Origin of the sequence: Anaerobacillus sp. MEB173, assembly GCF_052119505.1 — a bacterium.
GTDB lineage: Bacteria > Bacillota > Bacilli > Bacillales > JBJMAU01 > JBJMAU01.
In genome coordinates this window covers 1-57,671 of sequence record NZ_JBJMAU010000012.1, presented here as the reverse complement: position 1 = coordinate 57,671, position 57,671 = coordinate 1, and the positions used below count along the sequence as shown (strand labels likewise).

Sequence of the window (57,671 nt, the reverse complement as noted above, 5' to 3'; positions counted from 1 at the left end):
CCCTGGATATGGACATATTGCAGGAGATAGACTAGTGCAAGATGAGCGAGTAAAAGCTATTACATTTACAGGTAGTCCGTCTGTCGGTAAACTTATTCGCTCAAAAGCAGGATTGAAAAAGGTAACATTGGAGCTTGGCTCTAATTCAGCTTTAATTGTCGACGACGGAACAGATTTAGATACAATGATTGACCGGGCTGTCATGGGGGCATTTTCGAATGCAGGTCAGGTTTGTATTTCATTACAACGAGTGTATGTTCATGAAAACTTGTATGAAATTTTTGTAGAAAAATTTACGAAAAAAACAGAGCAACTTACTCTTGGAGACCCTCTAAATGAAAAAACTGACATATCCGCATTAATCAGACCTAAAGAAGTAGATCGGGCATTAAACTGGATTAGTAATGCAGAAAGGGAAGGAGCTGCTATATTAACTGGTGGGAAGAGAGAAGGAAATACACTCTATCCTACAGTTCTAACTAATGTTCCAAGTGGCTCAAGTATATCTTGCCAAGAAGCCTTTGCACCAGTTGTCGTTATTAATAAAATCAAGTCTGTTGAAGAAGGAATAGAGTATGTTAATGATTCAAAATATGGATTACAGGCGGGGATTTATACTAACTCTTTAGTAACAGCACTAAATGCTGCAGAAAAGCTAGAGGTTGGTGGCGTAATGATTAATGATATTCCTACCTTTCGTGTTGACCACATGCCATATGGTGGGGTAAAAGAAAGTGGAACTGGTCGAGAAGGAATAAAATATGCAATTGAAGAAATGACAGAAATGAAATTGATTAGTTTTAAAAAATAGTAGTAGTCCTAAAAGTTATATCCACAGGTAGATTCATTATGGAATTCTACCTGTTTTTTTTGTATAAATCCATATTCCCCTAAAAAAAAATCTCCCTGTTCCGCTATTTTAATAGAGCAAAATTTTTTATTAATTTATAAAAAATTTGCAATTAGCAAAATTTTTTAACTACAGACCTCTTATTTATATTAAAATAATTTATACATAGTGTAGTGAATTATTCATTTTTAGATAGTTTTAGGAATTGGCATAATTTTTGCTTAATTAATAATTGAAAACATGATAAGGGGGATGGGAATTATATGAAAAATTTTAAAGAAGTTTCAATCATTGGTGCTCCTATGGATTTAGGACAAGTACGTAGAGGTGTAGACATGGGACCCAGTGCAATGAGGTATGCTGGTCTGATAGAACAAATTGAATCTTTAGGTTACAGCGTTAAGGACAACGGTGATATTCAAATAGACCGTTCCAGTGTGAATGAAGATGCTCGACATGAAAACTTGAAGAACTTTAGGGAAGTTGTGAGGGTAAGTGAAGAGTTACAAAAAGCAATAAATCGTATACATAACGAGGGATCTTTTCCGCTTGTTTTAGGTGGGGATCATAGTATTAGTATTGGTTCAATTGCAGGGCTTGCTAAGTTTTATGAGAATTTAGGGGTAATTTGGTATGATGCCCATGCTGATTTAAATACTGCAGAAACATCACCATCCGGAAATATTCATGGCATGCCGTTAGCTGTAAATCTTGGAATCGGGCATGATGATCTTATAAATATCGGTGGTTATTGTCCGAAAGTAAAACCAGAAAATATAGTGATTATTGGTGCTAGGTCAATTGATGATGGTGAAAGAGAATTGATACGTGAGAAGGGTATCAAAGTTTTTACGATGCATGAGATTGATCGGCTTGGTATGACAAAAGTTATTGAAGAAACGATAGACTATTTGTCTAGTCGAACGGATGGCGTTCACTTAAGTCTGGATTTAGATGCAATTGATCCAGTGGATGCTCCGGGAGTTGGAACACCTGTAATGGGTGGAATCACTTATCGTGAAAGCCATTTGGCATTAGAGATGTTATCTGAAGCCGAAATCATTACATCAGCTGAATTCGTTGAAATAAATCCGATCCTAGATAATAAAAATCAAACGGCAGATGTAGCAACGGCCTTAATGACTTCCCTGCTAGGAAAAAAACTACTGTAGTTTAATATGATGATAGATTAATAAATATTTTTGTGGGGTTAATTATAATCAAAGGGGGGAAATATGATGGCAATTGAACAAATTCAAAAAGAAAAGAAAAATGAGGAAGCTAATTATTCATTAAAAGATTATATGCGCGTTATTGTTCCTTCATTGGTTGGTATTTTCCTTTTTATGGTTCCATTGGCATATAATGGGCAAATAACGATTCCAGTAGCATATATGGCAAAACTAGTTGAGGGTATGCTTTACGAGTTTCTACCAGCAATCATGACGGGGATTCTTTTTCTCGTAGCCGTCATGACAACTTTGGTTACTAAGTTTGAGCCCAAAGGGTTATTAAATAAACCTTTTTTGAGAGCTCTGTTTTATGTTCAACCAGTCTGGCTCTATGTTCGTATAATGGGATTAATTTTTGCGGTAATGACACTATTTAGACTAGGACCAGAGTGGGTTTGGTCAGAGTATACAGGGGGATTATTACTATACGAATTAATTCCGATTCTCTTTTCCGTTTTCTTATTTGCTGGATTATTTCTTCCGTTACTATTGAATTTTGGTTTGTTAGAGTTTTTCGGTATCCTACTTAATAAGATTATGAGACCACTGTTTACTTTACCAGGGCGTTCTTCGATAGATTGTTTGGCATCTTGGATGGGAGATGGAACAATTGGTGTCCTGCTAACGAATAAGCAATATGAGGAAGGTTATTATACAAAGCGTGAGGCTGCTGTTATTGGGACAACCTTTTCTGTTGTTTCCATTACGTTTAGTATCGTCATCCTTGCTTATATGGAGTTGGAACATCTATTTATACCATACTATTTTACTATTGCACTTGCTGGTTTTGTAGCAGCAGTGATTTGTCCGCGGATTCCTCCGCTTTCCCGTAAGGCAGATGTCTATATAGTAGATAATAAACAAAGAGTAAATGAAAGTGAGTTAGAAGGTGTATCCCTTTTTAAGTTTGGAATGGAAAAAGCACTACAACGAGCAAAATTAAATGAGGGCTTTTTAAGTACAGCTAAAAGTGGTTTGAAAAATGTTGTTGATATGTGGTTTGCAGTTATCCCTGTTGTGATGGCCTTAGGAACTGTGGCGCTAATCGTTGCTGAACATACACCATTTTTTGAAATATTAGGTATGCCATTTATTCCTCTATTAAACCTATTGCAAGTTCCAGAAGCAGCTGAAGCAGCTCAAACAATGGTAATAGGTTTTGCAGATATGTTTCTACCAGCGGTTATTGGGAGCGGAATTGAAAACGAATTCACTAGATTTGTTATAGCTTGTGTTTCGGTTACACAACTTATTTATATGTCGGAAGTAGGTGGATTGTTATTAGCATCTAAATTGCCAGTGAAATTCACTGATCTAGTCATTATTTTTATTGAAAGAACATTAATTACTTTACCGATTATCGTTTTAATGGCCCATTTAATATTTTAGAGTACCTATCTATCTCATGAATTAGGATTTTAAAAAGTGAGACAAAAAGTAAGGAGGTGGGTTCCTAAAAATCTCCTATTCATGAATGAGATGAGTATTTGTAAAAATAGACAGGGTTTAATTGAGAGTGAGGGGAAATAAAATGGAAAACGAAGAAAAGCAAGTTTCTTTTAACTGGGCAATTATTCCACTGTTAGTCATGATTACAGCAATGTCATTTACAATTGTTGTGTTTGGTGGTGATCCACACATACCACTTATTATCGGTACAATTGTATCCGCTTTCATCGCTTGGAAGTTTGGGTTTACATGGAATGAAATTGAAGGCGCGATTTATAAAGGGATTCGATTAGCACTTCCGGCTATTGTAATTATTATAATGGTTGGAATTATTATCGGAGCATGGATAGGAGGAGGGATTATTGCTACAATGGTTTACTATGGATTAAAGCTCATATCCCCGTCCCTTTTTCTTGTTTCCATTACAATAATAGGAGCAATTGTTTCACTAGCCATTGGTAGCTCATGGTCCACAATGGGTACAATTGGTGTAGCTGGTATGGGGATTGGATTAAGTATGGGAATCCCAGCTCCGATGATTGCTGGTGCGATTATTTCTGGGGCGTATTTTGGTGACAAAATGTCACCTCTTTCTGATTCAACAAACCTAGCTGCTGGGGTAGTTGGTGTTGATCTTTTCAAGCATATTAAACATATGTTTTACACAACAGTCCCGGGTTTAATCATTGCATTAGCTGTTTATTGGTTCCTTGGCCGACAGTTTTCTGCTAGTTCAATTGATGATGAGAATATAGCAAACGTAATGACTCAATTAGAGGCTAATTTTGTCATTACGCCATGGTTATTACTCATTCCAGCTATTGTTATTTTTTTAGTAGCGAAAAAAGTGCCGGCTCTTCCAGCATTAACTGTTGGTGTGATATTAGGTTTTTTAGCACAAATTGTTGTACAAGGTGGAGCCATTGGAGATGCGGTTAATACACTTCAAGGTGGGTTTTCAATAGATTCTGGAAATGAAATGATTGATAGTTTATTTAATCGTGGTGGGATTGATGCAATGATGTACACCGTTTCCTTAACGATCGTAGCCATGACTTTTGGTGGTATTTTGGAAAATACAGGGATGTTAAAGGCGATTGTAGATCGAATTTTAAAATTGACAAAAACAGCAAAGGGATTACTCACAACTGCGATAAGTTCAGCCTTCTTAACAAATGTTACAGCGGCTGAACAGTATATCTCCGTAGTTGTACCTGGGAGAATGTATGTCCAAAGTTTTCGCGAAAAGAGGATTCACCCGAAGAACCTTTCACGTGCAGTTGAAGATGGCGGGACGCTAACATCGGTATTTGTCCCTTGGAATACCTGTGCTATTTTTATTTTTGCTACTTTAGCAGTCCACCCATTTGAATATGCTCCTTATGCGATCTTAAATTTAGTGGTACCATTTATTTCACTTGTTTATGCTTGGACTGGTTTTTCAATAACACCTTTATCCGAAGAGGAGTTTAAACAATTGGAAGAGGCAGATAGAAAAGCGGTCTAAACATTGGGCAATAATAGATATAATCATAAAAACCCCCTAGAAGGGGTTTTTATGTTACTCATCTTTATTCAATCGTTTCATTCTATACTGTAGGCTCTGCCTACTAAGGCCCATTTCTTTTGCTGCGTTTGTTATATGATATTTGTGTCGTTCAAGCGCTTTATTTATATAATAATCTTCAGCTTCCAATAAGAAATCTTTAAGATTCCGTAGAGGTTTTTGTTGATCATTATCTGTAAAATCATGTACGCTAACAATTGATGTTTCTTTCGGCAGTACGTTTTGCGGTTTATTTCGAAAATTATATGGCAAGTGTGAGACCTCAATAATTTCTTCATCGATCATTAAATTGATTGCCCCTTCAATGACATGTTCTAGCTCTCTAATGTTCCCTGGCCAATCGTAATTGGTTAATAGTGATAAGACTTCATTAGAAACACCTTTCACATTGACTTGGAACATATGATTATATTTCTTAATAAAAAAGTCAATTAATAGGACAATATCTTCTTTACGTTCGCGAAGAGGGGGGATAAAGAGTGACACGACACTAAGGCGATAATATAAGTCTTTTCTTAATCGTTGATTAGCGATGGCCTCAATCGGATCTTCATTAATTGTTGATAGAATTCGTACATTGATTTTCCGATCAACGGTATCCCCGATTCTTCTAATTGACTTTTCTTGAATTGCTCTTAAGAGTTTTGCCTGTAACATTGGGCTTAATGAGTTTATTTCATCTAGCAGTAGCGTGCCCCCTTCTGCTTGTTCAAACAACCCTGGACGGTCTGTCGCTCCCGTAAACGCCCCTTTTTTCGTACCAAATAATAAACTCTCGATTAGATTATCTGGCATTGCCGCACAGTTTTGCGAGATAAATGGTGCCGGTGCCCGTTCACTTCCGTTGTGAATACTTTGGGCAAATAACTCTTTACCAGTCCCTGTTTCACCGACAATAAGTACGGAAGAGGAAGTACGTGTTGCTCTTTTCGTATTTTCAACCACTTCCTGAATCGCAGGGCTCTTTCCGATGATACTATCAAATGTGTAGCGGGTGTTTCCGTTACTTGTCATGTTATTTCTAATTAATCGTTCGATAACGGTTACATCCTTTGCCACTTCAATTGCCCCAATTGGTGTATCTCCATCGTAAACAGGAAAAGTGTTGTTAATCGTCGTTATTTCTTTGCCTTTATTATTAAAATAGGTTTGTTTTTTATTCTTTACTTCTTTTCTATGGTGTAAGGCATTGAGCAAAGTACTCCCCTGACCCTCTTCAAACATAAATACATCGAGAAAATCTTTGTTAATAACCTCTTCCTTTTTCATCGATTCTATTTCCATCATTTTATCATTATAGATGATCGTTCTTCCTTTTTGGTCAATAGCATGAACACCTACATCGATTTCATTTATGAGAGTTTCATAGATTTTTTGAATTTGTAAAAGATGATCTAAGTTTTGTTTTCGTGACATCTTTTTCTCCTCCCTTACCCCTGTATTTTTTATTGTAAAAGTAATCAAAAAATTTAGCAAATTATTTTTTCCTTTTTAAAAGATAATTAAAGTAATCTATCGAAAAATTTTGCGTTTGGTAGTGAAGTAGATGATAATACAAGCCATTAAAAATTGGCATGATTTTTGCTTTGTAAAATGGGTAGAAATAAATTTTTTTAAGGGGGGTTTGTCATGGAATTGGTATTTAAAAACTTTTTCCTCTTTTTATCAAAAAATAAGGTTTTGAATAAGAGCGCAAAACGGTGGGGCCTTAAATTTGGTGCTTCCCAAGTTGTTGCTGGAGAGACAATTGAAAGTGCGATTGCAAAAGTAAAACAATTAAATGCAAAGGGGCTTGTATGTACAGTTGATCACTTAGGTGAATTTGTCTTTAACCGTGAGGAAGCAATTGAAGCGACTGAATATTGCATTAAAACGTTAGATGCTATTTATTCTGCTAGTGTAAATTGCAACTTATCTTTAAAAATGACGCAATTAGGATTGGATATAGATGAACAACTATGTTTAGAAAATATGAAACGTATATTGGATACAGCTAAAAAATACAACAATTTTGTTCGTATCGATATAGAAGATTATGCGCATTGCCAGGTAACATTGGATCTCTTTAAAAAGTTAAATGAAGAATATAAAGGCCATGTAGGGACAGCGGTTCAAGGTTATTTATATCGTGCCAATGATGATATTGAAAATTTAAATGGTGTAAACCTGCGCTTAGTTAAAGGGGCATATAAAGAGGCGGCAGAGGTTGCATACCAAGACAAACAAGAAGTCGATAAAAACTACGTAAAAATAATTAAACAACATTTATTAAATGGTAGCTACACAGCGATTGCTTCCCATGATCATGACATTATTAATGAAATTAAACGTTTTTGTAAGGAAAACAACATTTCAAACAATCAATTTGAGTTTCAAATGCTTTATGGATTTCGAACGGAATTGCAAGAGCAAATTGCTAAAGAAGGCTATAATATGCGAATTTACGTACCATATGGGAACGACTGGTATGGGTATTTTATGAGAAGGTTAGCTGAAAGACCACAGAACGTTGCCTTTGCTTTAAGAGGTTTTTTCTCTAAATAAATGATGTAACTGCAAAATATACTTTCTTTTACAGCAAAATTATTATTTGTAAGGAAAATTAATTTTGCGATTACTTATGAAGATTACTTAAAAATTTTGTTAGAATTGAACCGAAAATCTAACATAGCCCAAAAATCAATAATAATGGAACGTGAAAAGCTTTGAGGATAGGTATGTAATCGTCATTTGAAAATAAAAATATGAATTTGTTGGCATGGGGTTTGCAATTAGTAGTACGTATATAAACAAAATTAATTGCAAGGTGTAATCTATTATCAAATAATGAGGTGGGGTAAAATGGCAGCTGTAACTTCTGTAACTCAAACAAAAAATTCTCTAGTAGATCAAAAAAAGAGTCTTCTAGACTCTACACAAATAGTTATTAAAGAGGCCCTAACAAAACTAGGGTATTCTAATGAAATGTATGAATTAATGAAAGAGCCACAAAGAATGTTAACGGTAAGAATTCCTGTACGAATGGATGATGGATCAGTTAAGGTTTTTACTGGTTTCCGTGCTCAACATAGTGATGCTGTTGGTCCTACAAAAGGTGGAGTTCGTTTTCATCCAGAAGTTACCGAAGAAGAGGTAAAAGCATTAGCGATTTGGATGAGTCTAAAATGTGGCATTTCGGATTTGCCTTATGGTGGCGGAAAAGGCGGAATTATCTGCGATCCAAGGGAAATGTCAATGCTCGAATTAGAACGACTCAGTCGTGGTTATGTAAGAGCCATTAGTCAGTTAGTTGGTCCAACAAAAGATATTCCAGCACCTGATGTATTCACAAACTCACAAATTATGGCGTGGATGATGGATGAATATAGTCGAATTCGTGAATTTGATTCACCTGGCTTCATTACTGGAAAACCATTAGTTCTTGGTGGTTCGCACGGACGTGAAACAGCGACAGCACGAGGAGTCGTTATTTGTATTGAAGAAGCAGCGAAACAAGTTGGGATAGATCTAAAAGGGGCAAAAGTCATTGTTCAAGGATTTGGTAATGCCGGCAGTTATTTAGCTAAATTTATGCATGACGCAGGAGCGAAAGTAGTTGGTATTTCTGATGCATATGGAGCGCTATACAATGAAGAAGGTCTAGATATTGAATATCTATTAGATCGTCGTGATTCGTTTGGAACAGTAACGAATCTGTTTAAAAATACAATTACAAACCAAGAGTTACTAGAACTACCATGTGATATTTTGGTCCCGGCAGCGATATCGAATCAAATAACCGCTGATAATGCTAACGAAATTAAGGCAAAAGTAGTCGTTGAGGCTGCGAACGGTCCAACAACATTAGAAGCTACAGAAATATTAACGGAACGAGGGATACTATTAGTTCCTGACGTACTGGCAAGCTCAGGAGGTGTTACAGTATCCTATTTCGAATGGGTTCAAAACAACTTAGGATACTATTGGTCAGAGGAAGAAGTTTCCGAAAAACTTCGTAATGGTATGGTGAAATCATTTAATGATATTTATAGTACATCGAGATTTCATAAAGTAAATATGCGTTTAGCGGCTTACATGGTTGGTGTTCGTAAGATGGCAGAAGCTTCACGTTTCCGCGGTTGGGTGTAAGGTTGGCGAGAACGCAAAATAATTTTTCTGAGCTGCAAATAAATTTATCGTAGCAAAATAATTTTTCTGTGTTTGCTGCTATTTAAAAAAATATTTTGCTGAACTTCCCCAAAAATGAAACTTGTAAAAAATAAAAAAATGACTAGAAACCTTATGGGTAAAGGATTTGTTATTTTAAAATATGAAGTCTAATAGTTTTGGCACGGGAATTGCAATAAAAAGTAAGTATAGAAAATTTATATAAAACCAAACAAATTTAACTAGAAGGAGTAGATATTAGATGATCGATTATAAGCATGAACCATTTACAGATTTTACGGTAGAAAAAAATAGAGAAGAATTTAAAGTGGCTTTAAAACAAGTAGAAGCGGAACTTGGCAAAGATTATCCACTTATTATTGGTGGAGAAAGAGTGACAACGGAAGAGAAAATTATTTCTGAAAATCCTTCAAACAGAGAACAAATTGTGGGGACTGTATCAAAAGCGAATACAGAATTGGCTGAACAAGCAATGAAAGTAGCCCATGATACATTTAACACGTGGAAAAAATGGGATCCAGAAGTTCGTGCAGATATTTTATTCAAAGCAGCAGCAATTGTACGTCGTCGTAAGCATGAATTTTCTGCTTATCTCGTTTATGAAGCAGGTAAGCCTTGGAATGAAGCTGATGCTGATACAGCGGAGGCAATTGATTTCTTAGAATATTACGGTCGTCAAATGATTGAGCTTAAGAAAGGTTATCCGGTTGAAAGCCGTAAAATTGAAAAAAATAGATTATCTTATATTCCATTAGGAGTAGGTGTTGTTATTTCACCTTGGAACTTTGCTTTTGCTATTATGGCAGGGATGACAACATCAGCGCTTGTTACAGGAAATACAGTTCTATTAAAACCAGCAGAAACAACTCCAGTTGTTGCCTATAAATTTATGGAAGTACTTGAAGAGGCTGGTCTTCCAGCAGGTGTAGTTAACTTCATTCCAGGAAGCGGACCAGAAGTTGGGGCTTATTTAGTTGAGCATCCTAGAACACGTTTTGTAAGCTTTACTGGATCGCGTCAAGTTGGTGTTGAAATCTATGAGAAAGCGGCTAAGGTACAACCAGGCCAAATTTGGTTAAAACGTGTTGTCGCTGAAATGGGCGGTAAAGATACAATCGTTGTTGATAATAATGCAGACTTAGATCTTGCAGCACAATCTATCGTTCAATCTGCATTTGGATTCTCTGGACAAAAATGTTCTGCGTGCTCAAGAGCAGTTATCCATGAGGATGTATACGATGAAGTATTAGAGAAAGCGCTTGTTTTAACGAAAAAATTAACAGTTGGCGAACCAGTGAATGATACGAATATGGGACCAGTGAACGATCAAAAAGCGTTTGATAAAGTAATGAGCTATATTGAAGTAGGAAAAGAAGAAGGACGTTTAGTTGCTGGAGGAGAAGGTGATAACTCAAAAGGTTATTTCATTCAACCAACCATCTTTGCTGATGTTGATGAGAATGCGAGAATTATGCAGGAAGAAATCTTTGGACCAGTCGTTGCTTTCTGTAAAGCAAAAGACTTTGACCATGCACTTGATGTTGCGAATAACACAGAATACGGATTAACTGGTGCTGTTATTACAAATAACCGTGCCAATATGGAAAAAGCACGTGAAGAGTTCCATGTCGGAAATCTGTATTTCAACCGTGGTTGTACAGGTGCGATTGTCGGATATCACCCATTTGGTGGATTTAATATGTCTGGAACAGATTCAAAGGCAGGTGGACCGGACTACTTATTACACTTCACACAAGCTAAACTAACTTGCGAGCAACTTTAACTTAGGAGGTATAGATATGGCTACGAAAACAAAATCAAATTCAATTATTGAAACAACAGAGAAATACGGAGCAAAAAACTATCATCCTCTACCAATCGTTATTTCTAAAGCGGAAGGTGTATGGGTGGAAGATCCAGAGGGTAATAAATATATCGATATGTTAAGTGCTTATTCTGCACTTAACCAAGGTCACCGTCATCCTAGAATCATTCAAGCGCTGAAAGATCAAGCGGACAAAATTACGTTAACATCCCGGGCATTTCATAATGATCAACTAGCATCTTTTTATGAAAGAGTTTCAAAATTAACAGGAAAAGATATGCTTTTACCAATGAATACGGGTGCGGAAGCGGTTGAAACAGCTGTTAAGGCTGTTCGCCGCTGGGCATATGACGTGAAGGGTGTACCTGCTGACCAAGCAGAGATTATTGTTTGTGAAGATAATTTCCATGGTCGTACAATGACAGCTGTTTCTCTTTCTTCCAATGATGAGTATAAGCGTGGATTCGGTCCGATGCTTCCGGGGATTAAAGTGATTCCTTATGGTGACTTGGATGCTTTAAAAAAGGCGATTACACCGAATACGGCAGCATTTATGCTTGAGCCAATTCAAGGTGAAGCTGGAATTATTATTCCACCTAAAGGATTTTTAAAAGCAGCCCAAGAGCTTTGTAACAAAGAGAATGTTTTATTCGTTGCTGACGAAATTCAAACAGGTCTTGGAAGAACTGGAAAAATGTTTGCGTGCGAATGGGAAGATGTAGTACCTGACATGTATATTCTTGGAAAGGCTCTTGGTGCTGGTGTTATGCCAATATCTGTTGTTGCTGCTAACAAAGATATTCTTAGTGTATTTGAACCAGGATCACATGGTTCAACATTTGGGGGAAATCCACTTGCATGTGCGGTTTCTGTTGCTGCATTAGATGTGATTGTTGAGGAGAAGCTAGCAGAACGTTCTAACGAGCTAGGGGCATATTTCCAACAGAAATTAAAAGAAATTGACAATCCGGTTATTAAAGAAGTACGTGGTAGAGGATTATTTATCGGCGTTGAACTGACTGTTCCTGCAAGAAGCTATTGTGAAGAGTTAAAGCAAGTCGGCTTGTTATGTAAAGAAACTCATGTAAATGTTATTCGCTTCGCACCGCCACTAGTCATGATGAAAGAAGATCTTGACTGGGCAATTGATCGTATTAAGCAAGTGTTAAGTAAATAATAGTCATGTTATTAAATTGTTCGTATAAAAATAAAAGTCCGATATACCTTAGGGAGGTGTATCGGACTTTTTTTCACATGTCTATTCATTATCATCACCCACAAAAAACACTTTCTCATTAGGGATGTGCAAAAATAAAGGTTTTGTTCCTGATTTTATCTCAACTGCATTTTCTTTTGCGAGATCAACTACGAAAGAATTTCCGCCGCACTCCACGAAGAATGATGTAGAGAAGATACCATCGGTAATTTGAATAATATCACATGGGAAAGTATTTTCTTGTTCGGCCGTTGTTAGCAAACGGAGGTCGTGAGCGTGAATGCCAACAAACGTTTTGTTTTTATTAATAGCTGATGGTTTTTGTTTTACATCAATATGTAGATTATTAACAATAACTGTGCTAGATGTTTCATTTTCTATAATGTTCTTTACTTCAAATAAATTTTTACAACCTGTTAATTCAGCCACGGTCATTGTTTTCGGTTGTTCAAGTATTTCGGCTTTATTTCCGTGCTGGACCACTTTGCCATTAGCATAAATAATAATTTTATCACATAACCGGTATGCTTCATCCATATCATGTGTCACTAGAAGGACAACACCTGAGTAATTTTTTTGAATGATGTCTAGTAATTCCAACTGAAGTTTGTTTTTAATTTGCTTATCTAATGCTGAAAAGGGTTCATCTAATAAAAGAAGATCAGGTTCAGTAATGAGAGTTCTTGCCAAGGCGACTCGTTGTTGTTGTCCACCAGATAATTGATTTGGATAATAGTTTTCATAGCCAGAAAGGTGGATAATCTCAAGCATATCGCTCACCCTTTTTCTTCGCTCTGTTTTACTTAAATGATGTAAGCCATAAGCGATGTTATCAAAGACATTAAGGTGAGGGAAGAGGGCGTAGTTTTGAAACATAAAGCCGATCTTCCGCAGCCTTGGGGGGATATTGACTTTCTTATTAGAGTCATAGAGAACTCGGTTATTTAAAATAATTGATCCTTCATCTGGTGTCCGAAGTCCTGCCAAGCATTGTAATGTTAAGCTTTTTCCAGATCCTGAAGGGCCGAGGATACCTAGAATTCCAGGTTTCGCTTTGAAAGATGAATGTAGGAGGAAGTTTTCTTCTTTGTTTTTAATATGAACTTCGAGCATGGATAACTACCCCCTTATCATTTTCTTCTCTAAGCGATTAATAATATAGAGAACGGTGATCGATACGGCCGTCATGATCATCACAAGAGCATTTGCTAAGTCACGATTCCCGGCTAATAGTGCATCATAGATGGCAATGGGCATCGTCATTGTTACTCCGGGAATACTTCCGGCTACCATTAATGTTGCGCCAAAGTCCCCTAATGCCCTGGCAAAGGCAAGAGTTGTACCGCTGGCAATCCCTCTCCATGAAAGTGGGATAATAATAGTAAAAAAGATATTTATCTCTGTTCTTCCTAAGAGACGTGCTGAATTGATAAGATCTTTGTTCACATTTGCAAAGCCTGCTTTTGCCGATTTTATGAGAAAAGGAATCGCTACAACCGTAGCGGCAACAACAGCCCCCGCAGGTGTAAACACAATTGTCATTCCAAAGTTTTCTTCCAAAAAAATGCCGATCTTACTTTGTCTTCCTAATAACACTAATAAGTAATAGCCGAGCACAGTTGGAGGCAAGACAATTGGTAAAGTAACGAGTGTATCAATCATGTCGCCGATTTTTGACTTTGACTTGCTTAAGTAGAGGGAAATAGGCAATCCGATTAATAACGTAATGAAGGTAGCCGTTAATGCTACCTGCAGTGATAAATAGAGTGGATATAAATTAATGTCTTCCATCATCGATCATCCGGGTGAATAAACCCGTATTTCTCCATGACAGCCTTACCTTCACCATTTACATACCGGATAAATTCTTTCGCTAAATCCTCTTCTTGAGTCGTCGATACGACAGCAATTGCCTGCTCTATTGGAGCATGTAACTGCTCTTCGATTAAAGTAAAGTTAATTTGGTCATTTTCAATGATTGATTTAGCAACGATGGCAGCTTCTACATTACCAGATTCCAAAAGCGCTAATGTGTCAGTAATATTTCTCCCGTAAACGATACGGTCTTCGATTTTGTCCCAAATTCCTGATGTTTCTAATGCTTGCTTTGCGGCTAACCCATAAGGCGCATGCTCCGGGTTTGCAATGGCAATTTTCTTGAATTCAGGGTTTGCGAGATCTTGAATATTATCTATAGAAAAGGTACTTTCCTTTAATGTAGCAAGTCCAATACGCCCAAGAGCATACAGTTGTTGCGTTTCAGCAATCACGTGTCCTTTTTCTCGAAGCTGATCAACAAACATAATGTTCGCAGCAGCAAATACATCAAATGGTGCCCCATGCTCGATTTGATCGGCTAACTGGCCGGTAGAACCAAAGGAAAAGGAAATCGTAACATTATGTTCTTCCTCAAATTGTTTTCCAAGTTCGGTAAACGCTCTCGTTAAGTCAGAGGCTGCTGCTACTGTAATTTTTTGACTTGTATTATCTTCAATGTTGTTTTCATTTCCCTGTGCTTGACATGCGCTCATGAATATCAAAGCGGCACTCAATATGTAAAGGAAAAAATAGAAGTGTATCTTTTTCATTGTAAAAATTTCACACCACCTACAGTTTTCAATATGGACTAAGAAAACGGATATTTATGATTTGTTCCTAGTTATGATTATAAAGATTTTAAACAAGTAAACCAACCTTTTTGTCACATTTCGAATTAGAGGATATGTATGGTATCCAGTAATATTTCATTGCAATAAAATCAGTTCATAGAGTATAGTTAAAGTAACTATACAATTGGAGAGTGATGAAAATTTGGACAGTATACCCTATGACTCGATTATCTTGTTAGGGGCATTATTATTGTTATCAGGTTATTTTTCTGCATCAGAAACAGCGATTACGAGTGTGAATAAGGTAAGGCTTCGTAATCATTCAGAAAATGGCAATGTGAAGGCAAAACGATCGCTTGAAATGGCTGAAAAATTTGACCAGAGTTTATCCACGATTTTAATTGGTAATAACATTGTAAATATTGCAATGGCGACCATTGCAACAAAGGTTGCCACAGATCTCTTTGGCAGTCAAGGCAGCACATTATTTATTACGACAATGGTTATTACTGTACTTGTACTCATCTTTGGTGAAATTTTGCCTAAGTCATTGGCAAAACAATATGCTGAGAAATACTTGTTGGCAATATCAACCTCTTTAATGACGGTCATGAAGGTTTTCTTCCCGATTACTTGGCTTTTTGTTCAGTTGAAAGTTGGAGTCAATAAGGTAACAGGCTCTAAACATGAAGAACCGTCCGTAACTGATGAGGATGTAAAGGCACTTGTGGAAATCGGTGAAGAGGAAGGGACGTTTCTCACTCAAGAGAAGGAATTACTCCATAACGCTATAGAATTTGACGATATACTCGTGAAGGATATATTAACACCTAGACCGGATGTGATTGCTGTATCATCCACAGCAACAATAGATGATATTAAGGATATTTTTATACAAGAAAAATATTCGCGTCTCCCTGTTTATGAAGGTTCGATTGATAATGTTGTTGGAGTTATTTACAATAGAGACTTTTTTGCAAAATATGTGCAGGATAGTAATTTTGAAGTAAATGAGATCATTCGGAAGCCCCATTTTGTTATCGGCTCATTGAAGATATCTAAGCTGTTAAAGGATTTACAAAAAAATAAAGTTCATTTGGCGATCGTTCTTGATGAGTACGGAGGAACTGAGGGGATTATTTCAATTGAAGATATAATTGAAGAAATTGTTGGTGAAATTTGGGATGAACATGATGAAAGTGAAGTTTTTATTCAAGAATTGAGTGAAAGAAAGACACGATTTGATGGGAAAATTTCAGTAGAAGAGTTCTGCCAGTTCATCAATGTTGATTTGTCGGAGTCTTCCTCAAATACTTTAGGTGGATGGATTACAGAGCTATTCGGTTATTTACCAAAAAAAGGTGAGACAATCACCTATGAAAATCTGCTCATAAAAATCGAAGAGGTTAGAAACCGTCGAATTCAAAAAGTAATTATTGAACTAGATGAAGAGACGACAAAGACAGCGTAAAAACAAGCAGGATGATTCTGCTTGTTTTTTGTTATAAGAAGTAGGAGGGGTTTGGAATAGCGATTATTATTTTTTGGTTTTCAATTATTGCTTCGTTATTAACATTTGTATATGGAGTAAAAGAACGTTCTCGTTTGTTATTAGTGATTAGTATTGTTACATCATTACCCGTTGTTTTGTATTTCTCAGCAACTCCGAGATTTTGGTGGTTTATCTTTTTACCGGTTGTTCATATCGTTTTGATTTTCATATTTTCAAGGAACCGTTGGGACTATTAAAAAAGGAAGGAGTGGTTTGTAATCAACCATCCCTTCCTTTTTGACTTTTATCCACGTAATAATCGTAATCCATTTAGAATAACGAGAATTGTACTTCCCTCATGACCAATCACGCCTAGTGGTAACGAAATTTGCCCCATGAAGTTAGAAATAATCAATAATGTAATTACCGCTAACGAAAAAATAATATTTTGTTTAACAATCCGATTCATTCGTTTCGATAAATCAACTGCTTTGGCAATTTTAGATAAATCATTTTTCATGAGGACAATATCAGATGTCTCTATTGCGGCGTCTGTTCCACCACCCATAGCAATTCCTACATTTGCAGTTGCTAGTGCTGGTGCATCATTGATCCCATCACCGACCATAGCAGTAGTTTGCTGATGTTCCATTAGTTTTTTGAGCTCTTTTACTTTCTGTTCAGGTAAACAATTTGCTACATAATCATCAACATCTGTAATGTTCTTAATGGCTTTTGCTGTCACTTCATGGTCACCAGTTAACATCACAGTGCGAATCCCATGTTTTTTGAAGGATGCAATGGCCGCAATGGTTTCCTCTCGTACCGTATCCTGAAGTGCTAATAAACCAGCAATACCTTGTTCGTCAGTCACATAGACTAAAGTTTTTCCTTGTTCAGATAGTTTGCCAGATTCTTCACCATAAAAAGCAGCGGCTGCATCATCCCCGGCAAAACTGCGCTTCCCAACTTTCCAGGTAGTATCGTTAATCGTTACTTGCACACCATAGCCGGTAATATCTTTCATTTGATCTATTTCTACAAAGGAAGTAACGCCATTTTCCTTCCCATATTTTACAATTGCTTCAGCTAAAGGGTGGGTTGATAAGCGCTCAATCGAAGAAACGATTTGAAAAAAGTACTGTTTGTCTACATCATTTCGAAGGAGTACATCGGTAACTTCCGGCTTGCCTTTTGTTAATGTGCCTGTTTTATCTAAAGCAATTACCTTTAAAGAAGCTAACTTCTCTAGATGAATCCCTCCCTTAAACAGAATACCTTGACGGGCTCCGTTCGAAATAGCAGAAAGGGTAGCGGGCATAATCGAAGCAACTAATGCACACGGCGAAGCGACAACTAGAAGGACCATTGCCCGGTAAAACGTTTCTGTCCAGCTCCAGCCAAGCAGAAAATGAGGGAGGAACATCATTACACCAACAGTAATTAGAACAACCTTTACATACGTGCCTTCAAACTTTTCGATGAATTGCTGTGATGGAGTTTTCTCATCCTTTGCTGTTTGGACAAGGTTGATTATTTTTTGGAACAGCGTTTCGGCGCTTTTTTTGGTAACAGAAATAACGATCATACCATTCTTGTTCACAGTTCCGGCAAATACCTCATCGTTTATTTTTTTCTCTACTGGTATTGGCTCACCGCTTAAGGCCGCTTCATCGATTAATGTATGTCCTTGAATAATTGCACCGTCAGCAGGAATTCTCTCACCGGGCTTAATAAGGACATGATCACCAATCGATAATTCTGATACATGAACCGTTCGTTCATTGCCATTTACTGCAATTGTGGCTGTTTCAGGCTGTAAATCCATGAGGGCAGATATTTCACGATGGCTTTTGTTCATCGTATACGTTTCAAGGGCTCCGCTAAGTGCAAAAATAAAAATTAAAATAGCCCCTTCAATCCAATAGCCGATAATTGCTGATCCGATCGCTGCGAGGATCATTAATAATTCAACATTTAAAGACCGCTCATAGATAAGATCTGAAAGTCCTTCTTTAGCCTTGTAATAACCTCCAATGATATAAGCACTAATGTATAACGGAACAGCGATCCATAAGTAATCAGATTTTTGCAGAATCCAAGCAGTTAAGATAAATGTCCCACTTAGCAATGCAAAGATTAATTCAAGGTGTGTAGTTAATTTATTCTTTTTATTTTCCTGCTTTTGATTGGGAATGCAATGGCTTGTTTGCGTGTTTAGTTGAATATCGCTATTCATCAGAAATCCCCTCCCTTTCTTTTCTTAAATAAACGTTGAATAGGATGAAACGGGTAAAGAAAGGAATGAATCATTATTTACTATTAATACTTTGTAAGAAGTTAGTTGATAATAATTATTATTTATAATAATTATAAATAATTCCAAAGCTTATTATTAATCATATAGAAGAATAAGTGGAAATTCAATAGATAAACAAGCCCATTCATAAAAAATCCTCAGTTAGTGAGAAGGTTAATCAATTGAGAATTTTTAATTGTAATTGATAATCAATAACAATTAAAAGGGGATGTCTCAAAAGTAAAGTAACAGTCGCCTCGATTATAAAATATAGAAGTTAATCCGAAATAAACCTCTATTTATTGTTAACGTTCGAGGAGAGCTGTCACTTATGAGACATCCCCATTCTATTATTTTATTTCCTTACTGGGATTAATAGTCGATAGATAGAATAGATGAAAACGATAATTAATAAGATAATAACCAAATAAATACTGAATTTTACGAGATACGCTTCAATTCTCATCCAGTTATATCCGAGTACTTGTCCCATTGTAATAAAGGTAAAAACCCAAACAAAAGCACCGCTATATGCGAACAGTGCAAACTTCATCAAACCGTAGTTTGAAATCCCGGATAAATAACCGGTAATATGTCGGACACCTGGGATAAAGTAGCCAATAAAAAGTAGAAAAGGACCATATTTGTGAAACATCATTTGAGTTTTAAATATTTTTTGTTCAGTTATATGTAGTTTTGGACCGAATTTATGAAGAAAGGGGAGTCCTAATTTTTGTCCTAATAAATAGCTGACGGTTATGCCCATAACAGCTCCAAAGTAAGCGGAGCCTAACGATAAGAGAAAAGACATTTTCCCTTGATACACTTTATATCCGACAAATGTTAATAATACTTCGTCTGGGATCGGTAAACCGATAATACCACCCATTAATGCAACAATGATACCAAAATAACCATACGTTATAATTAACTCCTCAAATAACTCCATGTTTCCCCTCGCAAATCAGTTCTGATTAAAGATAATTAATTATAACTTCAACCTTCTAGGGAGTAAATATAGGCAGTAAAAATAATCGGAGATGTCTCATAAGTGAAGCTCTCCTCAAAGGCTTTTATTTTTCAATACGTGTAAGCTTTGTTTCATGATTTGCAATAATATACTGTGATTGACCTAAATAAATAGGCAGCTGTACTTTTTCTAAATTAGGGAGCATGCCATCAAAAGCCACTTCATCATGATGAAATTTAGTAATATCACCAACAATCCAATCGTGATCACCGTATGGAAGGATATCCTTTACCTGACACTCATAAACGGCATAGGACTCTGATAAGATTGGGCAGTCAATCGTTTCACCTTGTTGATAGGCGATATTTAAACGTTCAAACTTGTCTACATCTCTACCTGAGAATCCTCCTGCTGTTTCAATATAATGGGCCAATTTTGCAGGGACGAATTGAATCGCAAACTGTTTTGACTTAGCAATTAAATGATGAGTGTGCCGTTCTTTTCCAACAGCAACACCATAGATGGGAGGAGCATAGGACATATAGGAGTGCCAGCCGGCTGCCATAATATTCTTTTCATCATTCCACTTTGCAGTGACGAGGGCAACGAGCCCAGGATAGCAATGTAAAACAGTCTCATTTGTACTCTTCAACATAGTGATTTCACCTTACCTTTAAAATGTTAAATATGTATATAGAGCGATTGTAACATACCGTTCTTAAATTAGTTTTGACGAATATCACAAAAGAAAAACGCCCTTAGGTATATCTACCTTTGAGCGTTAGTATTGTTCTATTTTGTTTCATATTGCTCAGGATCTCCAGCTTGAATAGGTTGACTTGTATCCATATGACCAAGGAATTCAGGAACAACCTCACCATCAATGAGTAGAAGCGTTTCCCCATAGCCAAACTGTTCCATAATCATTGCTAATTGTTCAAGTAAAAACATTTCTCCACTTGAGCCTAAATTTGCATGTAAGAGATCATCTGAAAAAGATACGTGAGCTACTCCATTAACATCCTCAACAGTTTGCACGACCACTCCTTCTGGCAGCAGGTTAGTTAAACCATCTTCCTCAGGTCCATTCACCCACGTTTGTAATGTCTCCATCATAAGCTCATCTTCATTTACAACTGTAATCTCTCTTTCTACACGGTAGATTTTCATAAGGTCACTATCTGAAAAATAAAGGGTAATAGTTGTTGCAGCTGGTTCGTCCGCTTCTGCTTCTGTTTCTGTTTCTGTTTCTTCTGCCACTTCTTCACTTTGTTCATTCTCTTCAAGCTCTTCGGTACCACCGTGAACAGTATCTTCACCAGATGTTTCTTCTGTGATATCGGATTCATCTTGTGGACTTTCATCTACCTGATCGACTCCTTGTCCACATGCAGCGAGAATGAGAACAAATGAGAAACTAATTAATATCTTTTTTGTGTATGGAAGCATAGCAAAAATCCTCTCCTTTTACTTTAATAATCTTTATGTACATGTTTGGTTCCATCATAACATAAAATTAATTGAAATTTTTTCTAAAAAAACACTTGCCATAAAAAAAACACTGTTATATAATACATTTAACAAGTTAATAGTTGTACTGATACAGACATTAAAGGAAATTAATAAAAGTAAAGGGGAGATGTATAATGAGTCGACAAGAGCGTAAGAATATGGTTCATTTCATTGAAAGAACAAGAGGGATTGAGCAACAGCAATTAATGTACATGACGGATGATGAGATTGAACATATCTATAATGCAACGTACTCAAGATTAGAAAACGAAGAGTAGAGAAGGCACATCTTACAGATCGTCCCTTTACTCGATACTCGATAAACAGGCAATACCCCACTAGCTTAGCTAGTGGGGTATTTGATATTCATATCTTCATAATTTCCACACAAATATCATGTAAAATACTAATCATACTCTATAGATAGTATAACAACCTTAAATCGTGGGAAGAAAATGAAGGTTAAAGTATAAAAGATAGTGTAAAAGTAATTTAAAATTCCTCATCGTGAGTAGTTTTTGTTATAGTTAGGTAGGATAGGACGACTCCATTTTTACAATAACTTTATATATTTTTATTATGAAGAGGTGAAATCATTGTCAACACAGCCATTAAATCCAATAGCGATTGAATTAGGACCATTAACCGTTTATTGGTACGGGGTCATCATTATTACTGGTGCACTTTTAGGGTTATGGATCGCTTTACGTGAAACTGAACGACATGGGTTAGAAAGAGAACTATTTTTAGATTTAATTCTTTGGGCATTGCCGATTGCCATTGTATCGGCACGTCTATATTATGTCATTTTTAATTGGGGCTATTACAGTCAATACCCTGGACAAATATTTGCGATTTGGGAAGGCGGATTAGCGATTCACGGGGCATTAATTGGATCGTTGATTACTGCTTATGTGTATACGAATAAGAAGGGTGTTTCTTTTTGGAGGATAGCTGATATTGCAGCTCCAAGTATTATTCTAGGTCAGGCAATTGGTCGTTGGGGGAACTTCATGAACCAGGAAGCGCATGGCGGTCCTGTTACAAGAGAGTTCCTGGAAGGGTTGCGTTTGCCTGAATTTATTATTAATCAAATGTATATTGAAGGTACATATTATCATCCGACGTTTCTCTATGAATCGATTTGGAATATCATTGGTTTTGTGCTCTTATTGTTTGCTAGAAAATTAAATTTACGTAGGGGATACCTCTTTTTAAGTTATGTCATTTGGTATTCCGTTGGTCGTTTCTTTATTGAAGGAATGAGAACAGATAGCCTAATGATTGGCGATCTATTACGTACAGCGCAATTTGTTTCCATTGTTTCAATTATTATTGCTGTAGTTTTAATGGTTTATTTGCAGAAAAAGGTGTTTCCTCATACACGTTATTTAGATGGTGAAGGGGCCGTAAAGGGTGGAAAGAAATCGAAAAAGAAAACGAGTAAAACAAAGAGAAAGTAATTTTTAAAAGTTGAAAGTTAAAAGTTAATAGTTAAAAGTTACTTTTAAAACAATTTACAGGAATAGTTTAAGTAAGGAATAGGGGTGGTACTCTTGTATGAAATATTTAATATGATTAGTCAAGTATTCTATGAACCCTTACTTAAACTCACCTATGGTACACAAAGCATTCCGTTATTATCGGCTTTTATATTAGGGATACTAGGATCATTAGCTCCTTGCCAATTCACAGGAAATTTAGCAGCCATGATGTATTACGGTAATCGATCCGTTCAAAAAGGGATCATATGGGCAGAAACTCTTTTTTATTTATTAGGGAAAATTGTTGTTTTTTCCGGATTTGGATTGATCGTCTTCCTGTTAGGGAGCGAAATTCAGCGGGAGTTTACACTATATTTCCCTTGGGTGAGGAAAGTCTTAGGTCCCGTTTTAATTATTATGGGCCTTTATTTAGTTGGGGTAATTAAGATGAATTGGACACTCTCGTTTGTGAAATCGCCTAAAAAAGCAGAAGGTAAGTTTGGAGCCTTTTTGCTTGGTAGCAGTTTTTCTTTAGGCTTTTGTCCAACGATGTTTTCGCTCTTTTTTATTTCATTAATGCCGTTAGCACTGTCTAGCCAATATGGAGCAATTATGCCAAGTATGTTTGCAATTGGTACGGCATTGCCGTTTCTGATTGTAATCTTCCTTATTTGGTATTACGGCTTCAATGCTGCTTTAATGAAAAAAGGGAGGAAAGTTGGCTTTTGGGTTCAGCGTACAATAGGGGTATTTATGATCCTTATCGGAATATTAGATACGATTACATATTGGACATTTTAAATGTAAGAAGGGAACAAACAACTATGGCAGATATTAACCTATTATTAGCATTTGGGGCAGGGATCCTCTCTTTTTTGTCACCTTGTAACCTCCCGTTATATCCGGCATTTGTGTCGTATATAACGGGTGTATCAGTGGATAAATTAAAAGACCAGGAAAAAGGCCTTCCACCGTCCGCTATTTTTCATACAGTTTTCTTTTTATTAGGATTTTCGGCCATTTTTATTGCCTTGGGGATGTCAGCTACGTTAGTTGGAACCCTCTTTATGAAATACAATGATTTGATCCGGCAAATTGGTGCAATCCTAATTGTTTTCTTTGGAATCGTTATTTTAGGTATTTACCAACCGAATTTTATGATGAAGAATAAAACCGTTCATTTTAAAAACAGACCAACTGGCTATATTGGAACAAGCCTTATTGGGATGGGATTTGCAGCTGGCTGGACTCCATGTATCGGTCCTATTCTAGCAGCAGTGATTGCTTTAGGTGTGAGTAACCCTCAATCGGGGCTTTTTTATATGATTGCCTATAGTGTTGGTTTTTCAGTTCCCTTCTTTGTCATGATTTTCTTTATGGGTAAACTGAATTGGATCAAGAAACACAATACAAAAATTGTTAGAGTCGGTGGATCAATGATGGTCGTTATGGGGGTATTCTTATTTTTTGACTGGATGACCAAAATTACATCATTTCTCGTAAACAATGTGTTTCGAGGGTTTACTGGCTTCTAAGATTATGAATGAAGTAAAAAAAGGACTGATACAATGTTAACGTGTATCGGTCCTTTTCGTTTTACTTTTCAAATTGTTTGACTAACTCATAGTCTTTGTTTTTCCAAGTCTCGATAGAATGTTTATTTGCAAAATGTAATAGTTCATCATCAAACGTAGTAGGCATGAAATTACTTAGTCGAATGTTCTTCCCTTGCTGTAATCTAATTGTTGCCCCTTTAGATGTCCAACCAAATTTTCTTAGCTTTAAAATGTCTATTTCTTTAGGTGTTATCTTTTTCTGATAGATTCTGTGACTATATAGGTAGATAGTATAAACTAATTCGTGATCATTAATTTGAAGTTCATAATTTATGAAAATGGATAGTGCAAGAACTAGAGTGAATATGAAGCCAACAAAATTAAATAACCAAGATGAAAAGGGTGAATACCATCCGGTAGTACTAATGATTAGTAAAAGAATAACCGGCATCAATATTGGGTTTCTTGCATAGTATGTCATCTTTTTTGTCACCTCTTTACTTGTCTGTTTCTTAATTTAATTATATAAAAGATAAAAATGATTATTTAATTAGAATAGAGGCAATTTTATGAAGATGGAATAGGAATATGCAATTTTGTCACAAATATTGTATACAAAAATAAAAAAGCAGGGTCCATTGTTGTGGAACCTGCTTTCTACTGAGCGACAAATTAGGCGGGGGGAACCTAGTTATCCTGTATGAACGAATGAATTTTTCTATTCTTGGATGTTACCTTGATATCGGTTCATCATTTGTTGGCGTTGTTCTACTGGCATGCGATTCATCATGCCATTTTCTCCGTGACAAGTTTCATACATTCCTTGAAGCTGTTCCTCATCCATATTTGGATGCATTTGCTTCATAAAAGGAAGCATGTTTTCAAATGTGAAATCCTCAAATACATCAGTAGATGCAATAGCTGTAGTCCCCGCTCCTAATACTAGAAAAGTGGCAAGTACGGCAATGATTCTTTTTTTCATTTTGCTCATTGTGATCAGCTCCTTTCTTATTTTCTACTTTTATTGTAGCTAGAACTTATGAATAACTTATGAAGAAGTTATAGCGTTGTTATGAAGATTATAAAAAACAGCCTAATAAGCTCATCTCCTATGCTATAATTTCGACAGAATCATATTTTTTACAATAATTTGTCCCGGATGGGAGTGAAGACGTTTGAAAGTTTTAATCGTAGACGATGAACCGATGATTATTGAAGTGTTACAAGCGTACTTGGAAAAAGCGGGATATGCTGTCATTTCAGCTGCTAATGGCTATGACGCACTTTATCTATGTAAAGAAGAAAAACCTGATTTTATCGTGCTCGACTTAATGCTGCCGGATTTATCAGGAGAAGAGGTTTGCAAACGGATTCGAGAGTATTCAAATGTCCCGATTATGATGTTAACAGCAAAGACTGCGGAAGAAGAAAGGATACATGGGATTGTTATTGGAGCGGACGATTATGTGGTAAAGCCATTTAGTCCGAGGGAAGTGATGGTTAGGATAGAGGCGATATTACGTAGGACACGAAAGGAAGTCCAAGGGGACCTTTACTCATTTAATAATGGTCAACTCAACATCAATCACGTTAGTCATGAAGTCAAAGTAAGAGATCAAATTGTTTCACTTACACCAATAGAATATAAGTTGCTAGTTGGAATGGCGAAATATCCAAGTAGAGTCTATTCACGATTAGATTTGCTAGAAAAGGTTCAAAACGAAAGTTATGAAGGATATGAACGCAGTATTGATGTCCATATTAAAAACTTACGAAAAAAAATTGAAGTGAATTCAAAAGAACCTGAATATATCTTGACTGTTTTTGGGATCGGTTACAAGTTCGGAGGGAAACGAGATGTTTCGGACTCTTCAATCTAGATTACTGGTGTCTTTTCTTTTCGTATCACTTACTGGAATAGTGTTAGTAAGTCTAGCTATTCATGTAAGCTTTACAGGAAGCTTTCGTGACTACATTGATCAAAAAAGAATTGAACAAATCGAAGGTGTTTTAGATCGTCTGGAAGGTGTGTACAAAGAAGAAAAACAGTTTACAGGAGAATCTATTGCAATGGTTTTATACCATCATGCAATGGTTGATCAATTGTTTTTTGAAATCTATGATGCCAAAGATGAATTGATTATTGATTCGACTACTTTGTTGCGTGGCCGCGGTGGGGGGATGATGCATCAATCTTCCCCTTTGCATCAAATGAATCTTGATGAGTGTGAATCTGTCTCTTTTTCCTTGTTTGTTGAAGAGGAGGTAATTGGCTCGGTTGTTGCTTATTATCCACGAGAATATATGAATATCGACTCGCAGTTTTTACAACAGTTTAATTATTTCTCTATATTAACTGCAATCGTAATTCTACTTATGGCTGTAGGGGCAAGCTTCTTCATTTCAAAGAAACTAACGAGCGGTCTACGGAGAGTTGCTGATGGTGCTAGAGAGCTGCAGCAGCACAATTTAAATGTTCGAATCCCTAGGAAAGATCAAGTTGAAGAGATTAACCAACTGGCTACGGCATTTAATGAACTAGCTGAATCTTTAAGTAAGCAAGAAAAGTTAAGAAAGCAATTTACCAATGATTTAGCCCATGAATTAAGAACACCATTAGCGACACTTCGAAGCCAATTGGAGGCATTTCAAGACGGAGTGTGGGAACCAACCCCTGAAAGATTGAAGCAAAGTCATCAAGAGCTTATGAGATTAGTACGTTTGGTTGATGATCTTGATAAATTATTAGCCGCTGAGAATCCTCAAATTCAATTAAAGAAGGAGGATTTATCAGTCAATGACTTACTTCAGGCGAGCAGAAATTCGTTTTATCCATTGTTTAAAGAGAAGGGCATTAAGCTTGTAATAAATGCCCCAAAAGAGGATATTTCCCTTCATGGTGATCGTGACCGAATCATGCAGATTATGATTAATTTATTGAATAATGCGTTAAAGTATAGCTATGATGGTGGTCAAGTGACGCTAAATGTCTTCAATGAGAAAAGTATGATTAAGCTGGTCATTGAAGATACAGGGCAAGGGATATCTAACAATGATTTGCCGCATATTTTTGAACGCTTTTATCGTGGAGAAAAATCAAGGAATCGTAAGACCGGAGGAGTAGGCATTGGTTTATCAATTGTAAAAGCGCTGGTAGAGGCGCATCGCGGTAAAATTTCAGTGGAAAGTAAGCAAGGTGAAGGAACAAAGGTTACACTTCTGTTCCCGAAATAATAGATAAGTAAACGTTAATTAAACGTTTGATTAAGATTAATGTTTGAAAGGGCTTATACAATGTCATACAAGCAGATAAAATGGTTAATATTACTTCTCCCGACTATAACAGTAGGGCTGTGGGAATATATTCGCCATGAATTTTTGTTAGATTATATTTCAATGGAAGTTGGTAACTGGTTAACGCCAGTCATCGTTTTTGGTGTAACAATGGTATTTGCAGTAAAACTATTTAATCATTTAGAACATATACAAGCTGAGCTGGAGAAAGAGAAATCTTCTAAGTTAATTTTTGAAGAGAGAGAAAAGCTTTCCCGGGAGCTTCATGATGGTATTGCTCAATCGTTTTTTCTATTGTCGGTAAAAATGAACCAATTAGAGACGAAGCAAGCAGACTTGAATGACTCCCAAGAATATCAAAAAGTAAAAAAAACAATCCACCACATTCACGAAGATGTCAGACAATCCATTTTTAATTTGAGACATCCTTCATCTACAGCTCAATTACCTTGGACTGAATCGCTAGCACAGCTTGTCGCCAATTTCGAGACTGATACAGGCGTAGCTGTTCATTTTTACTGGCGGTTATCAGAAAGTAAGCTCTCAAGTAAAGAGAAGGTTGAATTGTATGCGTGTATGAGAGAAGCCCTGATGAATATAAGAAAACATGCGAAATGTAATGAGGTAACCATTTGCGCTCAAGAACAGCCATACGGTTGGTATTGTAATATTGAAGATGATGGAGTTGGATTTGAAGAATCAGAAGTAAGTGCAAAAGGTGGTTATGGACTAGGAATGATCAAGGACCGAGCCAAAGAAATGGGCTGGACGGTAACATTTAAAAGAAATGAAAATAAGACAATCGTTCATATTAGAAAGGGGGAATTGTCGTGATACAACCTTTTCGAATATTAGTTGTTGATGACCACGCCCATGCCAGAGAGGCAATTCGTGAAATTTTAAGTTCTTATGAGAACTTTGAAATTGTCGGTGAAGCAAAGAGTGGCGAGGAAGCGATAGAAATGACCGATCAATTAATGCCAGACCTTATTCTCATGGATATTAATATGCCTGGGATTGGTGGACTTGAAGCGACAAAAGTCATTAAAGAGGCATTTCCATATGTCAAAATTGTCATCATTACCGTTTCTGATGAAATTACGAATTTGTTTGAAGCCTTAAAAAAGGGAGCACAAGGATATCTTCTAAAAAATATTCAGCCATCCGCCTGGTATGAATATTTACAGGCAGTGGCTCTTGACGAAATTCCAATGTCAGAGGACTTAGCAGTTCGGATACTGCAAGAGCTATCTCCGAAAAAGCAAGCTGACAAAACGGAAAATCCTTTGTCAAAGAGGGAGCAGGAGGTACTGGATTTAGTTGCCAAAGGACATACAAATAAACACATTTCTTCAATATTAAATATTTCTGAGTATACGGTAAAAAATCATTTGAAGAACATACTCCAAAAGCTGCATCTTGAAAATAGAGTACAGTTAGCAAGATATGCTTATGAACAAGGATGGGTCGAAAAATAAAAAACTACCTATTATAGTGAAATCAAAACTATAGTAGGTAGTTTTTTATTTAAGCGTGGATTACTATTGATTCTGTACTAAAAATTATTATAAATGCTAAATATTGTCAAAGTTTATTTTATATCCTAAATTTGTTCATCGGATTTTTATGGTAAGTTAAAAGTATAGATACTATAAAAAAACAGGGAAGATATGTGTAACATTTTAGAGGGATGAAGCGACTAATATGTAGGAGGGAGAACGGTGGAAGAAGAATTTGACCGTTTATATGAGCAGTATCACCAAGCATTATTTCAATTTTTATTTTATATGGTGAGAAATCGTGAAGAGGCTGAAGAGCTTGTGCATGATGTTTATATAAAAGTAATGCATTCATACAATCGTTTTGAGGGGAAAAGCAGTGAAAAAACATGGCTTTATTCGATTGCCAGACATGTAGGGATTGATTACATTAGAAAGCAAAACCGCCAAAAAAGAAAATGGTTTGGTTTATTTGAACTCTCGGAAAAAGACCATGATATACGTGATCAAGCCCCTCTTCCGGAGGAAGTTGTGACACAGCGAGAAGAGGTTCAGCAATTATATAGACAGCTTCGTAACTGTACTCTTGATCAACAGCAGGTAATCATACTGCGCTACATCCAATCTTTATCGATTACCGAAACAGCAGCTGTGTTAGGCTGGACAGAAAGCAAAGTTAAAACAACACAGCATCGAGCTCTAAAATCTTTGAAAGGCTATCTTGAGAAAGAGTTCAGCCCCCAAATAAAGGAGGTATGAAGATGGGGAAAAGACCAGAACATGATGAAGAATCAATTGAAAAGCTCCTTTCTAACATGCCAAAGATAAAAGATAAACGAACGAAAGAAGAACTTTATACAAAAATTCAAGCACGTCTGCAAACGGGAGAGCCAAAGAAACGGAGCGGGAAAAAGTGGCTTATGCCAAGTTTTGCAACTGCTGCTGTTGTCATCATTGTTTCGATATTAGTATTTCCTCAACTTCTTGCGGAAGATAATATGTTGGAGATGTCTCAAGAAAGTGGAGATCAAGTGACTTCTGAAACTGAAAATAGTATTTTTGAAGATGAACATGCTGAAATCGAAGAGAAGGCAGACACCAATATGATGGTGACAGAAGAAAGTGACCCGGTTGAGGTTCGTGAGGAAGGTTATTTAGGAGCATTGAATCAAAAGCCAGAGGGGACTGATTGGGTAACGATCAGTGTTCCAAATGACGATGCACAATTCGTTGTGCCATTAACGATCCTTATTCCGGAAGATGAAAGGTCTAAATTAGATCATTTGCAAACACTTTTAAATACAATGTCCTATGAGAAGTGGGGGCTTGATTCACCACCATTATCAGAATTTACGTTTCAGGAAGCGGATTATCACGAAGATGGCAAGAAGGTGATTATCCATGCACCTTCAGATAACTTTACGATAACTTCGTCAACCGAAAGCTTAATGTTCATTCAATCTGTCCAAGAAACATTTGCAGCACTTGGTTACAAGTACGTCGAATTTATGACTGATGGAAAGCCGGGCATGAACTTAGGCCCATATGGCGAAAGAGAAGGTTTTTCACTGGAAGAGAACAATAAAGCGTATTATTTATATACGAGTGAAACGGATCATCAGCTATTAATTCGTGGTAGTACGCTTGAGTCCCAGTTAGAGAATACAGCAGAAGATCAATTAACTTTTCAGGAAACAATCGAGCAAATGAAGCTCGGGAATAATGTGATCGGCTATGAGGCTTCCATTCCACTTGAACTTTCTATCACCAAAATTGAAAGTGAAAATGACCTTGTAAAGATTACATTTGAAAGCGGAACCTCATTTGAAAACAATGATAAGACGATCGCGATGATTGAAGCGATATTGTTTACAGCAAAAGAATTTGGTTTTACTAAAGTTCGCTTTGTTGGTGTTGAGGGGATAGTTGGGAGCTATAATTTAAATACGGTGATTGATGTTCCAGAGGCTGTAAATTTAGCTGGCGTACAAAAGTAAATGAAAAAACAGAGCAAGGTGAGACAAGTACTCCCTTGCTTTTTGTTATCCTTGTTAATTTTCACACCATTCTATTGCAACTAATTTGTTTTTTTTATGAATGAATGGTTGAATATTATTGAGGTGAAAGAGATGGATTCGGTAACACATACATTGTTTGGGCTTACTCTCTATGGTGCTGTAGATAAAAAAGACATGTCCACCAATATGAAGAGAGCACTGCTATTAACAACGGTTGTTGGTAGCCAATTACCTGATATTGATGTTGTTTCTCCTTATTGCCCGCTATGGGAAATATAGTAAACCCTGTGTTTACCGCTGGGTCTGGTTTATTATGTTAATTCATGTATGTATTCAATCTGCACAAGGTTACATCATTTACCAACAATACAGTGATCAATACGAACAGTATGCACTTTCGGCGAGCTTTTTGCCAAGTCACTTTTCGGTTATCGGTAAGAATGCTGAGAAAGTGGAAATTGTTAATGTGACGCCTTGGGGGAATAAAGAGTTACAATATACTCTTTATTCCCAAGAGGATGCAAATATTGAACAACTATTCGAAGAGGTTCCTGAAGCGGCAACACTTTATGAGTGGTCACCATTTATTGTCATTGTTGATGATGAAGAAAGGTTAGGAATTTATGACCCGAGGTTTTACCGTAATGGACAATCGTTTTTGTTTGAATATATCGAGAAAGCGGAAGTAAATTGAGAAGTTGAAAGTTGAAAGTATTTGTAATTTTCCCGGGAAATGTTTTGTCGAAATAAGAGCAAACATTTCCCGTTTTGTTTTTTACGATCTATTTTCACAACTAATTTGTCGTTCCATGTTATTCATATCGATCGTTACTACAGTAGTAGCCAATCCAGTGGCGGTAATCGCAATTGTAGATAAGATAAGCTCATCTTTACTAATGACAAACATCCCTGGTGCTACAGCGAGTAAATCTACAATGAGGATCATAATCCCTACATTTATTTTCGTTGCTTCGGCAAACATTTGAGCAAATAAATCAAACCCTCCTGTACTAATATCTTCCCGAAACAGTATTCCAACACCGATTCCCATCAATAAGCCGCCTATTATTGCACTGCTTAATGCTTGATTTGCGAGGAAAGAGAAAGTCAAGAATGCAAACAACTCGATGAACAAAGCCGATAAAATGAGTCCAGCGATACTGTTATAAAAGAATTCTCTGTAATAAAACCAGGCATATGTATAAATTGGAATGCTTAGCACGATGATTGTTACGCCAATACTTATTTCCCACTGGTAATAAAGGATTAGAGCAAGCCCGATAATTCCACCATCAATTATGTTATGAGGAAGAAAGAAATTATTAATGCTAAAGCTTATGATGAAGCATCCAATGAATAATGCAGAACTCTTCTTAAGCATTCCAATGATAACCTCCGTTTAATTAGACACATAAAGAGTATATGCGAGTGACTGACGGGAATATGTCCAACCCTTTATTTGGAAACGTGTGGAGTGGATACATAGTAAAAACTTGGTCATTCTAGAAATATTAATCCAAACAGAGGGAGGAATCTTTGAAAGATGAAAAAAAGGTGGGTGTTTATTCCAATTATCGTACTGGTGGCAATTGCATATTTTTCCATAAATGCAATTGGACCAAAGTTTGCATATATTCCACCTAACAAGAAAATTCTGGGACAAAACCTAGGGATGGTGAAGGACGAAGAAAATAAAACGTACAGCTATGACATTTGGGGTACAACTTTACCAAGTAGTGAAGCAGAAAAATTAATGAAGTCGAGAACTGGAAAGGCGTTACTCTCACCAGACCATGGAGCAATTAAGGTTGATGATGCATTAATTCAGTTTGGAAGGAATACGTTCTACTCTGAAACATTCGATAATGAAGTGTTTCTTACTGATATTTTAGGGATATTAGATGGGCCGCTTACCCCTGCGAACTTTGCAAAAGCTTTACTTGATTTACGCGGTCAAGGAACAACGAACCTCCAAGTTGAGGTGGCTGAAGATGTAACAATAGGTGGACAGACATTTAAAAAAGGAGAAAAAGTAGATACTGGTTTAGATGTACCAAAAGGGTCATATGCTCCTTTAGGTATGCCTATTACATATTCCGGTCATCGCTTAAGGGTAGGAGTCAGTTGTGCGGCTTGTCATGCCTCGGTTGATGCAAATACGGGAAAAGTTATAGAAGGAGCTCCCAACGTCGACTTTAATGGCGGTCTGTTGCTTGCTATGGCTAGTAATTCAGCTGCTTATTTTACAAACACTGATATTGAATCAATAGAGGATTATATAAGAGGATTAGATCATACTCTCGTTACGACCGCAGATGGACAACAACAGCCTCTACCAGATGTTGAGGCATTAGAAAATGCTGTTGATGAGACGTTACTAAAATGGCCGCCTGGTAATTTTGATTCAACGATTGATCAAGAAAGCAATCCGGCGCAAATTCCCGATTCCTACACATTAGGAGACCATCCGTACGGGTGGAGTGGTTTTGCGATGGCCGGTCCTTTTAAAGGATTGAGTTCTTTAAACAATAATGTCCACGCACAAAATTCTGATATTCTTGCTCAAGCTGAGCAAAGTGAACAAATGTTGGACATTGATAAAGAAGTGTATATCGGAACAATTTTGCAAAATGCAGCAAATGAAAAGTACCGTTATGAACCTGCTATGGGACTTAAACCGTCAGAATTTATGGCAGCAATTGATCCCAATCCAGAGGTTCCGGGGGTAAATGAAATGGTGAAGCCTCCTCATTTTCCGAGAGTATCTTTGTTTTCTCCTAATGGTACAATCATTAGTTCACCGGGGTTTCAATTTGGTGAACAAATTAATGCAATGTCTGCCTATCAAAATTCATTAGTGCCGCCGGAAAGTGAGAACGAAATTGATAAAGAAACTCGAGCATTAGGTCGAGAAGTGTTTCAGAGAGCGGGATGTATCACTTGTCATGCAGGAACTACTTTGACAAATCATAAAGTTATCCCGGTTGACGAAATAGGGACTGAGCCATCGCGTGCTAAAGCATTAAAAGGAACGCAAAAGTTTTTTGATGAAGCGTATACGTATGCACCTAATACGCCAGTACCGATTCCTGAGAATGCAAAAATATTGAAGGTTCCTACCGAACATATCGACAAGAAGCAAATAAAGCTTGCTTTAGCTCATGATGACTCTAAAGGTGGATACAAAGTAAAGGGATTGATTGGTTTACGTTATACAGCACCTTATTTACATGATGGTGGAGTGGCCGTAGGGGTCAATGAGAAAACTCAACTAGGTCTTCCCGGAACACTTATGAAATGCATACGACCAGACACAGCCAATAGTTTGAAGGCAGTTGTTGATCGGAAACTAAGGGAAAAGGTTGTGAAAGTGAACCGTGCTTCTAAAGAACTGCAGGACGTCCATGTCGACGGAAGTGGACATGAATATTGGGTTGATTCAATGAGCGGTTTTACAGAAAAAGAACAAAAGGCGTTAATCGAATACCTGCTTTCTTTAACATCAAGTGATAAAAGGTAATAAAGGATAAAAACTACCTGTTGAGGCAAATGAGTCTGTGCGGGTAGTTTTTTTTCATATATAATCACTTTAAAGCTTTATTCAATTATTGCAGTAAGAAATCTTTCTCTCTTTACAAGGAATGTGTATAATTGTTTAATATATTTTTTATTGAATAAAGTTAATTTATTAAAATAATAACTTATTATCTGTAGTCATATATATAAGAAACGTTAGGAGGTGAAAGAATGGATTATTCACTTACTGGAGCTACATTATTTTGGCTGTTCATACCAATGCCCCTATTAATATTACTATCATTGTGGTCATTACTTAGAGAAGGGAGGGGATAAGCGTGGAAAATGCAACGTTGATCACATTTATTATTTATTTAGTTGGTATGTTAGGAATAGGTTTGTTCTTCTACCGGATGACATCAAATTTATCCGATTATGTCCTTGGGGGGAGACGACTCGGTGGGAGTGTTGCAGCACTAAGTGCGGGCGCATCAGACATGAGTAGTTGGTTATTACTGGGATTACCCGGATATGCGTATGTTGCTGGTATGGAGGCAATTTGGATTTGTGTAGGTTTATCTGTCGGTGCCTATTTAAATTGGCAGTTTGTTGCAAAAAGGTTACGGCAATATACGGAAGTTGCGGGAGATGCGATTACGATCCCTAGTTATATCGAAAATCGTTTTCACGATCAAACGAAATTATTAAGAGTGATATCTGCAATTGTAATTCTAGTATTCTTTGCGTTCTATACATCTGCAGGTCTTGTCGGTGGAGCTCTATTATTTGAATCATCCTTTGGTCTTTCCTATACGAATGCTTTAATCATTGGTGCGGTTGTAATTATATCTTATACATTTTTAGGAGGCTTTTTAGCTGTAAGCTGGACAGATTTTTTTCAAGGGATATTGATGTTTTTGGCGTTAGTCATCGTGCCAGTCGTTGCTATTTCTCATTTAGGTGGATGGCAAGAAACAGTGAATGCAGTGGGAAATGTTGATCCGGCCCACCTCGATGTTTTTGCGAATGTAACGACTTTATCCATTATCAGTTTGGTCGCATGGGGGTTAGGCTATTTTGGCCAACCACATATTATTACCCGCTTCATGGCAGTAAGTTCAGTAAAAGAAATCCCAAAAGCTCGTTTTATTGGTATGACTTGGATGGTTATTGCTTTATTTGGGGCAATATTTACAGGTTTTGCCGGGATTGCATACTTTGCCGGCAGTGGGGCACCTATTGCTGCAGGTGCTGAGGAAACTGTGTTTATTTTATTTACACAAATTTTATTTGATCCATGGGTTGCTGGTTTCTTACTCGCCGCTATTTTATCTGCGATTATGAGTACAATTGACTCGCAGTTACTTGTATCTTCAAGTGCGTTAGCTGAGGATTTTTATAAATCAATCTTCCGACGAAATGCAAGTGAAACTGAACTTGTGTGGGTAGGTCGATTTGGTGTGCTGCTGATTGCTGTTATTGCAACGCTCCTTGCACTAAACCCTGAAAATACTGTCTTAGATTTAGTAGGATATGCATGGGCTGGATTTGGAGCTGCATTTGGTCCGGTTATCATCTTGTCGTTATTCTGGAAGAGAATGACCCGGAATGGTGCACTAGCAGGGATGATCATCGGTGGTGCCGTAGTAATTATTTGGAGCAGAATTCAAGGTGGATGGTTTGATCTTTATGAAATTGTTCCAGGATTCTTACTATCGTTAATTGCTATCATAATCGTTAGTCTTCTTGACAAAGAGCCTTCTAAGGAAATTCAAGCAGAATTTGAAAGTGTAGAATCTCAGAAATAGAATGAAAGAAAGATCTGTTTCTTACCATAACAACGTGGTGAGACAGATCTTTTTTTATTTTAATAAGTTGTCAAATTATTCAATGATATAGAAAAGGTATGAGCATTTATTTGTGCAATATAGATATAATGAAGGTCATTTTTTATAAAGGGAGAGGATGCAACATGGTAATACCTTATAAGCATGAACCGTTTACGGATTTCACAGTAGAGAAGAACCGTAAAGAGTTTATAGCAGCATTAAAATTGGTAGAAGCAGAGTTAGGTAAAGAATATCCTCTTATTATTGGTAGAGAGAAAATTGTAACAAAGAAAAAAATCATTTCTGAAAATCCAGCTAGAAAAGACCAAATCGTTGGTACAGTTTCTAAAGCAAATAAAGAAATCGCCGAACAAGCAATGCAGGTCGCTGACAAGACATTTCGCACATGGAAAAAAGTAGATCCGGAAGTTCGGGCTGATATTTTATTTAAAGCAGCAGCGATCGTGCGCCGTCGCAAGCATGAATTTTCAGCTTACCTTGTCTATGAGGCCGGGAAGCCGTGGAAGGAAGCCGATGCCGATACAGCAGAAGCCATTGACTTTCTGGAGTATTACGGGCGCCAAATGATCAAGCTCAAAAAAGGCTATCCGATAGAAAGTAGAAAAATAGAAAAAAACAAACTTTCCTATATCCCATTAGGTGTAGGAGTGGTCATATCACCTTGGAATTTTGCATTTGCGATTATGGCAGGAATGACATCTGCGGCGCTTGTAGCCGGGAACACTGTTTTATTAAAACCTGCAAGTACAACACCTGTTGTTGCGTATAAATTTATGGAAGTACTTGAAGAAGCAGGTCTTCCCGCTGGTGTGGTGAACTATCTTCCAGGAAGCGGTGCAGAGGTTGGTGATTATCTCGTTGATCATCCTCGGACACGTTTTATTAGCTTCACCGGCTCTCGTGAAGTTGGTGTTCGAATTTATGAACGTGCTGCTATTGTACATCCTGGTCAAATTTGGTTAAAACGTGTGATTGCTGAAATGGGTGGAAAAGACACTATTGTCGTTGATAATGAAGCTGACCTGGACTTGGCAGCACAGTCGATTGTTCAGTCAGCATTTGGTTTCTCTGGGCAAAAGTGTTCCGCCTGCTCAAGGGCAGTTATTCATGAGGATGTTTATGAGCAAGTGATAGAAAAGGCGGCTAATTTAACGAGACAATTGTCTGTAGGTAATCCTGTAGATAATCATAATATCGGACCATTAAATGACCAAAGTGCCTATGAGAAAGTGATGAGTTATATTGAAGTTGGCAAGGATGAAGGGAAGCTATTAATGGGTGGAAAAGGTGATAATTTAACAGGGTATTTTATTGAGCCAACAATTTTTATCGATGTAGATGAAAATGCTAGGATCATGAAAGAGGAAATTTTCGGTCCGGTAGTTGCCTTCTGTAAAGCAAAGGACTTCGATCATGCTTTAGACATAGCAAACAATACAGAGTTTGGCTTGACGGGTTCAGTTATATCGAATAATCGTGAACATATTGAAAAAGCACGTGAAGATTTTCATGTCGGTAACCTCTACTTTAATCGCGGGTGTACAGGGGCAATTGTTGGCTATCATCCATTTGGTGGCTTTAATATGTCTGGAACAGACTCAAAAGCTGGTGGACCGGATTACTTATTATTATTTACGCAAGCAAAAACAACGTGTGAGGAATTCTAGGTTAAAAGTTAAAAATCAAAAGTTGAAGATTGAGGTCTGATTGATAGGGGGTATTAATGAATACAACAGACTCTATTATTAAAAAAACTGAAAAGTATGGTGCGAGAAACTATCATCCATTACCAATTGTTATATCAAAAGCAAAAGGGGTGTGGGTAGAAGATCCTGAGGGAAATAGATATATTGATATGTTAAGTGCATATTCTGCAGTGAATCAAGGACACTGTCACCCAAGAATTATTCAGGCACTAAAGGATCAGGCAGAGCGGGTAACGCTGACTTCAAGAGCCTTCCATAATGAGCAATTAGGATTGTTCTACGAAAAAGTCTCGTCATTAACTGGAAAAGAAATGATTTTACCAATGAACACAGGTGCAGAAGCTGTAGAAACAGCAATCAAAGCAGCAAGGCGTTGGTCGTATTTTAAGAAGGGAGTACCTGATAACAAAGCAGAGATTATCGTTTGTGAAAATAACTTCCATGGTCGAACGATGACGGCTGTTTCTCTCTCTTCCAATGAGGAGTACAAAAGAGGATTTGGTCCAATGGTACCGGGAATTAACATCATTCCATATGGCGATATAGAAGCGCTGAAAAAAGCGATAACAGCGAATACAGCAGCTTTTTTACTTGAACCAATACAAGGGGAAGCGGGGATTGTTATACCTCCTGCAGGCTTTTTAAAAGAGGCCTATGAGGTGTGTCGTAAAGAAAATGTTCTGTTTGTCGCCGATGAAATCCAAACTGGTTTAGGACGGACCGGAAAAATGTTTGCCTGTGATTGGGAAGGGGTGATTCCTGACATCTACATTTTAGGTAAGGCATTAGGTGGAGGGGTAACTCCTATCTCTGCTGTTGCAGCTAATAAGGACATAATGGATGTGTTCGAACCAGGCTCTCATGGTTCAACCTTTGGTGGGAATCCGTTAGCGTGTGCAGTATCTATTGCCGCTCTTGATGTCATGATTGAAGAAAAGCTTGCGGAAAGATCGTTACAGTTAGGAACTTACTTTCTTAGTAAATTAAAAGAATTAAATAATCCTAAGATTAAAGAAGTAAGAGGAAAAGGGCTGTTTATCGGAGTTGAATTAACAGTCCCTGCCAGAAGCTATTGTGAGAAGCTAAAGGTTGCAGGCTTATTGTGTAAAGAAACTCATGAAAATGTAATACGGTTTGCTCCGCCGCTTATCATATCAAAAGAGGAATTGGACTGGGCTTTTGGAAAAATTAAAAGAGTATTCTTAGAAACAGAAAACACTTAAAGAGATAATATGCATCGAGGTGAATGGGGAGAGGGATACGATGAAGAAAAAAGTCGCAATTATTGGTGTACCAATGGATCTTGGTCAGAAAAGACGTGGTGTTGATATGGGACCAAGTGCCATGAGATATGCAGGAGTTGTTAAACGAATCGAAAAGATAGGCTATGAAGTCAATGATTTAGGTGATATTGACATTGCTCGGCCAACGAAGTATGACGTTATGAATGAACACAATTTAAAGGATCTACATGAGGTCGTTAAGGCTAATGAGCAGTTAGCAAAGACTGTAGCCAAAATTGTTGATCAAGACTGTTTCCCGCTTATATTAGGGGGGGATCACAGTATTGCGATCGGAACAATTGCTGGTGTTACAAAACGTTACAAGAATATGGGAGTCATCTGGTATGACGCTCATGGTGATTTGAACACGGGAGAGACTTCCCCGTCAGGAAACATTCATGGAATGCCTTTGGCCGTCTGTTTAGGATTTGGTCATGCATCCTTAACCGAAATAGAGGGCGCATCACCGAAAGTAAAGTCTGAAAATGTTGTGATTATCGGTGCTCGTTCATTAGATGGAGGCGAAAAGGAACTGATCAAAAAACAGGGAATTAAAGTGTATACGATGCATGAAATTGATCGTCTTGGCATGACAAAGGTGATTGAAGAAACGATCACTTATTTACAAGAGCGTACAGATGGCGTTCACTTAAGTTTAGATCTAGATGGTCTTGATCCGCACGATGCACCAGGTGTAGGTACCCCTGTAATCGGAGGCATGAGTTACCGGGAAAGCCATTTAGCAATGGAAATGCTGGCTGAAGCAAATTTGATTACTTCCGCTGAATTTGTGGAGGTGAATCCTATTTTAGACGAACGGAATAAAACAGCGATCTTAGCCGTTGCATTAATGGGATCTCTGCTTGGTGAGAAACTTCTTTGAAAATGTAAAATGTAAAATGAAAATCTTTGTTAAAATTTAAAAAAATCAGCAACACCGCTTGTGGGGTTGCTGATTTTTTTAGATTAGATAATGGAGGAACATTGTTGCCATGCCGAAATAGATCATTAATGAGAAGATATCATTTAATGTTGTAATGAGTGGTCCTGAGGCAACGGCTGGATCAACGCCAAAGCGATAAAGCAGTAAAGGAATAATTGTACCGGCCATTGTCCCAATAATCAGAGTGAGAACTAACGAAGTGCCGACAACAAAGCCGAGAATAGGGTTACCTAACCAGAAAAAGGCGATAATTGCGATTAAGATTCCGCATGTTACACCAATAATTAAACCAACCCTTAGTTCCCTGAATATTAAACGGGTAATTGTTTTACGGTCAATATGACTCGTTACTAATCCACGTACAACTACAGCGAGTGATTGTGTACCGGTATTTCCGGTCATTCCTGCAATCATTGGCATAAAGAATATAAGTGCTACAGCTTGCTCAAGCGTAGCTTCAAATCCGCTAATAATTCCACCCGAAATAAGTCCAATAAACAGTAATAAAATAAGCCAAGGTAAACGTCGGTAGGAGGCTACTAATGCCTTTGTATTAAAATCAATGGCTTTACCTGAAGCGGAAAGCTTTTCAATATCTTCATTTGCTTCTTGGATAACGACATCAATAATGTCATCAACAGTGATCAGTCCGACGAGTTTGTTTTCTTCATCAACAACGGGGACAGCAATAAAATCGTACCGTTCAATTAATTGAGCAACTTCTTCTTGGTCAGCGTCTACAGGTACAGAGATGACACGTGTAAACATGATGTCAGAAACTTTTTCGTTAATGTCACCTAATAATAAATCGCGGTAGGATACCACACCAACAAGTTGTTTATCAGCGTTGATAACATACAAATAATAAATGCTGTGTGTCATCCCGGCGTATTCTTTCAGTTTGTCTACAGCCTTTCGAACCGTGTAGTCCTCATTTATCCAAATAAACTGGTTTGTCATAATACCACCAGCTGTGTCTGGTGGATAACTCATTAAATTTTGAACTGTTTGCGATTCCTCTTTTTTCATTGAGGATAAAAATTCCTGAATTTTATCAACGGAAAGTTCATTTAATAAGTCTGCCAAATCATCATTTTCCATTAGATCCATAACCTTTGATGATTTTTCAATGCCTAATTTATGGAGAATCGCAATTTGCAAGTCACTTTCTAGTTCTTGAATTAATGCAGCGATTTGCTGTGGAGATAAAAAAGTAAGAAATTTATGTTGATGCTTTTCCGGAAGATCACGATACAGTTTGGCAATGTCATACGGTTGTAGCTCTTCCATTAATAGTTGAAAGGACTCTTTTTTGTTGTCATTTATATATTTTATTATTAAGACCACGATTTGATCTTCAGTCATTTGGTGAATCATTACTTTCACCTCCATACTTAATTTGTCCAATTTCTAATGTATTAAAATGTATACAATTAGTAAATAATTTTTTATAAAAAACATCAAATATTTCCTTATGCATTAATCAATCTTAACATAAATTGCTTACATCTTACTTCCATACTGAAAAAAGAAAGAGGTAACCGAACATAGTATTAGTTATGACGATTGATAGTATAACATATGTATTCTGCACGTAGAGTGGGAATGGAAATGGGTGTTCGTCTACTTATTTATTTGAGGCATTTGTTTTTTTTTTTGTATAAGTAAATAGAAACATATGACTTGACAAAAGGTTTCTAACTTTGTCATAGTAGTAATAAAAATAATGAAAATATTATAAATAATAAAAGGAAGATCGCATATTGCGTTCTCCCTTTTATGAGATATTATTTAATTAGATAATTGAATGGTGCCGATCCTGGAGGAGCATTGACAATCATATCATATAAAGGAATTGTGTAAGCGAATAAGATTAATACGATTGAAACTGCAATCCAAACTTTCCAGTTATCAAAGATTCTTGGAGTTGTAGCGGCATCAGTAGAAACCTCACCAATAGGGAATTCGGTATTTTCGCCTTTTGGAGCTAAGAATGTCATATAGATAAAGTTATAGAACATAAGAGCTGCTGCAGCAAATAGGATGACACCGCCAATCGCCATTGTTACTTGGTTAATGAAAATTCCTTGGAACCAGTCAAGTGCTGTTGGGTGATCTTGATAAGTCGTATATGCTGTACGACGAGGTGCCCCAAAGAAACCAAGTAAATGCTGTGATCCAGACATAATAAACATACCAATCATCCAAAGCCAAGTTTGCAGCATACCAAGTTTATTAAGATATGGTGTGAACTTTCTTCCAGTCAGATTTGGAATCAACCAATATGAAATTCCAAAGAATGTAAGGAGAACGGTTGAGCCAACAGTTAAATGGAAGTGACCAACAATCCATAATGTATTATGAACAACAGCGTTCATTTGAAAACTTGCGTTAATAAGTCCGCCAATACCAGCTGGGATAAAGATTAACATCGCCATAAATGGTGTGAAGAAACGAACATCACCCCAAGGCAGCTTTTTCATCCAGCCAAATAACCCAGTTCCGCCTTTAGCACGTCCTGCAGATTCTAACGTTGCGAAGATCGAGAATGCCGTTAGTAATGATGGAATAGCAACCATAAATGTTAATGTAGTTTGTAAGAATTTCCAAAATGGTGAAATCCCTGATTCCATTAATTGATGGTGAAATCCAACTGGAATCGAGAATAAAAGTAATAGAATAAATGCCAGACGAGCTAATGAATCACTAAATAATTTTCCGCCGATTATTTTAGGAATACAAACATACCAAGCAATGTATGCTGGCATTAACCAGAAATACACTAGCGGATGTCCAAAATACCAGAATAATGTACGACTCAAAAGAACATTAATACTATCGGTCATTCCGAGTGACCATGGTAGCATTTGTAATAATACTGTCGCTGCAACACCAATACTACAAATAATCCACATAAGAATTGTAGCAACAGTCATGTGTCCGAATAATGGTGTGAGTTTTCCTTTGTTAGCCTTTTTCCAAGCAAAGTAATGGATTAATAGTGCTGTACCCAATACCCAAGTACCAACTACAAATAATGCTAAAGCCACATAATAAAGTGGATGTGCTTGTAAAGGTGCATAAAATGTATAAAGTACGGATGCTTCGTTCATTAGAATCATAATCGTAGCAAGTATTGTACCAATCGTTAGAATCCAATATCCAACCCAACCAACTTTTCGTGTTGAATCTTTAAAAGCGCCGTGAGTTCTGCTCATTCCGGAGAATAGGAAACCAAAAATAAAATATGTTGTAAATACAAGTGCAAGTAATACTCCGTGAGCAGTTAAGATTTGATAATACCCAAGCCATGAAGGTAATTCGATTAGGCCACCTCTTACTAGACCTTGTAAAACCCCGCCTAAAGCACCGATAATAAAGGCGATAAAGGCTACATAGATATGAGCCATACTTAATTTTGCATCTTTAGGTGCAACCTTTGTTCCGAGATCATTACTTTGAAATTGATCAACTTTTAATGCTGTGTTTCTCATTCTACCACCTCAATTGTCATTTGCATGTATTGGTGACCTGTACCGCAATATTCATTACATAATACGAGATAAGAACCAGGTTCTGTAAATGTATGTTCTGCCATATTCACGTGTCCAGGCGTTATCATCATGTTCACATTAGTATGTGGAATTGTAAAACTATGAACAACGTCTTTACTTGTTACTTCAAAAATAACTTTCGATCCTACAGGGACTTCGATTTTATTGGGTTGGTACCCAAAAGCCATTGCAACAAGTGTTGCTTTGTACGTGTTATCATCAATTTGTGTTAAGCCAGGCTCACCGAATGGTGAAGCTTCTAAATTCTGTGGGTCAACTTGAGCCATGTGACTTGGTGGCTGGTTTCCATATGCAAAAGCACTAACTCCAATAGTAATTAAAAATACAAATAAAGATCCGATTCCAAATGTTAGCCAAATTTTTTCATAGCGATGTAAATGCATGTAATAGTTCCCCCTCTCTTAGTTACTAAATTCTCGATAGAAATAAAGCCCATACAGCCAGCCAAGATACAACGATTGCAACACCTAAGCCCATTACAAAAACAAAGGTTCCTTTTAGTGAAGCATCATCATGTGCATCGTGTGCAGGAATGTTATCATTCTGTGATTTCAAGTTATTGCTCATATTTTTATAAACCTCCCCCAAAAAAAGATTGCAATATTTACATATTGTTAATATACTAAACATATAAACTATTAGGTGTGACATTAATCACATCGTTTCAATTTTTACACATTTACATTTAAATCACTCTCCATTAACATTTTCTATTTCTTTGTCATAATTCTTACTAAGATTATAAACGATAATTAAAATTATTATTGTGAATACTTGGTGAATTTTTGATGAAGAAAAAAATAAACACCTTTATATATTCCTCAAAAACCTATCATGTCAACGAATTCCTCATGGGAAAAACATCTCTCGGCAAATGTAAAAAATCAATTTCCTATTCTTTTATATAAAAAAATATTAAAAAATTTCTCTGTTTATGAGAGAAAGATATGGCAATTTTAAAACAAATGACTCCGTTTATACGCAGTAGTAATTAATTGTTTCTAAGAATAATTTATTTAATTAAAAACCGCGCTAAGATGATATCTAACATTGTTTGAGGTATAATAATTTTAAAATTATATGGAGGAATTTGTGATGACTCTGTACGACGATAAAGTCAAAAATAGATTAAAGCGAGTGGAAGGTCAGGTTCGGGGAATTTTAAAAATGATGGATGATGAGAAGAGTTGCCAGGATATTGTTACACAAATGGCAGCAGTAAGAAATGCATTAGATCGTGCAATTGGTGTAGTTGTGAGTTCAAATTTGGAGCATTGCATTCGTGAACAAATTGAAAAAGGCGAAGATACAGAAGAAACGATTAAAGAAGCCGTAAATTTATTAGTGAAAAGCAGATAATTATTCATTCAACCGATTGCATTCCAGCAGTCGGTTTTTATATTGGAAGAAATTAGTATATATTTGCTTCCTGTTTACATACTAAAAGTAAATCTAGGTATGGAACGGGGAATGTTCATGTTTTTTCAACAACTCAGGGGACAGGTTAAGCCTCAGAAAATAACCCCATATGATTACGCTGATTTTTTAAAGAAAAAGATAGGTATTAACGATCTACAAGAATTTCCTTATCAGTCTAAAGAACTCCATAAATATATGGGTAAAATTTTTAGTGATAGTTCTGACTTAATTACAAGGGTTTTATCACTTCCTTCAGGACAAGAAGTTTCAATTTATTACTTTACTGGATTAATTGATGAAGAACGTCTGCAAGGTGAAGTCATCTTTCCTCTCATTAAACGGATCGAAAATCAAATAAATGATAAAGTAACAAAAATTGGTGATGTCATCTATAGCCCAAATTATTCTGAGCCAAATAATTGGCAAGAGCTTATTCAAAATTGTTTAGACGGTTTTGTTGTGATTCATATTGATCAATTAAAACCGATGACAATTTCAGTAGTAAGTAAGGAGAAGAGAAGTTTAAGTGAACCTACGACTGAACAGCAAGTGTACGGTGCGAAGGTTGGTTTTATTGAGAATAGTCATTCAAATATTGGTTTGATGAGAAAAATGATTAACGATCCCCGTTTAATCGTAAAAGACTATGAAATTGGATCGTTATCTCACACGCATGCAGCAATGATCTACTTGGATGAGTATGCAGACCCGGAATTAGTAAGTCAAATTGAAAACAGGTTGAAAGAAATAAAAATTGATGCACTTGCTGGTGTGAAGCAAGTGGACCAACAGATTATTAATGTTCCTGCGTCCATTTTTCCGCAAGTAACAAGAACAGAAAGACCAGACAAAGCCTTCTTTGCCCTTACTCAAGGAAAAGTGATCATCTTTGTAGACAACACGCCATTTTGTATGATTCTTCCGACAACACTTATTTCTTTTTATGAGTCTAGTGAAGATACATTGGAATCTTCAACATGGAGCCTTCTTTTTGTTAGAACTTTGCGGGTCTTGAGCTTGTTTTCAGCAACGTCTTTGCCTGCACTCTATGTAGCGCTTGTTGCATTTCACCCTGAGCTTATACCGACAACGCTTGTCCTGACAATTGCTGAGTCCCGAAATGCAATACCATTCCCGGCATTTGCTGAAGCGTTAATGATGATGTTTGCGTTAGATGTACTTGTAGAGGCTAGTATTCGCTTACCGAAGTTTATTGGTCAAACAATTGGGATTGTTGGTGGTCTAGTTATTGGAACTGCAGCTGTTGAAGCCGGGATTATCAGCAATACGATGGTCATTGTGATTGCTTTTACAGCTATATCATCATTTACAGTTCCATCGTGGGAGATCGCTACTGCATGGCGTCTTGTTCGTTACTTTTTACTAATTGTTTCGGCAACTCTAGGTTTATATGGCTATGTTCTAGGAGTGTGCTTAATCTTAATTCATCTATGTCATTTGAACTCTTTTTCAAAACCGTATCTTTCCCCTGTTTCTCCATTAAGTGCAAAGGAATTTTTCAATATTTTCATCAGGCTCCGTGATCAAGGGAAGAAGTATACAGGAGGGGAGGTTAAGTAAGTGGACGCGAAGAGACAATTTCGTTCAATGGATTTATTTGCATTTACAATTGCAACAACCATTACGTTAGGTGTGACGTTTTTACCATTTGTTTCGGAAGAAGAAATACGCAATGTATGGTTAAAGCTCTTGGTTGCTTCGTTTCCCTATTTCTTTTTATTTGCATTACTTTATTTTTTTACAAAGAAATATTCGGACTATGATTTGTTTGGTGCCGTAAAACAACATGTCTGGGCATGGTTTTATTGGCTGATTATTCTCTATTACATCGGAAGTACATTAGTAAGTGGAATTCATTTTTCTGAGAGTTTAGTTATGATTACACAAACATATTTATTATTTAATACTCATCGGTGGGTGATTTTACTTACCTTTTTTCTCGTAGTCGCATTTGGCGTGAATTACGGAATTACAACAATAACAAGATTTATTGTTTCACTTGTGTTTTTTGAGTTATTTGTTTTAGTCGTTGTTATCTTCATCGGGTTTACAAACTATTTTAAATGGATCTATATTCCGCCATTATGGCCAACAGATATAGTGACATTCTTGGAAAGTACGTATACGGATCTTGCGAGATATGCAGGGGTCATTCCTTTATTTGCATTTTTATCATTTATGAAACGAGATGAGCCAATTTTATTACCAATGAGTATCGGATTAGGTATTGTGACAATGATTTATGTGTTACTTAGTATTGTCGTAGTTGGTACATTTGGTTTTGAACAATCGATTCATTTGCTCTCACCAGTTACTGCTCTAGTGCAAGCAATGGCAACAAGGACCGGGGTATTTGAAAGGTTAGATTTGTTTTTTCTCGTATTTTGGTTAATCTCTTATTACAAAATGATGATTATTCATATTTGGTTTATAACTTATTTAGGTAATAGGTTATGGCCGAAAGTTAAGCCAATCGCCCTTATATGTGTGTATTTATTGGCTATATTTGTGATGACTATGTTTTCCGATTACTTTGTTTATAAAGGCTGGGATTATCATAATACAAATGTTCTGATCAACTCTCTTGTAATACCAATTGCTTTGATCCTTTACCTACTCTATAAGAAAAGAAACAATGAGGTTAATCATCATGCTTAGAAAAGTTCTTTATGTTTGTTTATTAGCTGTATTGATTACTGGTTGTGTTCCGGACGCTAGAGAAATTGATCATCGTTCAATTATTTTAGGGTTAGCTATTGATAAAGGTAAAGAACATCAATATTCATTGACGATTCAATTACCGATTGTCCAGGGGGGAGGACAACAGGAAGCGACTGGAGCGAGGGCGAAAGAGTTTGAAACATTCACAGTTGAGTCTGATTCACTTTGGGATGGGCTTGCACAACTAGAAGCGTACACGCCTACAGTTTTGTTTTTTGGTCATCTAAAAGTCGTTCAAATCTCTGAAGCAGTGGCAAGAGAAGGGCTGGAGAAAGTAATTGATTTTTTGGATCGAGAACCAAGTGTAGCGAATCAAATTTTTTTAGTGATAGTCGAAAAAGATAGAGCGGAGCAGTTTATTGAAGCGGAATCACCGTTAGTCTCTTTACCTTCACTTTATTTGGATTTATTTTTTCAAGCCGATCAAAAATTGGCTCGTTCCGGTGATGTCAAACTTTTTGAATATCGTAGAGATAGTAATATGATTTCAAGAGCGTCAACGATTCCACTAGTTAAGATAGAAGATGATGACAGAATTGTTCTGGAAAATAAGGCTGTGTTTAAGGACCATAGGTTGATCGCTAAACTAGTGGAAAAAGAGGCTGGGATGAGTCATCTCCTTAAGGATGATCGAATTGATTTTATGAATTATACAGTACCTATAGAATTAGAGGGAGAACAGATTCAAGTATCCTTAACAAGGATCGAGCTGCTTCAGGATCTTCAATATCAGAAAAAGACACCGTTAGAGATAGACCTGCATATTACCGGAACTGGGGAGGTTGTTGATCTTCCGAGTACGGATGTAAATACGAGAAAAGATAGAATCGTAATAATTAATGAAAAGATGAACGAACAAATTAGAGCTGATCTTTTAAAAACAATTAATAAAGCAAAGCAATTAAATGTTGAACCGTGGTTAATCGGCCATCGGGTTTGGGCGATGAATCCTGATTATTTTGAAGAACTAGATTGGGAGGAGACTGGGTGGCGTCAATCGAAAATAAATGTAACTGTAGACTTTAAGGTTACGAATACCGGACAAAGAGGAGTTTATGATAAGGTAAAAATAGGACGATAATCTTTGCGAAGTGAAAAAAGCCGTGCCTAAACGTAGGCGCGGCTTTCATAAATAGTGAGCATGATTTCAGAAAGAATTAAGTGAAACGAGCGATAATCCCAAAAAGGATAAGGATACCTAAGGCGATCCATAAAACCTTTTGGAGTAAATTCCCGTTAAAACGGCGTTTTTTCCACCGGTTTGGATTAAACGATATTTCATCTCGATCATGGACGTGTTGAAAATGAGAAAATCGTTTTGTTCTTAGCAAAATAAGCGGTGCAAGTGCGGCTCCTGAAATAAGTCCAAACAAATGAGCAAGAATATTAATTCCAGGGTTTAAAAAGGTCATTACTAGCCCGATAACTAAAATAGTCATCGCCACTTGAGAATTGGCAGCATCAATCAAGTCTTTACGGTAGAGAACCATATATAAATAGATTCCGAATAGACCGAATATCGCTCCTGAAGCTCCTAAATGACTGTAATTCGCACCTTGAAGGAAAAATGTTGCGATATTGGCCAAAATGCCAGCTCCAAAATAAGCAAGAATAAATTTGAACTTGCCAAGCATCCGTTCAAGTGCAGGACCAAATAAAATAAGGGAAAACGAATTGAATATTACATGACCGGCACCATAATGCAGTAAAATTGGAGTAATGAGTCGCCAGTATTGACCATGCTCAATGGCGTAATTCCATCCTACACCAAGCTCTAAAACCAACCACCCGCCGGGAAGGAAATTAATCCATAGAAATAGAACAAGATGTATGGCAACAAGGATTGAAATCACAGGATAATGTCGGAGGAAAGATTGGAAGCTTTCATTACGTACAAACATATTAATCACCTTAATTCGCTATTTAGTCATATTATTATATTTTAGCATAGTTAGAAAAAGGAATGTGAATTGAAGCACATTATCTCTATATCAACCATATGACTGAACAGGATAATCTATACATTTTAGTTCATTTGAGTAGAATCGATTGACCTGTTTAATGAAAGGAATGAAGCTATGATTAAAGGAATTGGAATAGATATTATTGAATTATCAAGGATAGAGCCAATGCTAGAAAATAGAAAATTTATTGAACGAATATTAACAGTAGGTGAGATTGAGCGGTTTCATTCGTTATCGGCAAAAAGAAAGGTTGAATTTTTTGCTGGGCGGTTTTCAGCAAAGGAAGCTTTCGCGAAAGCAAAAGGAACAGGTATTGGCAGACATTTAAGTTTTCAAGATATTGAAGTACATAATGATGAATTCGGAAAGCCCTTTATTCGTTCTGAAGATCCTGAAGAAAAGGTGCATCTATCTATTTCTCATAGTAAAGAATATGCGGTTGCTCAAGTGATTATTGAAAGCTAGTCATGCTAGTCTGCATATTGTTTTGGTTTGTCTCATATAGTGTTAGTGCGGGTAGGAGGGAACTATTATGCATGTGGTAACTGGTGAAGAAATGAGCCGAATTGACCGTTTCACCATTGAAGAAATTGGATTGAAAGACGAATTGCTAATGGAGAATGCCGGGCAGGCTGTTGCTAGAGAGGTTCTAACTTCAATTGATCAGAATGATAGAATTGCTGTATTAATTGGGGTTGGGAATAACGGTGGTGATGGCTTCGTTATAGCAAGAGTGCTTAAAAACAAAGGCTATCATGTAGATGTGTGGGTGATTCCGGAGAAAGAGCGGATAAGAGGAGCAGCTAAGTATCATATGAACGTCTATCAACGTACGGGATATGAGCTGAAGTCTTATTTGTTAGATAAACAGTCGTTTGGGGACCAGCTTCCTAATTATATAGTCATCATTGATTCTCTTCTAGGAACGGGAATGTCTGGACCGCTTCGAACACCTTACAAAGAAATCGTACAACAGGTGAATCAAACAAACGCTCTTACCATCTCTGTTGACCTCCCAAGTGGCTTGCCTGCAGATGGGAATATGATGTTTACTGAAGCGATCAAAGCGACCAAGACGGTTACGTTACAGTGTCCAAAGGTCGGCGCTTTCACCTACCCTAGTGAAAACTATTATGGTGAATTATCAATCGTTGATATTGGTATACCCGAGATAGCGATAGAAACGGTCTCAAACTCTCGTAAACTTTGGCTAACAAAAGATGTGAAGTCAACATTCCCGAAGAGAGAATCTAACTCTCATAAAGGGACGTATGGACGTGGTCTGATCATAGGAGGCGCATTAACAATGACTGGGGCCCCTGTTCTTTCGGCAAAAGCATGCCATCGAAGCGGTGCGGGTCTTGTTACTGTAGCTGTTCCGGATGTGATTCATCACATTGTCGCTAGCCAAGTAACTGAAGCCACCTTTTTACCTTGTTCTTCAGAGGATGGTGAGTTTGCAAAGACAGTTTCGTTAGAAGGATTATTGCAAAAACAGCGGTTTACCTCTATTGCAATCGGGCCCGGATACGGACGGAACGAGGAAGGAAAAAAACTTATAGTTGAAGCAGTTGAACAATATCCGAATCCTTTAATTATCGATGCCGATGGTTTATACCACCTTAAAGGATCACTTGAATCGTTAAAAAAACGTCAAGCGGTTACTGTATTAACACCGCATTCTGGTGAAATGGCCAACTTAACCGGACGCACTGTTCAAGAAATTGAACAACATCGCTTTTCCGTTGCAAAGGATTTTGCAGTTGAACATGGGGTTTATCTCGTCTTGAAGGGCCCTTTTACGATATTAACAACTCCAAAAGGGGACCAATTTGTCAATGCTACCGGTAACCCTGCACTGGCTAAAGGCGGTAGTGGTGACGTATTAACGGGGATGATCTTAGCGTTTATTATGCAGCACTCTCATATCCAGGAAGCAATTAGTAATGCAATTTTTCTTCATGGGAAAGTGGCAGATACATTGATAGAGTCGCAGTTTTCAGCTTGCGGTGTGATCGCATCGGACATTGTTAACGCGATTCCTCATGTATTAAAAGAATTCATTTAAACCAGTACCTGCATTTGCAATAGAATCCCTCCTTTGTCGTCGAAATGAGACAAAGGGGTTGATAAAAGTGAAGAAAACCATATCGGTACTATTTATGGGTCTTTTACTCATTTTTATAATGGCTGGGTGTGGTGAAAAAACCCAGGACGATATTATTGAAGATCTTGAGAAAAAGTTAAATACGATGACAGGTTATAAAGCCGATGCCTCAATGGTCCTGCAAACCGGAAATGAACCACAAGAGTATAACGTGGAAATTTGGCATCAAAAGCCAAGTTATTACCGAGTTGCTTTGCAAAATGCAAAAAAGGATCAAAATCAAATTATCCTTCGTAACGATGAAGGGGTATTCGTATTAACACCTGCATTAAATAAGAGTTTTCGTTTCCAAAGTGATTGGCCAGAAAATAACAGCCAAGTTTACTTGTATGAATCATTAGTAGGTGATATTCTAATGGATCCAGAAAGAACGTTCACCGCTAATGAAAATCATTATGTTTTCCAAACGAATACGAACTATCAGAACAAAACGTTGCACAGTCAAGAAATTGCTTTAAATAAAAAAGATCTGTCACCAGTTTATGTGAAAATTATGGATGCGGATTTTAATGTTTTAGTTGAAGTTGCATTTTCAAATGTTCAAATGGATGCAAGCTTTAATGACGGTGATTTTGATATGGATCGTAATATGACGGCTGCGCTAATGGAGGAAGTACCAACAATGGCAGAAGTAGAGGAGCCAATGCCAGTGTTCTTCCCAATGTATGAACCACAGGGTACTACATTATCAAGTTCAAAGCAAATTGATGGTCAAGACGGTACACAAGTTGTTCTATCTTACACTGGAGAAAACTCCTTTACACTCATTCAAGAAAGAAGTCGTGTAGCAACAGCAACGACACCGATGGATATCCCTCGTGGGGAAGTAGTGGACCTTGGCTTCACGGTTGGTGTCTTAGCGACAGATGATTCTGCAAAGTCTATTCGCTGGACATATGAGGGTGTAGACTTTTTCCTTGCTTCAAAAGATTTAAGCAGTGAAGAAATGATCTCAATTGCTCGTTCGGTTTACGGAACCCAGGTTAAATAATTTGGATGTAAAGGATGGCTCTGTATAATTTTAATATAACTGAGCCATCCTTCTTTTTAAGTCTCCTCGCTTTTCACCAGTCCCACATTTTATCCTCCAATTAATGTTGTTTATTTCAAGATAGGTTGGACAGATTTGGAATAAGGAATAAATAAACAGGATATCATGTTAATGAATGAGAATTTTAGGTATTGAACTTATAAATTTCATTTTTTTTGGTATGATAAGAAAGTATATTACGGTAAGAGAGTTATAATCAGGAAATATTAATCGATAGCTTTGACGAAAAAGTGACAATTTGGCACAATATTCCCTATTATATTGGAAAATTTTAATTGGCATGCAGGAATAGTGAGAATTACCGCGAATAATACAGGTGAATATTTTTAAAAGTTGCTTTGCAATTCACGTAAGCTAATGCTATCATTAATTTTGGAATGATATTATTTATTGTTTGTTAGGTGTACGTTGGAGGTGTTTTTGTGTCTAGTCAGAACACAAAGAAGATTATGGTCAGTTTACCACAGAACTTATTAAATGAAGTTGATGGGATGATTAAAAAGGAAAATGTAAACCGAAGCGAATTCATTCATCAGGCAACAAAGATGTATTTGCGTGAACGAAAGAAACGTCAAATTCGTGAAACGATGCAGCAGGGGTATATGGAAATGGCGAAGATCAACTTAAACATTGCGGCAGAAGCTTTTCTTGCCGAGGAGGAAGCAGAGCACACCCTAGATCGCTTAGTTAGTGGGGTGTAAGTATTGATTGTAAAACGTGGCGATGTTTATTTTGCTGACCTATCACCTGTTGTCGGTTCAGAGCAAGGTGGAGTAAGGCCCGTTCTTGTCATCCAAAATGACATTGGGAATCGGTTTAGTCCCACCGTCATCGTCGCAGCGATTACAGCCCAAATCCAAAAAGCGAAATTGCCAACACATGTTGAGATTGATGCAAAACGCTATGGATTTGATCGTGACTCGGTGATCTTGCTTGAGCAAATTCGAACAATTGATAAGCAACGGCTCACTGACAAAATTACTCACTTGGATGATGATATGATGAGTCAAGTTGATGAGGCCCTGCAAATTAGCTTAGGATTAATTGATTTTTAATAATGTATTTAGAAAGAAATACGGCTAGAAAAGTTGCTAATCAGTAATGATAAGCAACTTTTTTATGTTAGAGCAAGAGTTAAGGTTTTACTATGTAATATGTTAAAATCTAGAATATGAACCAATTAAGTAAGCAAGCATTTTAGTATAGAAGGCTATTTGAATTCCAATAGCTAAAGGAGGCTCTATTCCATGACTGAAGTAAATATGGAACAAGAAATTATAAAAAGGATTGTCAAAGCGGTAAGTTTACCTGAAAAATCTGTGAGAAATGTTGTTAAATTATTAAATGAAGGCAATACAGTCCCTTTCATTGCTCGATATCGAAAAGAATTGACGGGTGGAATTGATGAAGTACAAATCCGTGATATTATGGAAGGATGGGAGTACGAGAATAAGTTGGAAGAACGTAAAGAGGAAGTCATCCGACTTATTGAGGAACAAGGGAAACTAACTGAAGAGCTAAGAGCGTCCATACATAAATCAATAAAACTGCAAGAAGTTGAAGACTTATACCGTCCTTATAAACAAAAACGGAGAACAAAAGCGACGGTTGCAAAGGAGAAAGGACTTGAGCCGTTTGCAGAGTGGATATTTTCACTTCCAAGAGAAGGTGACGTTGAAGCGGAAGCGGTGAAGTATCTTTCTGAGGAAAAAGAAGTGAAATCAACAGAAGAGGCCATTCAAGGAGCAAACGACATTATTGCTGAATGGATTTCCGATGATGCAGAGATTAGAAAACAGATCAGGGAAATGACATATAAACAAGGCAAGATATCCTCAGTAGTCAAAGACGCTGGAATTGATGAAAAGGGTGTATACGAAATGTATTATGAATATGAGGAGGCGGTAAGTAAAATCGTTCCTCATCGTGTGTTAGCGATGAACCGTGGTGAAAAAGAAGGTGTACTCCGGCTTTCGATAGCAGCGCCTGCTGATCGAATTCTTTCTTTCGTCAATCGTAAAGTGATTAAAAGATTCGGCTCGCCAACCCTGCCGTATGTTGAAACAGCTATTGAAGATAGTTATAAACGTCTTATTGAACCTTCGATAGAAAGGGAAATACGTAAAGAACTTACTGAAAAGGCAGAGGAACAAGCGATTCATATTTTTTCTGAAAACCTGCGAAATCTCCTTTTACAGCCTCCGATTAAAGATAAGATTGTCCTGGGTGTTGATCCCGCTTATAAAACAGGATGTAAGTTAGCGGTTGTTGATGGGACTGGAAAAGTGCTAGATATTCGTGTCATTTATCCGACCCCGCCAAAAAGTGAAGTTGAGAAATCGAAAAAGGTTGTTCATACTTTGATTGAACAATTTGATGTTGAAGTGATTGCAATAGGGAACGGTACAGCATCAAGGGAAACAGAGCAATTTATTGCTGAAACAATAAAGGAATTAGATAAGAAATTGTTTTATTTAATAGTTAATGAAGCTGGAGCGAGTGTCTATTCGGCGTCAGACTTAGGGCGCGAAGAATTTCCTGATTTACAAGTTGAGGAGAGAAGTGCCATTTCAATTGCGAGAAGGCTACAAGATCCGCTCGCTGAGCTTGTCAAAATTGATCCGAAATCGGTAGGTGTCGGTCAGTATCAACATGATGTTTCGCAAAGTAGATTGAATGACTCACTGACGTTTGTCGTTGAAACAGTAGTTAACCAAGTTGGAGTCAATGTAAATACTGCATCTAGTTCCTTGCTGCAATATGTTGCAGGGCTTTCAAAATCAGTTGCGAATAATATCGTAAAGAAGCGTGAGGAAGATGGGAAATTTACAAATCGTGCTCAGCTGAAAAAGATTCCTCGACTTGGGGCAAAGACGTATGAACAATGCATTGGGTTTTTAAGAATTCTAGATGGTGATCAGCGTTTAGATCAAACTTCGATTCACCCTGAAAGTTATAAAGAAACAAAGCGTTTATTAGAGTCAGTCGGATTCTCAACAGATGAAATTGGATCAGCACACCTGAAAGAAAAGTTAGAGCAGATAGAAAGTAAGGAATTAGCTGCTCAATTAGAGATTGGGGAACCGACATTGAAAGATATCATTGATGCCTTAATGCGCCCGAATCGAGATCCTCGGGATGAGTTGTCAAAGCCGTTACTTAAGACAGATGTCTTAAAGCTTGAAGACTTAGAGAAGGGAATGGAACTTCAGGGTACGATTCGAAACGTAGTTGATTTTGGTGCGTTTGTTGATATTGGTGTAAAACAAGACGGGCTCGTCCATATTTCGAAATTAACGAATCGTTTTGTAAAGCACCCGATGGAAGTTGTTTCAGTTGGAGAAGTAGTTACAGTTTGGGTAGAGAATGTAGATGTGAAAAAAGGTCGGGTAGCTTTAACGATGCTCGCACCAGAAAAACAAATGTTGTCTATATAAATAAATATAAAAAACCCTGCCATCATTCAGTGGCAGGGTTACTGTTGTTTTTAATCGCTTGCTTTCTTCTGTAATAAAACCAACATTGGTTTAATAATTTAATTTGATACCGGTCTTTTTGGAGGTAGGCATGTTTTAGTTGTTTTCGTAGCCAGCTTGGCATAAACAATCCTCCCCTTGTTAAGTTTTTAAAGAGTGTGCATAAGCTTATTTTATTTAAGTAGTATTTCGAGGTGTGATAATATTAATTAGTATATGTGACAATGTTTGTCAATGTTAATGATTTTAAAAACTTTTGTAGATAAAGGGGAATATCGGTCGTGGAGCAAGTGGAGTTACAGAAGCTGGTTGAAAAGGTATCAAGAGAGTACTTCGGTTTGCCGTTTAAACATGAAGCCAGGTTTAATCGTCGTTTACGAACAACAGGTGGTAGATATTTATTAAGAAGTCATGATATAGAGTTAAACCCAAAACAACTTGAGTCGTTTGGTCTTGAAGAATTGATTGGGATTATCAAACACGAATTATGTCATTATCATTTGCATATCCAAAAGAAAGGGTATCAACATCGTGATAAAGATTTTAAAGATTTACTACAAAAAGTTGGCGGTTCACGATATTGTAACAGCATCCCTGGTGAAAGAAGGATTGTTAAAGTAAAATATATATACCGATGTTCAGATTGCGGCACACCTTATGAACGTAAAAGAAGAATCGATACAAATCGTTATGTTTGTGGCAGGTGTAAAGGAAGATTAATTTTGCAGAAAAGCAGTTGACTATTTTGAAACGATTATGTTATATTATAAAAGTCGCTGATGCAGACAAGCTTCATAAATTTTAAAAAAGCGATAAATCATATTGACATTTCAAGTTGAACGATGTAAAATATTAAAAGTCGCAACAAGAAATATTCCACAGTAGCTCAGTGGTAGAGCAATCGGCTGTTAACCGATCGGTCGTAGGTTCGAGTCCTACC

General features: G+C 37.0%; 54 protein-coding genes and 1 tRNA gene (1 of these 55 running past the window's edge). 38 read left to right on the top strand and 17 right to left on the bottom strand.

Features of this window, described 5'->3' with window-relative positions; all coding sequences use genetic code 11:
- The 4 genes from ACJ2A9_RS18235 to nhaC all read left to right on the top strand — a co-directional run.
- Nucleotides 1-811, top strand: the 3' portion of a protein-coding gene (locus ACJ2A9_RS18235; protein WP_441423114.1) for an aldehyde dehydrogenase family protein. It extends 614 nt beyond the left edge of the window; only the last 811 of its 1,425 coding nucleotides appear in the window; its start codon lies beyond the left edge, outside the window; it ends in the stop codon at nucleotides 809-811.
- Nucleotides 812-1,113: 302 nt separating this feature from the next.
- A complete protein-coding gene (rocF, locus tag ACJ2A9_RS18230; RefSeq protein ID WP_441423113.1) occupies nucleotides 1,114-2,022 on the top strand; it encodes an arginase in 909 nt (302 codons plus the stop codon).
- Nucleotides 2,023-2,088: 66 nt separating this feature from the next.
- Complete coding sequence (locus ACJ2A9_RS18225) at nucleotides 2,089-3,471, top strand: YjiH family protein (protein WP_441423112.1); 1,383 nt, start codon at nucleotides 2,089-2,091, stop codon at nucleotides 3,469-3,471.
- Nucleotides 3,472-3,613: 142 nt separating this feature from the next.
- On the top strand, nucleotides 3,614-5,038 hold the full coding sequence (gene nhaC, locus ACJ2A9_RS18220) for a Na+/H+ antiporter NhaC (protein ID WP_441423111.1): 1,425 nt from the start codon (nucleotides 3,614-3,616) through the stop codon (nucleotides 5,036-5,038).
- A gap of 54 nt (nucleotides 5,039-5,092) precedes the next feature.
- Here nhaC and ACJ2A9_RS18215 read toward each other — a convergent pair whose 3' ends face one another.
- On the bottom strand, nucleotides 5,093-6,514 hold the full coding sequence (locus ACJ2A9_RS18215) for a sigma-54 interaction domain-containing protein (RefSeq protein ID WP_441423110.1): 1,422 nt from the start codon (nucleotides 6,512-6,514) through the stop codon (nucleotides 5,093-5,095).
- Between the two features lie 213 nt (nucleotides 6,515-6,727).
- Here ACJ2A9_RS18215 and ACJ2A9_RS18210 point away from each other — a divergent pair, with 213 nt between their 5' ends.
- From ACJ2A9_RS18210 to ACJ2A9_RS18195, 4 genes are all read left to right on the top strand, one after another.
- Nucleotides 6,728-7,642, top strand: coding sequence for a proline dehydrogenase family protein (locus ACJ2A9_RS18210; protein WP_441423109.1), 915 nt, complete (start codon nucleotides 6,728-6,730; stop codon nucleotides 7,640-7,642).
- A gap of 297 nt (nucleotides 7,643-7,939) precedes the next feature.
- Nucleotides 7,940-9,226: a Glu/Leu/Phe/Val family dehydrogenase gene (locus tag ACJ2A9_RS18205; RefSeq protein ID WP_441423108.1), complete on the top strand. Its 1,287-nt coding sequence runs from the start codon at nucleotides 7,940-7,942 to the stop codon at nucleotides 9,224-9,226.
- 280 nt (nucleotides 9,227-9,506) lie between these two features.
- Nucleotides 9,507-11,048, top strand: coding sequence for an L-glutamate gamma-semialdehyde dehydrogenase (gene pruA / locus ACJ2A9_RS18200; RefSeq protein ID WP_441423107.1), 1,542 nt, complete (start codon nucleotides 9,507-9,509; stop codon nucleotides 11,046-11,048).
- Between the two features lie 16 nt (nucleotides 11,049-11,064).
- Entirely contained in the window at nucleotides 11,065-12,267 is a 1,203-nt protein-coding gene (locus ACJ2A9_RS18195; protein WP_441423106.1) for an ornithine--oxo-acid transaminase, read from the top strand.
- Between the two features lie 81 nt (nucleotides 12,268-12,348).
- Here ACJ2A9_RS18195 and ACJ2A9_RS18190 read toward each other — a convergent pair whose 3' ends face one another.
- From ACJ2A9_RS18190 to modA, 3 genes are read right to left on the bottom strand one after another with little or no spacing between them, the layout of a single operon-like run.
- The gene (locus ACJ2A9_RS18190) at nucleotides 12,349-13,419 is read right to left on the bottom strand and encodes a sulfate/molybdate ABC transporter ATP-binding protein (RefSeq protein ID WP_441423105.1); all 1,071 of its coding nucleotides are present in this window, start codon (nucleotides 13,417-13,419) and stop codon (nucleotides 12,349-12,351) included.
- 6 nt (nucleotides 13,420-13,425) lie between these two features.
- Complete coding sequence (gene modB / locus ACJ2A9_RS18185) at nucleotides 13,426-14,097, bottom strand: molybdate ABC transporter permease subunit (protein WP_441423104.1); 672 nt, start codon at nucleotides 14,095-14,097, stop codon at nucleotides 13,426-13,428.
- Nucleotides 14,097-14,837, bottom strand: a complete 741-nt coding sequence (gene modA / locus ACJ2A9_RS18180) for a molybdate ABC transporter substrate-binding protein (protein WP_441423136.1) — start codon at nucleotides 14,835-14,837, stop codon at nucleotides 14,097-14,099. The genes modB and modA overlap by 1 nt, the downstream gene beginning before the upstream one ends.
- 280 nt (nucleotides 14,838-15,117) lie before the next feature.
- Between modA and ACJ2A9_RS18175 the strand changes: the two genes are divergently transcribed.
- On the top strand, nucleotides 15,118-16,386 hold the full coding sequence (locus ACJ2A9_RS18175) for a hemolysin family protein (RefSeq protein ID WP_441423103.1): 1,269 nt from the start codon (nucleotides 15,118-15,120) through the stop codon (nucleotides 16,384-16,386).
- Nucleotides 16,387-16,711: 325 nt separating this feature from the next.
- Here the strand turns inward: ACJ2A9_RS18175 and ACJ2A9_RS18170 are convergent, their stop codons facing one another.
- From ACJ2A9_RS18170 to ACJ2A9_RS18155, 4 genes are all read right to left on the bottom strand, one after another.
- Nucleotides 16,712-18,646: a heavy metal translocating P-type ATPase gene (locus ACJ2A9_RS18170; protein ID WP_441423102.1), complete on the bottom strand. Its 1,935-nt coding sequence runs from the start codon at nucleotides 18,644-18,646 to the stop codon at nucleotides 16,712-16,714.
- A 415-nt stretch (nucleotides 18,647-19,061) separates the two neighbouring features.
- Nucleotides 19,062-19,655 (bottom strand): DedA family protein, encoded by a 594-nt coding sequence (locus ACJ2A9_RS18165; protein WP_441423101.1) that lies wholly within the window; start codon nucleotides 19,653-19,655, stop codon nucleotides 19,062-19,064.
- A 124-nt stretch (nucleotides 19,656-19,779) separates the two neighbouring features.
- On the bottom strand, nucleotides 19,780-20,331 hold the full coding sequence (locus tag ACJ2A9_RS18160; protein WP_441423100.1) for a flavin reductase family protein: 552 nt from the start codon (nucleotides 20,329-20,331) through the stop codon (nucleotides 19,780-19,782).
- A 137-nt stretch (nucleotides 20,332-20,468) separates the two neighbouring features.
- On the bottom strand, nucleotides 20,469-21,125 hold the full coding sequence (locus ACJ2A9_RS18155; protein WP_441423099.1) for a GerMN domain-containing protein: 657 nt from the start codon (nucleotides 21,123-21,125) through the stop codon (nucleotides 20,469-20,471).
- Between the two features lie 197 nt (nucleotides 21,126-21,322).
- Here ACJ2A9_RS18155 and ACJ2A9_RS18150 point away from each other — a divergent pair, with 197 nt between their 5' ends.
- From ACJ2A9_RS18150 to ACJ2A9_RS18135, 4 genes are all read left to right on the top strand, one after another.
- Nucleotides 21,323-21,466, top strand: coding sequence for a BH0509 family protein (locus tag ACJ2A9_RS18150; RefSeq protein ID WP_441423098.1), 144 nt, complete (start codon nucleotides 21,323-21,325; stop codon nucleotides 21,464-21,466).
- A gap of 318 nt (nucleotides 21,467-21,784) precedes the next feature.
- Entirely contained in the window at nucleotides 21,785-22,651 is an 867-nt protein-coding gene (gene lgt / locus ACJ2A9_RS18145) for a prolipoprotein diacylglyceryl transferase (RefSeq protein ID WP_441423097.1), read from the top strand.
- 93 nt (nucleotides 22,652-22,744) lie between these two features.
- The gene (locus ACJ2A9_RS18140) at nucleotides 22,745-23,473 is read left to right on the top strand and encodes an urease accessory protein UreH domain-containing protein (protein WP_441423096.1); all 729 of its coding nucleotides are present in this window, start codon (nucleotides 22,745-22,747) and stop codon (nucleotides 23,471-23,473) included.
- Between the two features lie 23 nt (nucleotides 23,474-23,496).
- Nucleotides 23,497-24,207 (top strand): cytochrome c biogenesis CcdA family protein, encoded by a 711-nt coding sequence (locus tag ACJ2A9_RS18135; protein WP_441423095.1) that lies wholly within the window; start codon nucleotides 23,497-23,499, stop codon nucleotides 24,205-24,207.
- Between the two features lie 61 nt (nucleotides 24,208-24,268).
- On the opposite strand, the gene ACJ2A9_RS18130 is transcribed toward ACJ2A9_RS18135, so the two are convergent.
- Both ACJ2A9_RS18130 and ACJ2A9_RS18125 read right to left on the bottom strand, forming a co-directional pair.
- Nucleotides 24,269-24,709 carry a hypothetical protein gene (locus tag ACJ2A9_RS18130; RefSeq protein ID WP_441423094.1) on the bottom strand — a complete coding sequence of 147 codons (441 nt, stop codon included), beginning with the start codon at nucleotides 24,707-24,709 and terminating at the stop codon, nucleotides 24,269-24,271.
- Between the two features lie 237 nt (nucleotides 24,710-24,946).
- Entirely contained in the window at nucleotides 24,947-25,219 is a 273-nt protein-coding gene (locus ACJ2A9_RS18125) for a CUE domain-containing protein (RefSeq protein ID WP_441423093.1), read from the bottom strand.
- Nucleotides 25,220-25,403: 184 nt separating this feature from the next.
- On the opposite strand from ACJ2A9_RS18125, the gene ACJ2A9_RS18120 reads away from it, so the two are divergent.
- From ACJ2A9_RS18120 to ACJ2A9_RS18085, 8 genes are all read left to right on the top strand, one after another.
- Nucleotides 25,404-26,108 carry a response regulator transcription factor gene (locus ACJ2A9_RS18120; protein WP_441423092.1) on the top strand — a complete coding sequence of 235 codons (705 nt, stop codon included), beginning with the start codon at nucleotides 25,404-25,406 and terminating at the stop codon, nucleotides 26,106-26,108.
- The gene (locus ACJ2A9_RS18115) at nucleotides 26,086-27,462 is read left to right on the top strand and encodes an ATP-binding protein (protein ID WP_441423091.1); all 1,377 of its coding nucleotides are present in this window, start codon (nucleotides 26,086-26,088) and stop codon (nucleotides 27,460-27,462) included. Before ACJ2A9_RS18120 ends, ACJ2A9_RS18115 begins: the two co-directional genes overlap by 23 nt.
- Nucleotides 27,463-27,522: 60 nt before the next feature.
- On the top strand, nucleotides 27,523-28,356 hold the full coding sequence (locus tag ACJ2A9_RS18110; RefSeq protein ID WP_441423090.1) for a sensor histidine kinase: 834 nt from the start codon (nucleotides 27,523-27,525) through the stop codon (nucleotides 28,354-28,356).
- Complete coding sequence (locus ACJ2A9_RS18105; RefSeq protein WP_441423135.1) at nucleotides 28,356-29,000, top strand: response regulator; 645 nt, start codon at nucleotides 28,356-28,358, stop codon at nucleotides 28,998-29,000. The genes ACJ2A9_RS18110 and ACJ2A9_RS18105 overlap by 1 nt, the downstream gene beginning before the upstream one ends.
- A gap of 243 nt (nucleotides 29,001-29,243) precedes the next feature.
- Entirely contained in the window at nucleotides 29,244-29,780 is a 537-nt protein-coding gene (gene sigX / locus ACJ2A9_RS18100) for an RNA polymerase sigma factor SigX (RefSeq protein WP_441423089.1), read from the top strand.
- Between the two features lie 2 nt (nucleotides 29,781-29,782).
- Nucleotides 29,783-31,018, top strand: coding sequence for a hypothetical protein (locus ACJ2A9_RS18095; protein ID WP_441423088.1), 1,236 nt, complete (start codon nucleotides 29,783-29,785; stop codon nucleotides 31,016-31,018).
- 132 nt (nucleotides 31,019-31,150) lie between these two features.
- The gene (locus tag ACJ2A9_RS18090; RefSeq protein WP_441423087.1) at nucleotides 31,151-31,318 is read left to right on the top strand and encodes a metal-dependent hydrolase; all 168 of its coding nucleotides are present in this window, start codon (nucleotides 31,151-31,153) and stop codon (nucleotides 31,316-31,318) included.
- A 34-nt stretch (nucleotides 31,319-31,352) separates the two neighbouring features.
- A complete protein-coding gene (locus ACJ2A9_RS18085; RefSeq protein ID WP_441423086.1) occupies nucleotides 31,353-31,733 on the top strand; it encodes a hypothetical protein in 381 nt (126 codons plus the stop codon).
- Nucleotides 31,734-31,814: 81 nt separating this feature from the next.
- Here the strand turns inward: ACJ2A9_RS18085 and ACJ2A9_RS18080 are convergent, their stop codons facing one another.
- Nucleotides 31,815-32,420 (bottom strand): YitT family protein, encoded by a 606-nt coding sequence (locus ACJ2A9_RS18080; protein WP_441423085.1) that lies wholly within the window; start codon nucleotides 32,418-32,420, stop codon nucleotides 31,815-31,817.
- A 162-nt stretch (nucleotides 32,421-32,582) separates the two neighbouring features.
- Here ACJ2A9_RS18080 and ACJ2A9_RS18075 point away from each other — a divergent pair, with 162 nt between their 5' ends.
- The 5 genes from ACJ2A9_RS18075 (at nucleotide 32,583) to rocF (ACJ2A9_RS18055) (ending at nucleotide 40,277) form a co-directional block, all read left to right on the top strand.
- Entirely contained in the window at nucleotides 32,583-34,559 is a 1,977-nt protein-coding gene (locus ACJ2A9_RS18075) for an electron transport protein (RefSeq protein WP_441423084.1), read from the top strand.
- 334 nt (nucleotides 34,560-34,893) lie between these two features.
- The gene (gene putP, locus ACJ2A9_RS18070) at nucleotides 34,894-36,363 is read left to right on the top strand and encodes a sodium/proline symporter PutP (RefSeq protein WP_441423083.1); all 1,470 of its coding nucleotides are present in this window, start codon (nucleotides 34,894-34,896) and stop codon (nucleotides 36,361-36,363) included.
- A 164-nt stretch (nucleotides 36,364-36,527) separates the two neighbouring features.
- Nucleotides 36,528-38,072, top strand: a complete 1,545-nt coding sequence (gene pruA / locus ACJ2A9_RS18065) for an L-glutamate gamma-semialdehyde dehydrogenase (RefSeq protein WP_441423082.1) — start codon at nucleotides 36,528-36,530, stop codon at nucleotides 38,070-38,072.
- A gap of 56 nt (nucleotides 38,073-38,128) precedes the next feature.
- Nucleotides 38,129-39,334: an ornithine--oxo-acid transaminase gene (locus ACJ2A9_RS18060; protein WP_441423081.1), complete on the top strand. Its 1,206-nt coding sequence runs from the start codon at nucleotides 38,129-38,131 to the stop codon at nucleotides 39,332-39,334.
- 40 nt (nucleotides 39,335-39,374) lie between these two features.
- Nucleotides 39,375-40,277 carry an arginase gene (gene rocF, locus ACJ2A9_RS18055; protein WP_441423080.1) on the top strand — a complete coding sequence of 301 codons (903 nt, stop codon included), beginning with the start codon at nucleotides 39,375-39,377 and terminating at the stop codon, nucleotides 40,275-40,277.
- Between the two features lie 78 nt (nucleotides 40,278-40,355).
- Here rocF (ACJ2A9_RS18055) and mgtE read toward each other — a convergent pair whose 3' ends face one another.
- The 4 genes from mgtE to ACJ2A9_RS18035 all read right to left on the bottom strand — a co-directional run bounded on the left by mgtE (nucleotide 40,356) and on the right by ACJ2A9_RS18035 (nucleotide 44,479).
- A complete protein-coding gene (gene mgtE / locus ACJ2A9_RS18050) occupies nucleotides 40,356-41,714 on the bottom strand; it encodes a magnesium transporter (protein WP_441423079.1) in 1,359 nt (452 codons plus the stop codon).
- 410 nt (nucleotides 41,715-42,124) lie between these two features.
- A complete protein-coding gene (locus ACJ2A9_RS18045; RefSeq protein WP_441423078.1) occupies nucleotides 42,125-43,831 on the bottom strand; it encodes a b(o/a)3-type cytochrome-c oxidase subunit 1 in 1,707 nt (568 codons plus the stop codon).
- Entirely contained in the window at nucleotides 43,828-44,295 is a 468-nt protein-coding gene (locus ACJ2A9_RS18040) for a cytochrome c oxidase subunit II (protein WP_441423077.1), read from the bottom strand. Before ACJ2A9_RS18040 ends, ACJ2A9_RS18045 begins: the two co-directional genes overlap by 4 nt.
- 25 nt (nucleotides 44,296-44,320) lie before the next feature.
- On the bottom strand, nucleotides 44,321-44,479 hold the full coding sequence (locus ACJ2A9_RS18035) for a cytochrome c oxidase subunit 2A (protein ID WP_441423076.1): 159 nt from the start codon (nucleotides 44,477-44,479) through the stop codon (nucleotides 44,321-44,323).
- A 528-nt stretch (nucleotides 44,480-45,007) separates the two neighbouring features.
- Between ACJ2A9_RS18035 and ACJ2A9_RS18030 the strand changes: the two genes are divergently transcribed.
- The 4 genes from ACJ2A9_RS18030 to ACJ2A9_RS18015 all read left to right on the top strand — a co-directional run bounded on the left by ACJ2A9_RS18030 (nucleotide 45,008) and on the right by ACJ2A9_RS18015 (nucleotide 49,154).
- The gene (locus ACJ2A9_RS18030) at nucleotides 45,008-45,271 is read left to right on the top strand and encodes a metal-sensitive transcriptional regulator (protein ID WP_441423075.1); all 264 of its coding nucleotides are present in this window, start codon (nucleotides 45,008-45,010) and stop codon (nucleotides 45,269-45,271) included.
- 117 nt (nucleotides 45,272-45,388) lie between these two features.
- A complete protein-coding gene (locus tag ACJ2A9_RS18025) occupies nucleotides 45,389-46,912 on the top strand; it encodes a spore germination protein (protein ID WP_441423074.1) in 1,524 nt (507 codons plus the stop codon).
- Nucleotides 46,913-48,010, top strand: coding sequence for a GerAB/ArcD/ProY family transporter (locus tag ACJ2A9_RS18020; protein WP_441423073.1), 1,098 nt, complete (start codon nucleotides 46,913-46,915; stop codon nucleotides 48,008-48,010).
- Nucleotides 48,003-49,154: a Ger(x)C family spore germination protein gene (locus ACJ2A9_RS18015; protein ID WP_441423072.1), complete on the top strand. Its 1,152-nt coding sequence runs from the start codon at nucleotides 48,003-48,005 to the stop codon at nucleotides 49,152-49,154. The genes ACJ2A9_RS18020 and ACJ2A9_RS18015 overlap by 8 nt, the downstream gene beginning before the upstream one ends.
- 76 nt (nucleotides 49,155-49,230) lie before the next feature.
- Here the strand turns inward: ACJ2A9_RS18015 and ACJ2A9_RS18010 are convergent, their stop codons facing one another.
- A complete protein-coding gene (locus tag ACJ2A9_RS18010; protein WP_441423071.1) occupies nucleotides 49,231-49,974 on the bottom strand; it encodes a rhomboid family intramembrane serine protease in 744 nt (247 codons plus the stop codon).
- 177 nt (nucleotides 49,975-50,151) lie between these two features.
- Between ACJ2A9_RS18010 and acpS the strand changes: the two genes are divergently transcribed.
- From acpS to ACJ2A9_RS17980, 6 genes are all read left to right on the top strand, one after another.
- Complete coding sequence (gene acpS / locus ACJ2A9_RS18005; protein WP_441423070.1) at nucleotides 50,152-50,502, top strand: holo-ACP synthase; 351 nt, start codon at nucleotides 50,152-50,154, stop codon at nucleotides 50,500-50,502.
- 67 nt (nucleotides 50,503-50,569) lie between these two features.
- Nucleotides 50,570-52,105, top strand: coding sequence for an NAD(P)H-hydrate dehydratase (locus ACJ2A9_RS18000; protein ID WP_441423069.1), 1,536 nt, complete (start codon nucleotides 50,570-50,572; stop codon nucleotides 52,103-52,105).
- A gap of 67 nt (nucleotides 52,106-52,172) precedes the next feature.
- Nucleotides 52,173-53,195: a LolA family protein gene (locus ACJ2A9_RS17995; protein ID WP_441423068.1), complete on the top strand. Its 1,023-nt coding sequence runs from the start codon at nucleotides 52,173-52,175 to the stop codon at nucleotides 53,193-53,195.
- Nucleotides 53,196-53,704: 509 nt separating this feature from the next.
- Entirely contained in the window at nucleotides 53,705-53,956 is a 252-nt protein-coding gene (locus tag ACJ2A9_RS17990; protein ID WP_441423134.1) for a CopG family ribbon-helix-helix protein, read from the top strand.
- 3 nt (nucleotides 53,957-53,959) lie between these two features.
- Entirely contained in the window at nucleotides 53,960-54,310 is a 351-nt protein-coding gene (gene ndoA / locus ACJ2A9_RS17985) for a type II toxin-antitoxin system endoribonuclease NdoA (protein WP_441423067.1), read from the top strand.
- 192 nt (nucleotides 54,311-54,502) lie between these two features.
- Nucleotides 54,503-56,692, top strand: coding sequence for a Tex family protein (locus tag ACJ2A9_RS17980; RefSeq protein WP_441423066.1), 2,190 nt, complete (start codon nucleotides 54,503-54,505; stop codon nucleotides 56,690-56,692).
- A gap of 22 nt (nucleotides 56,693-56,714) precedes the next feature.
- On the opposite strand, the gene cmpA is transcribed toward ACJ2A9_RS17980, so the two are convergent.
- Nucleotides 56,715-56,855, bottom strand: a complete 141-nt coding sequence (cmpA, locus tag ACJ2A9_RS17975; RefSeq protein ID WP_441423065.1) for a cortex morphogenetic protein CmpA — start codon at nucleotides 56,853-56,855, stop codon at nucleotides 56,715-56,717.
- Nucleotides 56,856-57,012: 157 nt separating this feature from the next.
- Between cmpA and ACJ2A9_RS17970 the strand changes: the two genes are divergently transcribed.
- Nucleotides 57,013-57,471 carry a SprT family protein gene (locus ACJ2A9_RS17970; protein WP_441423064.1) on the top strand — a complete coding sequence of 153 codons (459 nt, stop codon included), beginning with the start codon at nucleotides 57,013-57,015 and terminating at the stop codon, nucleotides 57,469-57,471.
- Nucleotides 57,472-57,614: 143 nt separating this feature from the next.
- Nucleotides 57,615-57,671 (top strand) — tRNA-Asn (locus tag ACJ2A9_RS17965).

What these genes read in the sequence shown, in the direction of transcription:
- ACJ2A9_RS18080 (WP_441423085.1), bottom strand. Translation starts at nt 32,420, where the DNA reads ATGCTTAAGAAGAGTTCTGCATTATTCATTGGATGCTTCATCATAAGC.
- ACJ2A9_RS17990 (WP_441423134.1), top strand. Translation starts at nt 53,705, where the DNA reads ATGGTCAGTTTACCACAGAACTTATTAAATGAAGTTGATGGGATGATT.
- ACJ2A9_RS18035 (WP_441423076.1), bottom strand. Translation starts at nt 44,479, where the DNA reads ATGAGCAATAACTTGAAATCACAGAATGATAACATTCCTGCACACGAT.
- ACJ2A9_RS18205 (WP_441423108.1), top strand. Translation starts at nt 7,940, where the DNA reads ATGGCAGCTGTAACTTCTGTAACTCAAACAAAAAATTCTCTAGTAGAT.
- ACJ2A9_RS18225 (WP_441423112.1), top strand. Translation starts at nt 2,089, where the DNA reads ATGGCAATTGAACAAATTCAAAAAGAAAAGAAAAATGAGGAAGCTAAT.
- mgtE (WP_441423079.1), bottom strand. Translation starts at nt 41,714, where the DNA reads ATGATTCACCAAATGACTGAAGATCAAATCGTGGTCTTAATAATAAAA.
- pruA (WP_441423107.1), top strand. Translation starts at nt 9,507, where the DNA reads ATGATCGATTATAAGCATGAACCATTTACAGATTTTACGGTAGAAAAA.
- nhaC (WP_441423111.1), top strand. Translation starts at nt 3,614, where the DNA reads ATGGAAAACGAAGAAAAGCAAGTTTCTTTTAACTGGGCAATTATTCCA.
- ACJ2A9_RS18115 (WP_441423091.1), top strand. Translation starts at nt 26,086, where the DNA reads ATGTTTCGGACTCTTCAATCTAGATTACTGGTGTCTTTTCTTTTCGTA.
- ACJ2A9_RS18125 (WP_441423093.1), bottom strand. Translation starts at nt 25,219, where the DNA reads ATGAGCAAAATGAAAAAAAGAATCATTGCCGTACTTGCCACTTTTCTA.
- ACJ2A9_RS17980 (WP_441423066.1), top strand. Translation starts at nt 54,503, where the DNA reads ATGACTGAAGTAAATATGGAACAAGAAATTATAAAAAGGATTGTCAAA.
- ACJ2A9_RS18160 (WP_441423100.1), bottom strand. Translation starts at nt 20,331, where the DNA reads ATGTTGAAGAGTACAAATGAGACTGTTTTACATTGCTATCCTGGGCTC.
- ACJ2A9_RS18130 (WP_441423094.1), bottom strand. Translation starts at nt 24,709, where the DNA reads ATGACATACTATGCAAGAAACCCAATATTGATGCCGGTTATTCTTTTA.
- ACJ2A9_RS18155 (WP_441423099.1), bottom strand. Translation starts at nt 21,125, where the DNA reads ATGCTTCCATACACAAAAAAGATATTAATTAGTTTCTCATTTGTTCTC.
- pruA (WP_441423082.1), top strand. Translation starts at nt 36,528, where the DNA reads ATGGTAATACCTTATAAGCATGAACCGTTTACGGATTTCACAGTAGAG.
- acpS (WP_441423070.1), top strand. Translation starts at nt 50,152, where the DNA reads ATGATTAAAGGAATTGGAATAGATATTATTGAATTATCAAGGATAGAG.
- ACJ2A9_RS18110 (WP_441423090.1), top strand. Translation starts at nt 27,523, where the DNA reads ATGTCATACAAGCAGATAAAATGGTTAATATTACTTCTCCCGACTATA.
- ACJ2A9_RS18025 (WP_441423074.1), top strand. Translation starts at nt 45,389, where the DNA reads ATGTTTTTTCAACAACTCAGGGGACAGGTTAAGCCTCAGAAAATAACC.
- ACJ2A9_RS18165 (WP_441423101.1), bottom strand. Translation starts at nt 19,655, where the DNA reads ATGGAGTTATTTGAGGAGTTAATTATAACGTATGGTTATTTTGGTATC.
- ACJ2A9_RS18190 (WP_441423105.1), bottom strand. Translation starts at nt 13,419, where the DNA reads ATGCTCGAAGTTCATATTAAAAACAAAGAAGAAAACTTCCTCCTACAT.
- ACJ2A9_RS18075 (WP_441423084.1), top strand. Translation starts at nt 32,583, where the DNA reads ATGAAAAAAAGGTGGGTGTTTATTCCAATTATCGTACTGGTGGCAATT.
- ACJ2A9_RS18215 (WP_441423110.1), bottom strand. Translation starts at nt 6,514, where the DNA reads ATGTCACGAAAACAAAACTTAGATCATCTTTTACAAATTCAAAAAATC.
- ACJ2A9_RS18040 (WP_441423077.1), bottom strand. Translation starts at nt 44,295, where the DNA reads ATGCATTTACATCGCTATGAAAAAATTTGGCTAACATTTGGAATCGGA.
- ACJ2A9_RS18095 (WP_441423088.1), top strand. Translation starts at nt 29,783, where the DNA reads ATGGGGAAAAGACCAGAACATGATGAAGAATCAATTGAAAAGCTCCTT.
- ACJ2A9_RS18195 (WP_441423106.1), top strand. Translation starts at nt 11,065, where the DNA reads ATGGCTACGAAAACAAAATCAAATTCAATTATTGAAACAACAGAGAAA.
- cmpA (WP_441423065.1), bottom strand. Translation starts at nt 56,855, where the DNA reads ATGCCAAGCTGGCTACGAAAACAACTAAAACATGCCTACCTCCAAAAA.
- ACJ2A9_RS18045 (WP_441423078.1), bottom strand. Translation starts at nt 43,831, where the DNA reads ATGAGAAACACAGCATTAAAAGTTGATCAATTTCAAAGTAATGATCTC.
- ACJ2A9_RS18060 (WP_441423081.1), top strand. Translation starts at nt 38,129, where the DNA reads ATGAATACAACAGACTCTATTATTAAAAAAACTGAAAAGTATGGTGCG.
- rocF (WP_441423113.1), top strand. Translation starts at nt 1,114, where the DNA reads ATGAAAAATTTTAAAGAAGTTTCAATCATTGGTGCTCCTATGGATTTA.
- ACJ2A9_RS18210 (WP_441423109.1), top strand. Translation starts at nt 6,728, where the DNA reads ATGGAATTGGTATTTAAAAACTTTTTCCTCTTTTTATCAAAAAATAAG.
- modA (WP_441423136.1), bottom strand. Translation starts at nt 14,837, where the DNA reads ATGAGCGCATGTCAAGCACAGGGAAATGAAAACAACATTGAAGATAAT.
- ACJ2A9_RS18030 (WP_441423075.1), top strand. Translation starts at nt 45,008, where the DNA reads ATGACTCTGTACGACGATAAAGTCAAAAATAGATTAAAGCGAGTGGAA.
- ACJ2A9_RS18090 (WP_441423087.1), top strand. Translation starts at nt 31,151, where the DNA reads ATGGATTCGGTAACACATACATTGTTTGGGCTTACTCTCTATGGTGCT.
- ACJ2A9_RS18135 (WP_441423095.1), top strand. Translation starts at nt 23,497, where the DNA reads ATGGCAGATATTAACCTATTATTAGCATTTGGGGCAGGGATCCTCTCT.
- ACJ2A9_RS18170 (WP_441423102.1), bottom strand. Translation starts at nt 18,646, where the DNA reads ATGAATAGCGATATTCAACTAAACACGCAAACAAGCCATTGCATTCCC.
- ACJ2A9_RS18085 (WP_441423086.1), top strand. Translation starts at nt 31,353, where the DNA reads ATGTTAATTCATGTATGTATTCAATCTGCACAAGGTTACATCATTTAC.
- ACJ2A9_RS18150 (WP_441423098.1), top strand. Translation starts at nt 21,323, where the DNA reads ATGAGTCGACAAGAGCGTAAGAATATGGTTCATTTCATTGAAAGAACA.
- ACJ2A9_RS18010 (WP_441423071.1), bottom strand. Translation starts at nt 49,974, where the DNA reads ATGTTTGTACGTAATGAAAGCTTCCAATCTTTCCTCCGACATTATCCT.
- modB (WP_441423104.1), bottom strand. Translation starts at nt 14,097, where the DNA reads ATGGAAGACATTAATTTATATCCACTCTATTTATCACTGCAGGTAGCA.
- ACJ2A9_RS18015 (WP_441423072.1), top strand. Translation starts at nt 48,003, where the DNA reads ATGCTTAGAAAAGTTCTTTATGTTTGTTTATTAGCTGTATTGATTACT.
- rocF (WP_441423080.1), top strand. Translation starts at nt 39,375, where the DNA reads ATGAAGAAAAAAGTCGCAATTATTGGTGTACCAATGGATCTTGGTCAG.
- ACJ2A9_RS18000 (WP_441423069.1), top strand. Translation starts at nt 50,570, where the DNA reads ATGCATGTGGTAACTGGTGAAGAAATGAGCCGAATTGACCGTTTCACC.